Origin of the sequence: Marinomonas primoryensis (assembly GCF_013372285.1) — a bacterium.
Classification (GTDB): domain Bacteria; phylum Pseudomonadota; class Gammaproteobacteria; order Pseudomonadales; family Marinomonadaceae; genus Marinomonas; species Marinomonas primoryensis.
Genome location: NZ_CP054301.1, coordinates 1,861,788 through 1,919,458, shown reverse-complemented (window position 1 = coordinate 1,919,458; position 57,671 = coordinate 1,861,788). Strand labels below are relative to the sequence as shown.

Sequence of the window (57,671 nt, the reverse complement as noted above, 5' to 3'; positions counted from 1 at the left end):
GCTGCATGAAGCACCCAGAAGCCGGTGCCGAAGAAGGCGTTAAATTTGTCAACAATCATTTAATTCGAGTAACTGAGCGCGCATTTGATGACTTTGCCAGCAGCGGCGTTGATAACGAAATGAACCGCCGACTTCTTGGCTTGAGTTAACGGGAGAAGATCATGACGCACAAACGTATTCGTATCGGCATGGTGGGTGGCGGTGATGGCGCTTTTATTGGTGCGGTGCATCGCATTGCGACTCGCATAGACGATGGTTATGAACTGGTTGCTGGCGCATTGTCCTCTGACCCTGACCGAGCTCTTAGCTCTGCTCGGCGCCTTGGGATTAATGACGAGCGCTCTTATTCCTCTTTCTCAGCCATGGCCAAACAAGAAAAAAAGCGCAAAGACGGCATTCAAGCGGTGATTATTGTCACACCCAACCACATGCACTACCCCGTTGCCAAAGCATTTTTAGAACAAGGCATTCACGTGATTTGTGATAAACCCGTGACAAAGGATTTAAGCGAAGCCTTGGAACTTAAAAAGCTAGTAACCAAATCCGGTGCCTTTTTTGCTCTTACTCACAACTACACCGGCTACCCGCTCGTTAGACACGCCAAGCACCTGGTTGATAGCGACGTACTGGGGAAGCTACGCGTTATCCAAGTGGAATACGCCCAAGATTGGCTGACAGAACAGGCCGAAAGTACGGACAACAAGCAAGCCCAGTGGCGCACTGATCCGGAAAAATCTGGCATGGCGGGCTGTTTGGGTGACATTGGAACACACGCGTTTAATTTAGCTTGTTTTATTTCAGGTCAAAAAGTACATCAAGTCTCTGCGGATTTAACCGCATTTGTGAGCGGTCGACGTTTGGACGACAACGTCCACACCATGCTGCGCTTTGACGGTGGTGCAAAAGGCATGTTGTGGTCTAGCCAAGTGGCGCCGGGGAATGAGAATGGTCTAAAGATTCGCATTTATGGCGAGAAAGCAGGCATTGAGTGGGCACAAGAGTCCCCTAATGAACTATGGCTATCCATATTGGGCGAATCAACACAGAAAATCACTCGAGCTGGCCACGGCGCAGGTGAAGAAGCCAATCGTCTTTCTCGCGTACCTGCCGGACACCCAGAAGGGTATTTGGAAGGGTTTGCTAATTTGTATGTGGACATTGCCGTCGCGATTCACGCCATTGAAGACGGTGCTGATGTCCGCTCTGTTCAGGGGTTAATCCCCAGTATTGATGATGGTGTTGAAGGCATGAAATTCATTACTGCCGTGCTAGCCTCATCGGCTAACGATAGTGCGTGGCATTCGCTTAACGCCCACCAGCCAAATGCACAGTCACCAAGAGGCAAAGTAAATGAATGAACCCATTATGCAAATACGCGGCATCGTCAAAGAGTTTTCTGGTGTACGCGTGTTGCACAAAATTACTTTGGATATTTTTGCTGGCGAGGTACTCGGCGTGTTAGGTGAAAATGGGGCAGGCAAATCCACCCTGCTCAAGATCATCAGCGGCATTTATACCAAAACAACGGGCAGTATTAAGATTGATGGCGTTGAAGTGTCCATTCAGTCTGCGTCTGATGCAAAGCGCTTAGGTATTGCGATGATTCCGCAAGAGTTCAACTTAATCAGCAGCCTAAATGTGTTTGAAAATATATTTCTTGGCAACGAAATTAAAAAAGGGTTTTTACTCAATAAATCGGTGATGCGTGACAGAGCGAACGTATTATTAAAAGAATTAGAAACCAGTTTGAGCCCTGATTCGCTGATTGAAAACCTCAGTGTTGCTGAGAAGCAAATGGTGGAAATTGCGAAAGCACTGGTCAATGACTCGCGTATTCTCATTATGGATGAGCCCACTACGGTTCTGACAGACCATGAAGTCGATATATTTTTCTCCTTGGTCGACAAACTCAAACAGCGTGGTGTCACCATTATCTTCATTTCGCACAAACTCAAAGAAGTGAAGTTACTCTGCGATCGTTTGGCCATTCTAAGAGACGGCCATTTGGTGAGTGTCGATGATGTGTCAGAGATCAATGAAGAAGACATGGCTCGTAAAATGGTTGGTCGTGAGTTAAATCAAATTTATCCGCAACGCACAATACCAAGTGATGATGTTGTCCTCAGAGTGAGTAATTTATCCATTAAAGATGTGCTTAAGGACATTAATTTCGACCTCAAAAAAGGCGAAGTACTTGGTTTTGCTGGTTTAATCGGTGCAGGACGTACCGAGACGGCAGAAGCCGTGATGGGATTGCGCAAAAAAGACAGCGGGGACATCGAAATAAATGGCGAGAAAGTCGCGATCCATTCTATAGCCGATGCCGTGGCTTATAATTTGGCCTATTTATCAGAAGATCGACAAGGAAAGGGGTTGATCATGAATTTTGATATTCCAAAAAACATCACTCTGATTTCATTAGCGTCTTATGTCAAAGGCTGGCTTATTCAGCATAAAAAGGAAAACAGTGTCGCACGAGATTATGTCAAACGTTTTGACATCAAAGCCGCCTCTTTGCATTCCAATTTGGCAAATTTAAGCGGAGGCAATCAGCAAAAAGTGTACTTATCAAAGTGGATGGATACTCAACCGAGCATTCTTATTCTTGATGAGCCCACTCGCGGTATCGACGTGAACACAAAAAAGGAAATCTACCATTTTATCCACTCACTAACCGAGCAAGGCGTTTCCATCATTGTAATTTCATCTGAACTTGAAGAGGTAATGGGGTTATCGAATCGCGTCATGGTGATGAGGTCTGGACAAATCATGGGGGAATTAACTGGTGATGCCATTAATGAAAAAGAAATTATGTATTACGCTGCTGGCTTAAAAACCATGGCTCAGGCTTAGAGCGACGAGCGGTTCGTCATCTATAGCCAAAACACAACTAAATAACACCTGTGATTTTTATCGAACTCACGCGTGCAAATAACAATAAGAATACTTGAGGATTTACTATGGCCATGCTTCCGTTGTCGCCCATGATTACACGCTTAAAGCGGCTTGATATAGCGACTTATGCTCCTTTTATCGCGTTAGTTCTACTGGTTATATTTTCGTCCATTGCCAGTGAGCACTTCTTAATACCACGTAACATCACCAATGTATTAAGGCAGGTTTCCTATACTGGCATCATTGCCCTCGGCATGACTTTTGTCATCATCGCGGGCGGCATTGATTTGTCTGTTGGTTCGATGGTGGCGTTGGTTGGCGTGCTGTCTATTATGATTATCAATGGTGCTGGTGATGGCTGGTGGGCTGTTGCCATGGCGGTGTCCTCTGCCATTGCATTAGGTGGCGTATTTGGTGCCATTAATGGTCTCGTTATCACACGAGGGAGAGTCGCTTCTTTCATTGCTACATTAGCGACCATGTCCATCTTCCGTTCTATGACACTGTACATCAGTGATGCTGGGGAGATGGTGTCTGAAAACAACCATTTCGCAGACATTGGCGGTGGCTATTTATGGGCGATCCCCTACCCGGTTTGGATCTTTTTATTATTAGCCATTGCCTACCATATCTTGCTAAAACACAGCGCTTTTGGCCGCCATGTTTGTGCGGTAGGTTCAAACTCAAAAGTCGCGTCATATTCCGCAATTAAAGTCCGCTGGGTATATTTCCTTACCTTCGTCATCGCTGGCGTGTCGGTTGGCATATCCGCGGTGTTATTAGCATCGCGCTTAAACTCCGTTAGCCCTGGCGATGCTGGTTTATTTTATGAACTAGACGCCATTGCCGCCGTTGTCATCGGTGGTACCGCGTTATCCGGTGGTAAAGGCACTATTTGGGGCACCGTTATTGGTGCCATCATCCTAGGTATTATTAATAACATGCTGAATTTAATGGGAATTTCACCTTACCTACAAGGCATGGTGAAAGGTCTCGTGATTTTGACTGCGGTGCTTGTTCAATTCAAAGGCGACCGCTAACGACTTCGTCTTTCTTAATATGTAATGCATAAGAAGAAAGGCTAACAAACGAGTAAAACCACTGTTTTGCTCACTATTAAAACAATGTAAAACGGAGAGTTTCCATGAAATATAAAAATAACATCATGAGAGTAATCGCAGTATTTACGATGCTTTTTGCCTTTGTTGGCTCAAGCTATGCGGCCAAATACAAAGTCGGTGTTAGTGTTCCATCTGCCGACCATGGCTGGACTGCGGGTCTACTTTGGTGGGCGAATAAAGCCGCTGCAGATTTAAAAGCCAAAGAAAAAGACATTGAGTTTTATGTCGTTGCTTCTAGCTCAGGCTCGAAACAAGTCGGCGACGTGGAAGATTTGATGATAAAAGGCATAGATGCCTTGGTCATTCTTCCTCATAACCCAGCGACATTACAAAAGGTGATTGAAGAAGCCTACGACGAGGGGATTTATACAGTGGTCGTGGATAGAGAACTTGCCCATCCAGCTCAAAATGTCTTTATCGCAGGGGACAATGAAGGTTTAGGCCGTGTTGGTGCTCAATGGCTCGCCAAAGAAATGTCTGGGAAAGGAAACATTGTAGTCATTGAAGGCATGCAGATCCCGATCAACAAACAGCGTGTTGACGCTTTTAATGATGTTATAGCGGGCTATCCGAACATCAAAATTCTTGATTCGCAACCTGGCGATTGGTCAACTCAAAAAGCCCTAGCCGTGATGGAAAACTTTCTACAAAAACACCCTGAAATTGACGCTGTATGGTGCCAAGATGACGACATGCTAAAAGGTGTTTTAAAAGCAATTGAAGAGTCTGGCCGTACAGACATCAAAACCGTATTGGGTGGTGCAGGTTCTAAAGACATTATCGAAATGATTCAGCATAGCAACAAAATGGTACGTGCGACCGTGACTTATAGCCCATCTATGATTGCTTCTGGCATCGCATTGGCCGTTCATGGTGTGAAAAACGAAAAGCTCGGCTACTTATACCACGAGCCATCTCGCGTTATTTTAGGTGCTGACTTGGTGACTAAAGAAAACGCCGCAGAGTATTACTTTAAAGACGCGGCTTACTAACACGGTCTTTACTACAGAGTCATTAGGGTTCAAGCCTTAATGACTCTACCGTCTCAATACTATTTTCCTATGCAATAGCCACTGCGCTTAGTGAAGGATTTTGGTAATATGGCGGTTTTTATCGACCCATCATTAAAAGGCTATGCATTTGGGCGCCATTCTTTTTTCTTTCTGCTTGGTATTGGACTTTTATGGCCACCGTTAAAGATGTAGCGAAGCTCGCTGGCGTATCGACCGCGACCGTTTCTAGAGCATTGACTAACCCAGAGATGGTGTCACCAATCACTCGTCTTAAAGTAGAAAAAGCCGCTTCTGACGCGGGTTATTCACCTAACGGTCTTGCCAGAAGCTTACGTAAAAGTGAGTCTAAAACCATTGTCGTTGTGCTTCCCAATATAGACAGCACATTTTTTTCTGATGTCGTACACGGTATCGAAGCGCTCGCACATAAAAACGGCTACAAACTGCTCATTGGTGATGCGGGTAACGAGTCCTCTCGGCTGCGCAGTTACTTTGATCTATTCGACAGTAAACAAGTAGATGGTGTTTTATCGCTTTCTTCTGATGTGCCTGAATCTATGATTGTGAATAGTGCCGGTGAAGTAAAATTACCTATTGTGATTGCTGGTGAATATTTTTCCGACATACCGGTACCCACCGTGCATATAGACAATCACTACAGCGCAAAAAAAGGCGTTGAGTATTTGATTATGATGGGGCATTACAAAATAGCCTGCATCACAGGAAAAAGAAGCAATCCTGTATATAATGCCCGCGTAAATGGTCACACCGAAACCATGACAAAGTGGAAGCTCCCCTCTACCGAAGGTTATATTTTGGAATGCGATTTGTCTTACATCGCAGGCTACAACCTTGGCAAGCAACTATTGTCCTTAGACAATAAACCGTCCGCCATTGTTTGCCACAGTGACGAGGCTGCGATTGGCGTACTAAAAATAGCGCGAGAAATGGGTATTCCAGTCCCCAGTGAGTTGTCGGTTATTGGTTTTGATAATCTTGCGCTCAGTGAATATTGCGTGCCTGAATTAACCACGATTCACCAACCACGGCAGCTCATTGGAGAAACCTCAATGAAACTGTTGCTCGACATTTTATCGGGCAAAAAACCTAATCCTGAAATGACCCTCCCTACCCAATTAATTGTGCGAGAAAGCTCCTGCCCACCACCGATAGACCAGCGCTTACAAGTAGATTTATAACCGTTCATCACGCTGAGCAATACCCTACTTAACAGAGTAGTCTGCGCGCATCCGACTGGACTTAAATAACTTGAAGCTTTTACGACCCAACGCCTCACCATGAACTAACTATCTCTAACAAGAAAATAGGATATTTACTGAGCCAGATCAGGATTGAAACTAAAATACCTACACAAATACACAAAAGCACACCATACAAAACAACTAATATTTGATTTATGCTCTATTTTAGATCCAAATCAATACCTTTGACGTACTTAGGCTTGGGTCCTAAACTCGCTCAGAAATTAACCTTATTTTTCTATGGACGTAACATAGAATCACTAAAATCAAATGGAAACCAATAATGAAGACACCAATAGAAACCACTCTGAAAAATGATTTATTTATTTATCGTTTTTTACTTTTACAGATCCCTGTTTTGTTGATCAGTGGGCTGGTTGGAGCGGGGTCGTTTTCATTAACTTTGATAAGCTCAATTATCCTCTTTATGCTTACTCAATTTGCCTATACTTTTTTTAAAGGCAGTACAGCATTTTCTATATGCGCTGCTATCTTAGTGATGTTGACGTCATCTGCTTTGATTCAGAGCCAGCTTGGCATGATCGAGATGCACTTCCATATCTTCGCCACTATGGTCGTATTTTTAATCTACCAAAGTTGGAAGCCAATCATCGCGGCATTGTTAACCACTGCCATCTATCATATTAGTTTTATGTTTATTCAAATGGCGGGAACTCACATAGGTGACATGCCTATTATGATTTTTGCTGGGCCTCATACTATATGGGTGATGGTTGTACATTGTGTTTTTGCCATTAGTGAAGCAATTATATTGATTTATATGGCATTGCTAATGAAAAAAGAATCCACCTCAAATATGAAAATTGCCCATGCAATAGAAACCATCTCAAATAATAATGATTTATCAATCCGATTGACCAATCCTGCCTCAAACGCCGAAATTGCCTTTAACTCACTACTTGATAAACTGGGAAATCTGTTTACGGATTATAAAGGCATCGCGGATGAGTTAGTGGCTAGTAGTGGTCAAATTAAGAAAATCAGTGAAGAAGTAACAGATCATGTTGTTGCAAGTAACCAACGCGCTCAGCTGGTTGCGACATCAACGGAAGACGTTTCTCACACAATGCGATCCATTACTGTGAGCAGCTCTCAATCAGCCGACCTTATTAGAGAGTTAGAACAAGGCATTTTAGGTGACAGTAATAAAACCCTAGAAATCATGGAAGATATGCAGCTGTTATCAAAAAATACATCCTCTGTTTCAGACTCACTCAATTCGTTAACATCAGACGTAGAATCCATTACAAAGCTTCTTAACGCTATCAGAAGCATTTCAGAGCAAACCAACCTACTCGCTCTAAACGCCGCCATCGAAGCGGCAAGAGCGGGTGAAACTGGCCGAGGCTTTGCTGTTGTTGCGGATGAAGTAAGAACACTTGCAAAAAGATCCAGTGAATCCACAGACGATATAGAAAAAGTCCTCGCGAACTTGAATACAAGCGTTAACAATACTGTTCGTTCAATGGAATCAGGCAAGGAAAGAACATCAATCAGTGTTGACCACGCAGAGAAAATTTCAAAAGCATTATTAGAAAGGGCACACTCTGTAAGTAATGTAGCGCTGTCTAGTAAAAAAATTGCCCAAGAATCCGTTGAACAAGAAAAAGTAATTTCCTTAATCAATGACCAGATTGGAGAGAATGCCAAATCTATTAAATCTTTATCCGATTTGATGATCAGTCTTCAGCAAAGTAGCAAAGACATCACCTTGGTTACAAACACCTATGAAACCAAAGCAAACGTATTTAAAACGAAGTAAACGTTCATTTTAGAACTAAGAAAGGCTTTGTTGGTTTAACACAACAAAGCCTTTTTATTGTTTATGTGAACCTATTCATTTATACCTAGAACCTAATCGTATCGGCCTATTAGTGACAATATTCGTTAAGAATTAACTTCGGTCTGATGACCTTGTGCTTAAACGCAATTCATAATGCATTAAACTCAAAAGAGCAAACAAGACCTTTGAGGCCTTCGCCTCTCATGCACTACATAACAGACAAATCACCCTCCTCCCTCGCCTTGAAGAAAAAGGAGGGAATAAAAAAGACGCATCGCTGCGTCTTTTAAAAAACCATTCTAGTACTGGGTTCTATGCTATTTGCGTTCTTTTAAAGAACCCGCTGAAAAGGTAACAAATTCTTCTGCACTGGTAGGATGAACACCCACCGTGTCATCAAAGTCTGCTTTGGTTGCACCAGCTTTGATAGCGATGCCCAAACCTTGAATGATCTCGCCTGAATAGTCGCCGACCATGTGTGCACCAATGACTTTGTCATCTGTATTGTTAACCAATAACTTCATCAATGAACGAGCCGTGCCACCGCTTAATGTGTGTTTCATTGGGCGGAAGTCTGTTTGATAAACACAGAAGTCGATGCCGCGCGCTTCGGCTTCTTGTTCTGATAATCCTACGGTGCCGATGGCTGGTTGGCTGAATACGGCGGTTGGGATGTTGTCGTAATCAAAATCGACTTCTTTTCCATCGAACCAGTAAGCAATGAGTGCCATTGCTTCTTTGATCGCCACTGGCGTTAATTGGATACGATCCGTCACGTCACCTAACGCAAACACGCTGTTTACAGACGTGGTGAAGTTATTATCAATGATTACCGCGCCATTTTTACCGGTTTTAACACCCGCCTTCTCTAGTGCTAACGAACCAATATTTGGCACTCGCCCCGTCGCATAAAGGATCAAACCAAATTCTTCAGAGTGTCCGTCTTTAAAGTGAACAATGCGCGCGCCATTTTTGTTCGCCGCATCGGCCAATTCTATACGCTCAACATCGGTGTTTAAACGAACGTCGATACCAGACTTTTTATATTCTTCGCTGGCGAACGCTCGAACATCTTCGTCGAAGCCTCTTAGCAATTGGTCGCCACGATAAGCCAATGCGGTATCAACACCGAGTCCGTTTAAAATACCAGCGAATTCAACTGCGATATAACCACCGCCGACGACAAGGGCTTTTTTAGGAAGCTCGTCCAAGAAGAACATTTCATTGGAGCTAACAACGAAGTCACTGCCATTAAACTCTGGAATGTAAGGTTTGGCACCGACGGCGATGAGAATCCGCTCTGCTGTATACATTATGCCATCCACCGTCACAGTATGAGCATCAACAAAGCTGGCATAGCCAGAGATCAGTTCTACTCCGGCATTGCTCAGTAAGTTGCCATAAATACCATTTAATCGTTCAATTTCTTTGGTTTTATTGTCACGTAGAACAGACCAGTTAAATTGAGTGCCTTGATGCTTCCAACCAAAGCCTGCGGCTTCATCAAAGCCATGACCGTATTCTGAAGCGTAAACAAAGAGTTTCTTAGGCACACAACCAATATTAACGCACGTACCGCCTAATGCGCTGCCTTCTGCCACAGCAACTTTATAACCTTTAGATGCTGCAACACGGCTAGCACGAACGCCACCGGAACCGGCACCAATAACAAATAAATCGTACTGATAAGCCATTCTGAGTCTCCAAAATAATTCATAATGTAGTATGGAACAGTTTACCAGTCTGATCTCAATAGCAGAAGCGCCCAGAACAGCACCGCTAAGCCATTATCTCTTTAATAAAAATATCTGAAACCAATAAGGACTTGGATTCAGATATTAAATGTTACGCATTAGGTCTCTAAAATATCACCAAGGAAGCCTTCGCTCTATAAAGAAAAATGGACTTATTTATTAAGAGATAGATCTATCTATGCCTAAATCCCTTTATGCCTCTAACGCAACTGGGTATCATTAAGAAAATTCGCTATGGAATGATTCTCATGAAATTTGTCTCTTTTAATATCAACGGTTTGCGCGCTCGACCACATCAAATAGAAGCGTTAGTTGAAAAGCACGCTCCTGACGTAATTGGCTTGCAAGAAATTAAGGTTCACGATGACGCCTTTCCCCATGAGATTCCGGCATCGGTTGGCTATCATGCGTATTATTACGGACAAAAATCCCACTACGGTGTGGCGATTTTTAGTAAGCAAGAAGCCATAAAAGTAGAATACGGTTTTCCTGGCGATGAAGAAGACGCACAGCGTCGTATGATTATTGCTACTTTTGATACGCCACAAGGCCCCATCAAAGTATTGAACGGTTATTTCCCGCAAGGCGAAAGCCGCGACCATGAAACCAAGTTTCCAGCAAAGCGTAAGTTCTACGCGGATTTAATGGATTACCTTGCTTCTCATTCACCAGATGAAAAAATCATTGTGATGGGCGATATTAATATCTCGCCAACGGATTTAGACATTGGTATCGGCGAACCTAATGCAAAACGCTGGTTAAGAACGGGAAAATGCAGCTTTCTGCCAGAAGAAAGAGAATGGCTGAGTACGCTAACAAATTGGGGACTAACGGATACCTATCGCCAATTAAACCCGACTAAAAATGATCGCTTTAGCTGGTTTGACTATCGCTCGAAAGGGTTTGATGACACACCAAAACGCGGTTTAAGAATCGACGTTATTCTGTCTTCGAATGGCTTAACGCCATACCTAAATGAAGCGGATGTTGACTACGATTTGCGTGCACTTGAGAAACCCTCCGACCACGCCCCGATCTGGACAAGCTTCAATCTAAGTTAACAAAGAGTCATTAAGGCGGTCGCTGTGCAAATAACGTACAAAACAATATAATGGCCGCCCTGTATGATAAGAACAGCTACCAAACACAACTACTACCACATTTATCCACAGACAATGTGGATGGTTTTATTTTTGTCATAGAGCTTAGCGCGACAATACCCTATTAGAAACGAGAAAAGATCATGGAAAACGAAACACTTACAATGGAAGAGATGCTGCGCCAATCATCGCAAGCCGCTGTGTTTTTGAAGGCCCTAAGCAATGAAAATCGTCTGATGATTTTATGTCACTTACTGGATGAAGAGTTGTCTGTTACAGCGTTGAATGAAAAGCTGCCTTTAAGCCAATCCGCTCTTTCGCAACACCTTGCCGTATTAAGAAAAGATGGACTCGTCAGCACTCGACGAGTATCTCAAACCATTTTTTACAGCTTAGGTGACAGCAGAGTAAAAGAACTGATCCAAACATTGCACCGCCTTTTCTGCCCAACACTGTAAAATAAATATTAGTTACCTTTAAAAAAATGCTTGATCAATTCAGCCAACCGACTGAATACACTCAACAAGTTCCTCACGTACTTTATTGGCCTGACTTAGCATTATGATGGCTTTTTTCTTTGGAATGCCACCGTAGCCCTGCTTAGTAACCCAATTCAATGCGATTTCTCGCTGCTGCCGTTCAGAGTCTAATAAACTCGTTGCTGTATTAGACACGACTATTAAACCATTCACGCGCTCAGGGTATTTCACTGCAAAAGCACACGCCAAATACCCTCCCATAGAAAAGCCAAGTAAATTAATAGGATGCTCTGGCAATATTACTGCCAAAGCATCCACTATGGTTTCTATTGTCTCTTCCATAGGAATAGAGACATGCTTCAAAAATATCGACTCACCCAAAGCCTGTTGCGTATAGTGCCAAAGGCGTTCATCACACATAGTACCGGGTAGGCAATAAACGTTTGCTAACAAAACCTTCTCTCTTAAAAACTAAAATTGTATATCACGGATTCGTAGAAAGCTTGCAAACCTTGGGATGCCTCGCTCGGTGAAACCATGATATTTGTAAGTAACGTATTCGCCTAATTTAGGAGGAGTACGTCGCTCATCGTCGGAAAAGCCGCTGCCAATTTTGAAACGAATGCCAGACGGCATCTCAACCAGAATAGAACCCATCATGCCATCGTATTTTCCAGACCCGTTTAAGATTTTTATCACTTTCGCTTCTGCTTCCATGTGTGGCTTTAATTTAAGTAGATTGTCAGTTCTACCACTTTCAAAACGAGCCAATTTACGATGCAGTATCAAACCTTCTGCGCCTTTTTTTACATAGTCATCTAACACTCGATGAAGCTCTTGATTACTGGACACGGTAAATTGCTTGATAGGAATAACATGAGGAAGGTTTAGGTCAAGAATGAGCTGTGTGTATCGCTGGGACCTCTCTGCAAAGGTCATGGTTTTTTCTGCGTCTGGCGCATCGAATATCATATAGTGAATGTTTCGCCACTCGCTATCGACGGGGGTATTTTTTCTCACTGTCGACATGACAAATTCGAAATCATTGCGTTTAGACCAAAGCTCACCATCGAGCCAGACAGTAGGCAATTTATCCGTAAACCACTCAGGGGCATGGATTGGATTTCCCTGACGCGTCATCAGCACCTCTCCTGTCCAAATTGCGCGAATGCCATCGTACTTTTCACTCACCAGATAATCCTCTGCACGAGTGCTTTCTGAAAAACGTGTTGCTAATTGCACTTGAGGTAACGCAAACAAAAACACAGGAAATACCAATAGGCATACAGCCAAACACTTTTTAAACAACATTATTCACTCCTTTGACATTAATAAAATGCTATCCATAGCACAGAGTTACGCTAAACGATTTTATTTAAGGAATCAAATTTTAACCGACCTGATTCATCAACCAGTATAAAAAAGCCCATATTTGTCACCAAATATGGGCTTTGATTCTATAAGAAAGACACTATTTCGTGAGTGGCTTATTTACTCAGCTGAACGATCAGCTTGTTCATACGGCTCACAAACGTCGCTGGATCTTCTAGCTGACCACCTTCAGACAAGGTAGCTTGTTCAAACAACAACCAAGCCATATCAGCAAAACGTTCTTCATCAGATTCTTCATTCATCTTCGCCACAATCGGGTGATCTGGATTCACCTCAAGGGTCGGTTTAGATTCAGGAAGCTTCTGACCCGCTTGCTCAAGCAAACGACGCATCTGCATGCCCATGTCGTTCTCACCAACCACCAAACACGCTGGCGAGTTAGTCAAACGAGCGGTTGAGTTTACACTAGCTACTTTTTCAGCCAATACCGCTTTCATACGGTCAAGAAGTGGCTTCATTTTTTCCGCTTTCTCTTCTTTTTCTTTCTTCTCTTCTTCGTTATCTTGATCTGTTAAATCTAACTTACCTTTGGTCACATCTTGGAAAGATTTGCCTTCAAATTCTTGCAAAGAAGACATCATCCATTCGTCGATACGATCGCTTAGCAGTAGTACTTCAAAACCTTTCTTACGAAGAATTTCTAAATGCGGGCTGTTTTTCGCCGTATTGTGACTTTCCGCATAGATGTAATAAACCTTATCCTGACCTTCACTCATGCGCTCGATATATTGAGCCAAAGAAACAGTCTGTTCTGGTGCGTCGTTATTGGTTGAACTAAAGCGCAAAAGACCTGCAATTTTGTCTTTATTGCCCATGTCATCGGCTGGACCTTCTTTGATGACATTACCAAACTCGTCCCAGAATTTTTGATAATCTTCTGGTTCGTTTTTCGCCATCTTAGTCAGCATGTCCAATACACGTTTCGTCAATGCAGCACGCATAGAGTCAACCGCATGGTCATTTTGCAAAATTTCACGCGAGATGTTCAAAGACAGATCATTTGAATCCACCACACCTTTCACGAAACGCATGTAAGGCGGTAGGAACGCTTCCGCTTCATCCATGATGAACACACGCTGAACGTACAGCTTCAGGCCGCGTTGCATGTCGCGATTCCAAAGATCGTAAGGCGCTTTGGATGGAATATAAAGCAAGCTTGCGTATTCCAACTTACCTTCCACTTTGTTGTGTGACCACTTCAAAGGCTCTTGGTAATCATGAGAGATGTGCTTATAGAACTCTTGGTACTCTTCTTCTGTCACTTCATTACGAGGGCGCGTCCAAAGGGCTTTTGCAGAGTTAACCGCTTCAAACTCAGGCGCTTTACTTTCGTCTACTGGTTTAGGATTGCCCTCTTCATCCATTTCTGGGTAAACAGGCTTCTCCATCTCAACAGGAATGGAAATATGATCAGAATACTTAGTGACCAGATGGCGAAGACGGAAGTTGTCAGCAAAATCTTTTTCGTCGGTCTTAAGATGAAGCGTGATACGCGTACCGCGAGTTTCTTTGTCGATGTTCTCGATCGTAAATTCACCAGAGCCATCAGACACCCAACGTACCGCTTCACTTTCGGAAACACCAGCTCGACGAGTTTCAACCGTTACTTTATCCGCTACGATGAATGATGAATAAAAACCCACACCAAACTGACCAATTAGTTGACTGTCTTTTTTCTGATCGCCGCTCAGTTTCTCAAGAAAAGAAGAGGTACCTGACTTGGCGATTGTGCCAAGATTGGTAATGGCTTCTTCACGAGACATACCAACACCATTGTCATCGATAACAACGGTATTTGTTTCTTTATCGAATTCGATACGAACACGTAGATTAGGGTCTTCGGCGAGAAGGTCTGCGTTAGCGACAGACTCAAAGCGAAGCTTATCGACCGCATCCGATGCGTTTGAAATCAGCTCTCGTAGAAAGATTTCTTTGTTGGAGTACAAAGAGTGGATCATCAAATGAAGTAGTTGTTTTACTTCCGTTTGAAATCCTAACGTTTCTTTTTGAGTATCAGTTGCCATGTTGTAGCTTGCTCCTATTTGAATGAACCTTCGGTAAAAACCAAAAGTGTATTTCTTTTCACTTGTGCATCATAAATAAAGCCTATTACGGCGATTTCAAGAGGCGAGTGAATCAAAAGAAGGAAAAAGTCACAATATTTTTAGGGATAAAAGGTTGTAAGGCGTATTCAGAGAGAATCTAGCAACACGATGGATTATTTTATGATCAAATATTATGCTTTTTTACGGACTAGCGTTAGTCCGTCACCAATCGGAATAAGCGATAAATCCACCGTCATGTCTTGATGAATGGTTTTATTAAGTTCACGCACTATCTTTGTGTCTTTATCCGTAAAAGCGTCATCCGCCACATTGCCCCACCAAAGTGTGTTGTCGATCAACAGACAACCTCCTGGACGCAACAACTGTTTTCCTAACTGATAATACGCCAATAGGTTTTTCTTATCCGCATCGATAAAGATAAAGTCGAAAGACTCTGACTCGCTTTCTAGAAGCTCCGTCATAACCGGAAGCGCTTGATCACAATAGGTCGTTATTCGATCCATTACACCAGCTTGTTCCAAATAACGAGTCGCGATATCTAACCACATCTGTTTCTTTTCAATGGCCACCAAGGTCGCATTCTTTGGCATTGCCATGGCCATCGACAACGTGCTGTAGCCGGTAAAAACACCCACTTCAAGAATTTTCATCGGCGTTTGTAATTTAACAAGCAAAGCCAAAAACTGCCCAACTTCTGGCGACAATTGCATGCGCGCCATATGGTATTGCGCCGTTTCTCGACGCAAGGCTTTTAATACATCAGATTCACGAACAGACACGTCCACCAAATATTGATAAAGCCGGTCATCGACATTAACCGTTCGATTTACTGGCTTATCGTCTTCTGGCAAAGGTTTGGGGAAATTAGGAAGCATGAGATTTCATCACGAGTCCGCGGCTCAATGTTTTGAATGTTTTAGAACGAAACTCTCGACGATAAAGCACAGCAACCACCATCACACTGGCGGCCATACAGAAATAAGGCCCCAGAAACCAGCCACAAAATGCCATCGCAAAATAGTATGCGCGCAAACCGTAGTTAAATTGATTGGCTGCCAAACTACAAATTTGCGCCATGTGCATCGCGTATAACTCTCGTTCACTGTCTTCAATGCCGCGTTCTGTCGCCAGAGGCGCACTTCCAACCAACACAGAGCAAAAATTATATTGTCGAACCGACCATGTAAAGGTAAAAAAAGCGTAGGCAAAGATGATTACCAACACGATGATTTTCAACTCCCATTCTTGCTGACTCATAGGAGACAGAAGATAAAAGTCTGAAAGAATACCTAATGCTTTTTCTGAGTAATTAAAAGCGGTAAAAAGACCCGCAATGATAAGCAAACTGCTTGATGCAAAAAATAAACTACTGCGCTCTAAATTGGCCATCACAGACGCATCAGCAATTCGGTTATCTCGACGTAATAGGCGTGACATCCATGCCAATCTAAACTGATGCAATACACTCACTAGACAAGCACGGCGCCGAGAGTTGTATTGAGCATATGCAGCGTAGCCCCACCAACAGGCAAAAAAAACAAAAAGAGTAGCAATATCAAGGGTATTTAATTGTAAATAAACTGAACGACTTTCCATAATTACACTCTGCTTCAATAACAGTTTATATTGCCGATATTAGACCATTTTTCACATCGTATGTCCCTGTTTACTCTTATAAAATCCAGCAAACCCAGCAAGAAAATAAATCTAGATATCGCTTAAAAAAACTTGTATCAATCACAGATATCGGTATTATCCAGCCCGTCAACACGACATGCGGATGTGGTGGAATTGGTAGACACGCTGGATTTAGGTTCCAGTGCTTCACGGCGTGAGAGTTCGAGTCTCTCCATCCGCACCACTTACTCTTCTTATTTACCTCCCTTAGTTACTTCTATAAAAAAACCGAATCCATTGCTGAATTCGGTTTGTATAATGGTTTATTATTCTTATCACTTAAGCATTATTTCAACTTCCAAGCCACCTGCTTACCGGCAAAGAAAGGTACGATTGGATCGCCATTTGGCAATACAATACTGGCTGGCACTTCCCAAGATTCACGAACCAAGGTTACGGTTTCTGTATTGCGAGGCAATCCGTAAAAATCCGCACCATAGATACTCGCAAAGCCTTCTAATTTATCCAATGCATCCAATTCATCAAACACTTGTGTATACAATTCCAAAGCAGACCAAGCACTGTAGCAACCAGCACAGCCACAATCAGACTCTTTACGATGCTTAGCGTGTGGTGCGGAATCCGTTCCCAAGAAAAACCTCGGAGAGCCAGACTTTACTACGGCACGTAACGCTTCTTGATGAGTGCTACGCTTGAGCACAGGCAAACAATAATTGTGAGGACGCATACCGCCATCCAACATATCATTGCGATTTAGCAATAAATGCTGAGGCGTAATGGTTGCCGCAACACCGTCACGCGCAGACAAAACAAAGTCAGCGGCGTCTTTCGTTGTAATGTGTTCAAAGACCACTTTTAGATTGGGTACTCGACTAACAATTTTGACCATATGCTGATCAATAAATTCTTTTTCACGATCAAAAATATCAATGTGTTTCTGAGTCACTTCGCCATGAATTAACAACAACATACCGTTATCTGCTAGCGCTTCAAACACTGGATAAAGCGATTCAAGAGAGTTTACGCCTGAGTCTGAATTTGTTGTGGCGCCCGCTGGGTACATTTTTGCAGCTAACACCCCTGCTTTCTTAGCGTCTTTAATATCTTGAACCGTGGTTTTATCGGTGAGATAAATCGTCATAATCGGCGTAAAAGAGCTACCTGCAGGTCGCGCTGCTAAAATCCGCTCTTTGTAGCTTAATGCTAACTCAGCCGTGGTGACTGGCGGTACCAAATTTGGCATCACCACAGCACGCTCAAAACAACGCGCTGTCGCAGGAACAGTCTCAAGTAACATGTCTTGATCACGAAAATGCAAATGCCAATCATCTGGCTTAATTATAGTAATTTCGTTCATCACAGGCCTTTTTAGATAATTTATTAGAAGGTAGAGAGGGAAAAAGTATGTTAACAGAATCTATTCCGAAGTAGCAGAGTCAAAGCGCTCTGAGTACCGCTCATAAAAAAACCGAATCTTTATAAAAGATTCGGCTTTTTAAAATCAACAACTAGCAAAGCAGATTAACTGTCTTTACGCGGCGCTCTTGGACGACGTTCAGCGCGATTATTATCACGATCACGACCGCCAGCAGGACGCTTGCGCTCACCGGCATTTGATGGACGACGATCACCACCGCCACCAGCAGGACGCTTGCGAGTTGAAGGCGATGCTGCACGCTTATTCAATTCGTCGGCATTTTCTAGCTTAGCAATGTCAGTACGCTGTCCACAAATACGAGTTTTGCTTAACTTACCCAATACATCGGAGTCCAAGTTAGTCGGTAAATCAACCGTTGCAAAATCTTCATAAATTTCGATATGCCCAATGTAACGGCTTTCAATTTCCGCTTCATTTGCAATCGCGCCAACAATGTTTCCAGGTTTAACACCTGCACTGTACCCTACTTGAACAACATAGCGTGTCATAGACGTGCTTGGGTCATCTTTCAAAGGCATAGCTTCAGCGGTTACTGGGCGAACTTTACGCTCACGTGGTGCACGATCTGGACGGTCACCGCGGTCACCTCGATCTCCACGAGAGTTTTCGCGATCATCACGACGCTCTTTGCGTTCATGACGAACTTCCATTTCAGACAACAATAATGGCGTTTTACCTTGAGCAATATGAGCCAAAGCCGCCGCCATTTTCAATGGGTCAACTTCGTTTTCTTTCTGGTAGCTTTGTACAAGGTCCAAGAAGAAATCAAGATTTTCGTTGTCCATTGTGTCTGTGATGCTTTGCTTAAAGCGAGCAACACGATGTTCATTAATGTCTGATGCAGTTGGCAACGTCATGCTTTCAATTGGCTGACGTGTTGCACGCTCAATGGCTTGCAACATACGGCGTTCGCGGTGAGCAACAAACAAAATTGCTGTACCAGAACGACCGGCACGACCAGTACGGCCAATACGGTGAACATAAGACTCTGTATCGTATGGAATATCGTAGTTAACAACGTGACTTACACGCTCTACATCTAAACCACGCGCCACAACGTCAGTCGCAACAAGAATGTCAATTTGACCTTTCTTAATACGATCAACCGTACGCTCACGTAAATTCTGGCTAATATCACCATTCAATGCTTCACAAGCGTGGCCACGGGCACATAGCTTCTCAGCCAATTCAACCGTTGCCGCTTTTGTACGAACAAAGACAATCATGCCATCGTGTTCGTTCATCTCAAGGATACGAGTCAAAGCGTCAAGCTTATGCAAACCACTTACTGGCCAGTATTTTTGAGTAATCGTCATCGCTGTTGCTGTTTTTGTAACGATTTTAACTTCTTTTGGATTGTTTAAATGGCGGTTAGCCACCTGACGAATCACAGCAGGCATCGTTGCAGAGAACAAAGCAATTTGGCGAGTTGGCGGTGTTTGTTCTAGAACCCATTCGACATCATCGATGAATCCCATTCGTAACATTTCATCTGCTTCATCAAGAACTAGCGCTTTAAGACCATCTAGTTTTAATGTTTTACGACGAATATGGTCCATAACACGACCAGGTGTACCAACAACAACTTGAACGCCACGCTTAAGCTGACGAAGTTGAGTGTCGTATGACATGCCGCCGTAAATTGGCAAAACATGGAAATCTGGAAGGTGACGAGCATACGATTGAAATGCTTCAGCAACCTGAATAGCAAGTTCACGAGTTGGCGCTAACACAAGTAATTGTGTCGTTTTATCTGCGATATCAAGTCGAGATAACAAAGGAAGCGCGAACGCTCCTGTCTTACCAGTACCTGTTTGCGCTTGCCCTAGAAGATCACGACCTTCTAATAAATATGGAATACTTTCCGCTTGGATAGCAGATGGTTGTTCATAACCTAAGTCGGCAACTGCCTTAAGAACAGGGGCAATTAAGCCCAGCGAAGCAAATGTAGGCTGAGTTTCAGCATCAGACATGTAAATTAGTACCTTTTTTTGGTGAGTATAAGGCCTGTAATCATTTACATGCCTTAATAAAATTCCCTAGAATCCTTCGGACGAAAATCCGATGGCGAAGTATATACGAAAAAAGAAAAAAAAGCCAGTAGACTCCAAAATAAGATCCTACTGACTTCGTGTATTCTAAATTCAATTAGCGTTTTGAATCATCTGTTGCAGAGTCAATCATAATCGCCAACCAATGCATTTTAGGATTTGCTTCAAACGCCAACTTCATAATGATAGTAAGCGGAATAGATAGCAACATGCCAACTGGACCAAACACCCAACCCCATAACAGCAAAGAAAGAAAAACCACTAAGGTAGAAAGCCCTAACCCTTTGCCCATATAACGAGGCTCAATCATGTTACCAACAATTAAGTTAACCACTAAGAAGCCAGCACCAGTTAACCCAGCCGACAAGCTACCAAGCTGAACAAACGCTAATAACATTGCTGGTACAGCAGCAATGATCGAGCCAATGTTTGGCACAAAATTCAAAAGAAAAGCACAAACACCCCATAAAATTGGAAAGTCGACACCCAGCACCCATAACCAAATAGTTATTAGCACACCAGTTAAAATGCTCACCAATGTTTTGATCACCAAGTAACGATTCACGGAGTTAATAAAGGATTCAAACCACTCTATAGAATTGGACGCGTCGGTCACTGCCAGAGACAATTTCTTAGGCAATTCAACCGCTTCAAAAAGAATAAAAATTACGATCATCACCACCAAAATAAAATTGGTCAGCGCACTACCCAACCCTCTTAACGCGTTAGCAACCATCTGCATCAATGCCGAGGGGTCAATATAACCTTTCACCTGATCGTACGAAATATTCAGTCCTAGGTTATTAATCATGGCGATTACATTGGACATTTCTTCAGCAAAGCGTTTTTTATAATTTGGTAGCTGATTGGAAAATTCATCCAAAGAAGCGCCAACCAGCAACGCCAATGAACTAATGCCAATCAATATGACAAAAACCACTAATAAGATAGATAGCCAAGTAGGTAAACCGCGGCGGCGCAAGCTCGACATAGCAGGCGCACACACAATGGCAATGAACACAGACAACATTAGAGGAACGACAATCTGCGAAGCCGCCTTTAATCCGGCGATGATAATAATGAACGCGGCAAGACCAACAAGCCAATGGGTTCCTTTATGCTGTTCACTCATTCTAATTCCTTACAATGCGATCGGGTAAATGCTTTGAGCGTAGTCGGCCAGATCTTGCAGCATAATCTTTTTGGCTGCAGGTAGATCAGGTGTTTGAGCTATGTGATTAAGTTGGTCAAAATATTGTTCCATGTTAATAGATCCACCACCGTCTTTTTCAAGCAAACGAATTTGGCGATATTCTTCCCACTCAACTCGTTGTGACTCACTTAACTGATCTGGGTAATTACGACCAATATAGCGCATTAACATTTCAGGCAATCGACGGTCATCAAACGACATTGCCAATTCAGCCAAACTGTTCACCGGTGTCGAGCGAATGGCTTCCATTCTGGTTTTATCTTCACGCGAGAAAAAACCACCTATGTACAACATTAAATCAGGATCTTTTAAAATTGGACGCTCTTCCTGAACAAAGACATCACTTAATTTTGCAGCTAGACCAGCTTGCCCTTTAATGATGGCAAGATTATGACGACACACTTCTCCATCCAACGCCAAGCGCTTTACCACCTCAGCATCTTTCAGAAAAGTCGCTGGTGCTACCGCTGGCGACTTATTGTAATGAATGACTTTTAACGGCAACCTTTCTAGATCTCCCAATTCGTCCTTACGGGTAAATACTCGATGACGTATTTCTTCAACGCTTAAATCAATCAAAGGTTGAGCATCGGCCATTAAGTCATACACAATTACACCATTTTTATTGGTGGGGTGTGGCGCGACAGGTACAACAAAAGCAGAATAATGCTTTGCTTGACCAAACATCCCCGATATATGCAAAAAAGGCTTCATTCGAGCAACATCAATGAATTGCTGCAACTCGTGTTTTTGGCGCATTTTTAAAAAATAATCGAACAACCTAGGTTGCTTTGCGCGAATCAACTTCGCTATTTCAATTGTACCGTACACGTCAGACAACGCATCATGAGCTTGTTCGTGGGCTATTTCATTGGCTTTTGTTAACAGCTCAAGCTTCATAGAAACCTGACCATCATCACCTTTTGGCCAGACAATGCCTTCTGGCCGCATGGCATAGGTCATTCTAACTAAGTCGATCATGTCCCAACGCGAACAACCGTTTTGCCATTCACGCGCATATGGATCAATAAAGTTACGATAAAAACCATGTCGTACCACTTCGTCATCGAAACGAATGGAGTTGTAACCAAGCGCACAAGTACCTGGTAACGACAGTTCAGCTTCTACGGCTTGCATAAATCCAGCTTCACACAAGCCTTCTCTATTTGCATCTTGTGGGCTAATACCCGTTAACAAACATGCCTCCGGCTGGGGAAGAACATCTTCAGCCAGTCGACAGTAAAACATAACTGGTTCGCCGATAGGATTAAAATCAAGATCCGTCCTAATGCCTGCAAATTGCATTGGACGATCTCGTGCAGGGTCCGTTCCGGTCGTTTCAAAATCAAACCAAAAAAATGAAGTGGGGCCCGATGAAGTCACAAATAATTCCTGTTAGCCGTTAAATAAGACAGGTATTATACGCACCTTAAAGTGTATTTGGCGATGAGAGGAGTTGATCAATGCCAGTCCCAGTTAATTGTCCTTGTGGAACAGGAAGCCCTTATGAGATGTGTTGTGGCATGTACCACAACAATCCAGGCACAGCACCAACTGCAGAAATACTAATGCGTTCACGCTACACTGCCTTTGCCATCGGTGATTTCGACTACATCGCTGTCACACAGAAAATAAAAGAAACACCAGATCAATCCTCTGCTGATATAAAAGACAGCAACGAAAACACCCAATGGATTAAACTGGAAATTAATGAGACAGAAGAAGGCCTAGAAAAAGACAAAGCAGGCGTTGTGGCATTCTCGGCGCACTTTAAAGAAGGCAAGCACATTGGCCGCCTCAGTGAACGCTCTATTTTTAAGAAAGTTAAAGGGCAATGGCTCTATATTTCTGGCGAGCACGAAGTACAAAAAAACACCCCCCTAATAAACTCTGAAGCGATGAAAACAGGACGAAACGATCCATGTTTATGTGGTTCGGGTAAAAAATTCAAGAAATGTTGCGCGGTTAGTTAACTAACGGCGCCCCATTTATCTTTGATTACTCGCAGCTCTTCTTCAATAAGCAAAAAATGCTCAACCAATTCTGGGTCAAAGTGGGCATTGGCGCCTTTCCGTATATGCTCCAATGACTCTTCTACTGTCCAACTTTTTTTATAAGACCGCTTCATTGTCAACGCATCAAAGACATCTGCTAATGCAACAATACGGGCAGATAATGGAATACCTTTACCAGATAACCCAAACGGATAACCAGATCCATCCCACCTTTCATGGTGAGCAAGTGCGACTTCAGCCGCTAACTTAAACAGCGGAGCCTCACCTTTCTCTAAAATTTGATGCCCTAGAACGGTATGTTGACGCATTACCACCCATTCCTCTTCTGTCAGCTTGTTAGGAGACTTTAAAATCGAATGGGGAATGGCTACTTTTCCAGTATCGTGCATTGGTGCCGCTAGCCTTAACAGTTCAACTTGTGATTCTTCACAACCCGCCGCCCTAGCCAAAGCAGCACTATAATCTGCCATACGCCACATATGAACACCGGTATCGGTATCATTAAGATGGCCCACTTCACCAAGCATGCCAATTGCAGATTGCAAAGCATTATCGAGCTGTTTTGTTTTTTGCTCAACCAGTTGTTTATTACGAAGATTAGTTTCAGCCAATTTTAAATGCGTCGCCACTCTTGATAATGTCGTCAGTGGCGTAATCGGCTTGGTAATAAAATCGACACCGCCAACCTTAAAACCTTCTTGCTCGTATTGAGCATCGGTAACTGCCGTCAAAAAAATAATCGGAATGTCTTCTGTTCTCGGGTTTGATTTTAATATTTTACAAACCTCAAAACCATTCATACCAGGCATCATAATGTCCAGTAAAATAATATCCGGCATACAACGATCAATAATACTCAACGCTATTTTACCGCTTTTCGCTATTTTTACCTGATAATGTTCTGACAAAATATCCTTAAGTAAGTCAATGTTTTCAGGCATATCATCCACTATAAGAACACTCTTACGCAGGCAAACCAACTCTACTGGCATATCATTTAATATTAGCAATTCCTTTACCCTTTGAATTTTATATGAAAATATATTTTTTTAATGATTCGACTTTCAATAGTGCATCATTATAGTCATAGCTATTAATATCGCTAAGTATCTCAATAAGAAAATGAGTACCAGAGTAGTCCGAGTGATTTTCAATGATATTTTTAATATAAACATTTGAAGAGGAATCACCTTCAATCAACATCTCTTTCAACGCTTCCAAATCAAGTAACAATTTAAAAGTGCTTTCTTTTTCATTAGGATGCCCAACAATCAAATCTTTGTTATATCTTTCAATCCAATACTTTAATTTTTTAATTAACAAATATGGATCTAAAGGCTTAAACAAAGCATCATTAAAATAAAAACTCGTAAAATCATCGACATTTGAATTCAGAGAATCTGCTGTTAGTACAAGGATAGGTGGCTTCTTCTTATTTAAAGCGTAATGTATTTTTTCACTTGCCTTATACCCATCCATTACTGGCATATGAATATCCATAAGAATAAGATCATAAGAATTAGTTATTGCCTTTTCGTAGGCTTCTCGTCCATTTTCAACCCAATCGACAGACACCCCCATTTTATTAACAATGGCTATCACTATATCTGCATTAATTCTATTATCTTCGGCCAATAAAACCTTCTTCCCTTTCAATATAAAAGAATCGATTTTTTTTGATTCTTGAAAATCCACCATATGAACGCTTTTCGAATTAGAGGAAAAAACTTTTAATTTCTCCCCCATATTCGTTGGTGTAAAAAGGCCAGATGAATAAAATGTGCAATCACTAGCCCCATCTAAGAACAAAGCACTCTCTTTAAAAACCCGCTTCTGTATTTCTGTGAAATCATCTATTCGTGTGGAAAAACCCCTACTCACTAAAAACGGCACATTACAACCAACAATACTTTCTAACTTGCACTCAGTGTAATTATAAAAATTCATTTCATTCAGTAATTTAGAAGCAGAAATATCTTCACTTATCAAAGCAACACTTTCAAAAATATAAGAAGCAATTGTCAAATCTGGACAGTACGGAAGCACGACCAAAAATTGGCTGCCTTCATTTTCTTCACTTTCATAAGAAATATGGCCTTTTAGCAATGCGACTAATTTTTGGACAATACTTAACCCAAGCCCCGTCCCACCATAACGCCTTGTTGTGCTGCTATCCGCCTGCTGGAAAAAATCGAAAATATCAACACCATTACGAATGCCAATCCCTGTATCTCTAACCTCAATTACAAATTCATTTTCACCATTTTTATACACTCTGACAGCAACCGAACCAGAGTGCGTAAACTTGATAGCATTACTTACTAAATTAATAAGAATTTGCTGAAGCCTTGCTTGATCACCAATCAAATAATCGGGCATAGAAAAATCACGAGATATGGTGAAATTTAAACCTTTATTCTTAGCTGAACTATCGTTAATCTGATAAACATATTCAAGCATGTTATCTAAATTGAAAGAGCTTTCTTCAAGGTCTATTTTTCCAGACTCAATTTTCGAAAAATCCAAAATCCCATTAATAATACCGAGTAAATTAACCGCTGCTTTTTGAATTTTATTAATCTTATCTCGATCACTTTCTGTAAGATCACTGTCTATTAGTAAATAGCTAAAGCCTACAATAGCGTTCAATGGGGTGCGAATCTCATGGCTCATTGTCGCCACAAAATCAGATTTTGCTTTAAGAGAAAGTTTTGATAAATTAACGGCTATATCAAGCTCTTTCGTTAATTTTATAGATTTTCCATAAGATACATTAACTACCTTAAGTTGTTTAAAAAGCATAAACACAATAATTGCCATAGTGATGGCTAAGAGTGAGATTAGTGTAGAAAGGTAAATAAACAAATCTAATGAATCATTTCTGTGCTTTACTTTTTCGGCAGATCTTAACGCTAAAACGTCAAGAACCAAACGTTCAGTTTTATCCAGCAAAAGATCGCTTTCTTTGAATAAGATACCAATATTTAATTTTACTGTTTCAACAAAAAGCAAACTATCCATATATTTCAATTTCTCATCAAAATATGTGAAATTTTCACTCCAGCTTGGCATTCGATAAAACAATACGTTCAATTTACTTTTTTCTAAAATATTGACACGGCTATATAAAATATCAAAACGCAATTTAGCTTCTTTAAGGCGGCCTTCACTAAAACTAGCATCTAATAATTCGAGTGCGTTCCTCAGCTTCAGCGCCTCTCTATCCAGTTGATAGGAAGCCCACAACGCATCCTCTTCAACAACTGACATAATTAGATTTTGACGTTCAAAAAGCTGTGTGAAAGTCATTATCGTTGCACACATAAAAATAACGGCAGCAATCACTAAAATTAAAAATGGTGATAGTTTTTTATTTTTTATACATTTCAAACTAGAAGAAAAATAGAAACTCATAACAACACTACTCGACGTTTATCGCTTTTATCTGCCATACAGATCGATTATGAATCACTTCATTGTTTAATTCTGGAGACTCCTTGAATGGATAAAGTAGAAAGAGCGGCCCCTTATTTCTTACACCCATCGGTTTTCCGTTCATTTCCATAGCAAGAATGAGGTTATAGTCATAGCTATCTTGAACGGGCACTAATGCATTGTAATCATTAAGTGCTTGCACGAATAAAGTGTCAGATTTTGCACCAACTACCGCCAATAATGATCTCAGTAAAGGACCTTTGTAGGTGTCAATCCCCTCAGTCCAAGGTGTTTCAGTTTGCTGAGTAATTACGTCAAGATCCATCAGCATTTGACGGTCAAATTCGGCGGTTTTATTTGCGGTATTTGTATTAGAAATTGCGCCCGTTACAGTCAAAATCACTCGACCAGTTGGAACAGAAAGCTCTTTAGCTTGCAAACTCGAAAAAACCGTTAACCCAAAAGATATCAAAATTACAACAGAATATGTTTTCATCAAATGCACCTCTAAATGCGCGTCACATTACGACATTAGAAGAAATATACACACCATTTTCATCGATTGATTACGAAACAACACATGTTCTACACACAAAGAAAACAAAGGCAAAACAATAGACACAAAAAAGCCGCTATATAGCGGCTTTACTGGATAATAAAACGACAAGCATAATTTGAATTACGCCACTGAGCGCCCTTGAGATGCGACCCAAATACGAAACCAATCGTCATCACTTAATGTGATGGTCATAGCATCGACTGCCGCAGCCAAACGCGCTATTTTCCCAGACCCCATCACAGGGCAAATATCGGAAGGGTGTCGCAATAACCAAGCAACAACAACCTGATCAACAGCACAATCCATTTCCTCTGCGACTGTTTTTAATACTATTTGAACACGCTTGGCTTTTTCATCCGTGCCTGAAAAAATGTCGCCACCCGCAAAAGGCGACCAAGCCATTGGTGTCACCGCATGTTGTTGCACATGATCCAATGTCCCGTCTTCAAAATGTTGCAACGCCAAAGGAGACAACTCCACTTGATTAATAATCAGTGGCGCATCAAGACGAGACTGCAATAAATCAAACTGATTCGTCGTAAAGTTCGACACACCAAAATGCTTCACCTTGCCAAGGGTGAACAACAAATCAAACGCCTGCGCCACTTCATCAGCATTCATTAACGGACTTGGGCGATGCAGCAACAAAGTATCAATGTATTCACACTGCAGGTTTGCCAACGATCGATCCACACTCGCTAAAATATGCTCTGCACGATAGTTATAACGATGCACGTTAATATCAGGACGACTATTAGAAGGCAGCAAAATCCCACATTTTGTGATGATTTCCATTTTATCGCGCAATGCTGGTTTGTGCTTTAGCGCATTACCAAACAAGGTTTCGCACTGATAATCACCGTAAATATCAGCATGATCGAACGTGGTCACACCAAGGTCTAAACAGGCCTCGATAAAGCCCAACGACTCTTGAGAAGTCATGTTCCACTCTTCCATTCGCCAAAAGCCTTGTGCTAGGCGCGAACCTTCGAAACCCAAGGGGTGATATTGATGTCTCATGCGTTATCTCCTTTCCTACCATTATTTTAATGCTCGGTATTCTAAGTGATGACACACACAACACAAGCCAAAAAAAACCAGCATTCTCACGACGCCTTGCCTTAGGCAACTGACACAACTCATCATCGAAGGTATACTAGTTCGCATTCAAGACAGACCTCTTTTAATTAGAGCGACGCGACCACATACAAACGGACACTTTTTGGGCAATACCGAACACTTATAATTTACTCGCAGCGACAATCGCACAACAAACACAACACCACTGTGATGGACTTAATAATGAATTCAATTACGCTAGGCCCCCTTTCCAACGCAAATGGAGAGATCCAAATTCCGGGTTCCAAAAGCCTTTCTAACCGCATCCTACTTTTAGCGACGTTAGCAAAAGGCACCACAAAGATTACCAACTTACTAGACAGCGACGACATTCACCACATGCTAGAAAGCCTGACTAAATTGGGCGTTAAGTACAACTTAGAAGACAATGGAACAACCTGTATTCTAGAAGGGCTTGACGGCCCTATTCAGGCAGATTTTGGTGATTTATTCCTTGGTAATGCTGGCACCGCCATGCGCCCTCTTACTGCCGCACTTTGTCTTGGCAAAGGCGAATTCTATCTTCACGGCGAACCTCGCATGCACGAACGTCCAATTGGCGACCTTGTAGATGCACTACAAGCGCTAGGTGTAGACATTGCTTATGAAGGCGAAAAAAACTACCCTCCGTTGCGAATTAAAGCCAATGGATTGTCTGGCGGTGAAGTTTCCATCAAAGGCAATATTTCTAGCCAATTCTTGACGGCTATCTTGATGAGCGCACCTTTGGCGAAGAACGACTTAACCATCAAAGTTGATGGTGAATTAGTGTCTAAGCCATACATCGACATTACATTACATGTAATGAAGCAATTCGGCGTTGAAGTAGAAAATCAGAATTACCAAGCGTTTGTCGTCAAAGGTCAACAGACTTACCAAAGCCCAGGTGAAATCATGGTGGAAGGCGACGCATCTTCAGCCTCTTATTTCCTAGCGGCAGCGGCCATTGCCGGTGGTAAAATTAAAGTTCACGGGGTAGGCACAGACAGTGTGCAAGGCGATGTGAAGTTTGCAGAAGTGCTAGAAAAAATGGGCGCTAAAATCACCTACGGCCCAACGTGGATTGAAGCAGAACACAAGGAACTTAACGGCGTCGACTTAGACATGAACCACATTCCAGATGCGGCCATGACCATTGCCACGACAGCCCTTTTTGCCAAAGGTCCAACCACTATCCGAAACATCTATAACTGGCGCGTAAAAGAAACAGACCGTTTGTACGCTATGGCAACCGAATTGAAAAAGCTCGGCGCCGATGTCATCGAAGGTGAAGACTTCATTACCGTAACGCCCGTTGCAAAACTGAAGCATGCAGAAATCGATACGTACAACGATCACCGAATCGCCATGTGTTTCTCATTGGTTGCCTTCTCTGATACGCCAGTGACAATCAACGATCCGGGTTGCACCTCAAAAACCTTCCCAACGTACTTCGAGTTATTCAATACAATCGCCAGCTAAAAAGCTTACTTTGGCTTTCCCAAACAAAAAAAGCCCCAGCATTCTGGCTGGGGCAAGGCTCTCAATATAAAGGGAAGTGAGTTAGCTAAATATTACGATTGTGGTTGCACTGGTGTTTCGAGCTTTTCAATCTGTTGCGGCGTTAGTAATTCATACAATCCTGCTCGGTTTTTTGCGAAAGCAATAGTAAGCGCTTCCGTCAATTCTCCACTTTCTTCAGCAAGGTCATCCACTTTGTCCATGTAGTTTTTTGAACTTGGTGACAAACTGCTTAGTTCTACTTGAGTACTATGAAGCTGCTCTTGTATTGTACGAATAGCCTTACCATCTTTTTCAAAAAGATCAGACACTTTTGATTGTGTTTTTTCATCTAACCCAAGCTGCTGCGCCATACGGCTTGCGAGCTGTTCATGACTTGGGGCAGTATTCATTTGAGCTTCTGGTACAGTTTGACCCTGAACCGCTGCATTATTAGGCGCTTTCGTTTCAGCATAAGCGCTGACGGCCACGCCGGTTATAATCGCGGCACTCAAACCGATAACACCTATCATTCCTGCTTTTTTACGATTAAACATTGTTAGCTCCTTACGCTCTGTTTCCTGTTTGAATGAAATCTATTATGTCGATTTAATTGTCAAACAGTGCCAAAGAGAGTGAATCCAGATGCATAACTTGTCATGAGTGTGTAAGGGGAAATGCGCATTCACATGCTTTCCCTACGAACCGAGCAAGCATGAACATATTCTTAAGAATGACGATGAACGCCTTTACGCTCTGTCCATTATTTAGAAATGAGACAGCGCAGGATCCCAATCCTTCCACACCACTTCACGCCCTTGCGATCGAATCATCGCGGAAATGTCTGCTACAGAGCGCTCATCGCTTATTTCGAATTGTTCCAACGCTTCTTGAGAATCATCTGCATACCCGCCGGGTTGCGTTTTAGACTCGGCACTCATAGTAGTAAACCCCATTCGCACAGCGTGATTTCGAAACTCAGCCGACTCCCGTGTCGACAAGCTCATTTCTAAATCTCTATCAAATAATCGCCACGCGGCAATCAATTGAACCAACTGTCGATCTGAAATCACCGATTTGGGCACGATGCCACCTTCACACGGACGAATACGCGGAAACGCCACACTAAAGCGACTTCGCCAATAGCGTTTCTGCAAATGCCGTAGATGATGCGCCATCATCACAGAGTCTGTACGCCAATCCTCTAAACCAAGCAAAACACCCAAACCTATTTTATGAATGCCCGCTTGCCCAATACGATCCGGTGCGTCTAAGCGGTAATTGAAATTGGATTTGTTACCGCGTAAATGATGTTCAAGATACGTCTTGCGTCGATAGGTTTCTTGATAGACCAAGACGCCATCCAAGCCAATGGTTTGCAGTGTTTTGTATTCAGCTGTATCCAAGGGCTGTACTTCCATCGATAACTGACTGAAATGCGGTTTGATGTGTGGAATCATGCGTTCAAAATACGGCATAGACACCTTATTGGTTTCACCTGTCACCAACAATAGATGATCAAAGCCTTTGCTTTTAATCGCTCTAACTTCTTTTTGAACCTGAGATTCATTCAGTGTGAGACGCTTAATAGCATTACTCATAGAAAAGCCACAGTAAGTACATTCATTCGCACACGTGTTAGACAAATACAAAGGAGCAAATAGGCTCAGTATGTTGCCAAAACGCTGTAAGGTCAGCTTTTCGCTTTTATCCACCATTTCAAGTAAATAAGGTTCCGCCGCGGGTGAAATTAGCGCCGTAAAGTCATCCACATTTAATTTGTTTTTTCCAAGCGCACGCAGCACATCTTGCTCGGTTTTCTCTTCATGCGAACGAGTGACAGACTGCCAATCTGCATTCTCTACAAACTCACTAAATTGACCGGCAATGGCTGGGGTTTGCTCTAGCAATCTAACCTTGGTTGTATTTGTGCTTGAACTAGGTGTTGAGCTCATGACAAAGCACCTAGAAACTCAGTTAATGGACTGGTCGCCTGCGCCTGCACGCGTTTTTCTCCTAAACCTGATTCATAGGCGATTCGCCCTGCTTCAACAGCAAGACGAAAGGCTTTGCCCATTTGCGCGGGTTGTTTTGCAACCGCCATGGCGGTATTGACCAACACCGCATCCGCACCAATTTCTAACGCCAATGCCGCATCCGATGGTGCACCAATGCCAGCATCGACAATCACGGGTACTGTACTTTGTTCAATAATGATTTCCAAAAAAGGACGACTAGCCAAGCCCATATTAGAACCAATTGGTGAACCCAGCGGCATCACACATTGACACCCCACTTCTTCCAATCGCTTACAAAGCACAGGATCAGCATGGACATAAGGCATGACCACAAAGCCTTTTTTGATTAGTTCCTCAGCTGCCAATAACGTTTCCACGCCGTCCGGCATTAAGTAGCGAGGGTCAGGGTGAATTTCTAATTTGACCCAATTAGTCTCCAATGCTTCTCTAGCCAGTTCAGCGGCAAACACCGCTTCTTTCGCGGTGCGCGCGCCAGACGTATTCGGTAATAACTTAATACCATGCTGCTGCAAGGGTTGTAGAATATTGTCGGTTTGATGTTTCAAATCCATACGACGTAAAGACAAGGTAACCAACTCACTTTCACTTGCGGCCAAAGATGCCATCATGGCGTCCGCGCTGGCGTATTTTCCAGTACCCGTAAAAAGTCGAGAATGAAATTCATGTCCTGCAATAAAAAAAGACGACATACTAGCCTCCAGCAATGGATTCAAAAATAATAACCTGACTCTGTTCATTCAACTCAGTGTTGCTCCATAAACTCTTCGGCACCACCTGCTGATCAATCGCTACTGCAATGCCTTTCGTTTCTTTCCCCAAGCTATCCAGTAAATCCTTTAACGTTTCACCAGAAAAATCAAAAGGAGCGTCATTCAGCATAATGTTCATTTAGTCTTCCTCCTTCGTGTTGAAGTAATGATGCCATCAGTGACCGTGTCGCCGCTTCTGGATCATCCGCTTTCGTAATCGCCGTCACTAAAGCCACACTAGTCACACCGGTTCTCGCGACCAAAGGCAACCTCTCAGCGTCAATGCCGCCGATGGCAACCGTCGGATAATGGCCTTTAAGTAAACAAGCATAATGGGCGAGGCGTTTTACCCCTTGTGGCTGTGATGGCATATCCTTGGTTTGCGTTGGGAAAATATGCCCTAAGGCGATGTAACTCGGTTTAATCGATTGGGCGCGTGCAATTTCGTAATACCCGTGAGTGCTGATACCTAACCTAAGGCCAGCGTGCTGAATGGCAGACAGGTCTGCCACATCCAAATCTTCCTGACCCAGATGCACACCATAAGCACCAAAGGTGATCGCCTGCTGCCAATAGTCATTAATAAAGACCTGTGCGTTGTACTTTTGACCTAAGGCGATTGCCTGTTGAATTTTTCCTTCTAACTCAGGGTCGTCTGGATTTTTGATCCTAAGTTGAGCCAGTTTGATGCCTTGCTTAAGCACTAAGGTCAACCAAGCAATCGTATCAACTACCGGATATAAACCCATTTTATTAAGATCCATCTTGGCAAATGACAAATGGGGCACATTCGAATATTGATGAGGCGTCACTATTATGGGTAAATTTTCGATCTGCAGGGGCCAACCCGGAAGTCCAAACTGTTCGGTTTTTTCATCAATCTTCACTGTCGATTTTAATGCCGCATTTAGATAGGCTTTCGCCATGGTCATCGCATCCAATACATCGTAACCATGAGCAATGAAGCTCACCAACGCCATCGACAAAGTCCCGCCCTTGCCACCCGCATTCTGCCTGGCTAGTGTGTCACTTGAAAAGCCGACAATGGCAGTTTGACTCACTAACCAATCCGTCGTTTTTCCGGTTTCAGAGTGATCACCTTTCATCAACCAGCGACATGGTGACGCGTAAAAATACGCAGCCAGTTGCGTTTGTAAATCGGTTATAGGCTGCTTGCCAGATAGCCCCGTTAGCGCTTCAATATCCATTAAGTTAGACGTAATCACATCGACATAAGGCAACAAAGGGGCGAGTAAATCCGCCCCAAAGCCCGCTTTTTCTAGATTATGCCTATCACTTCCGCTCACCATGACAGGATCAAACACTACTAACACATTAGGGTAGTCCGCTTTCAAACGTTCTAGCCAAGTCGAGCAGGCTTTCACTATTTCTGCCGATGGCAACAAACCAACTTTAATCGCATCTGGCGGCAGATCATCTAGCAAAGCTTGCCATTGTTCGTTGAACTTAGACAACGAGATCGGCTCTAACAAATTACCGTCTTCAGAGTTTTGCACCCGGGTGGCTGTCATAATACTTTGAACATGGCAGCCTAAATTTTGGCCTATGCGAATATCTGATGGCAACCCAGTGTGGGCGGACGAATCCGACCCGCCCACACACCAAACAACAGGAGGTTTAATAGACATAATTCCTCCTTGCGCTTACAGCGACTTTTCTTTTGATTTTTCGGTTGCTCGCGTCTCTTTCGTCAATGTATCTGTCGTAAATTTATCTGTTGTTAAATAGACATCGCTACCCAACTCACGGAATTGCGCCGACATTTTTTGCATGCCACTCTCGGCTTCGTTTACGCTCAAAGTGCCTACGTTCAAAGTGCTTGCGTCTAAAGCACTAACGTCTATCTTCTGCGCTTCCAACTCCAATCCCTTAGCGTATTCTCGAACTTCTTGAGTGATTTTCATTGAGCAAAATTTCGGCCCACACATAGAACAAAAGTGCGCCACTTTTCCTGAAGCCTGCGGTAAAGTTTCGTCGTGATAAGAACGCGCCGTTTCTGGGTCAAGCGATAAGTTAAACTGATCTTCCCAACGAAACTCAAAGCGCGCCTTAGACAAGGCGTTGTCACGAATTTGTGCACCTGGATGGCCTTTCGCCAAATCCGCTGCATGAGCGGCGATTTTGTAGGTAATCAAACCTTCTTTTACATCTTCTTTATTCGGCAAACCAAGATGTTCTTTTGGTGTCACGTAACACAACATAGCACAGCCATACCAGCCAATTTGCGCCGCGCCAATCCCAGAAGTTATATGGTCATAGCCTGGCGCAATATCTTGTGTCAGCGGGCCTAATGTATAAAAAGGTGCCTCATGGCAAAGCTCAAGCTGCTCAGTCATGTTTTCTTTGATTAACTGCATGGGCACATGCCCAGGCCCTTCAATCATGACTTGTACATCGTATTCCCACGCTACTTTGGTGAGTTCACCCAAGGTACGAAGCTCAGACATTTGTGCTTCGTCATTAGCGTCCATAATCGAACCCGGACGCAATCCGTCGCCTAAGGACAGCGCAACATCGTAAGCAGCACACAACTCACAAATGTCACGAAACCGTTCGTATAAGAAACTTTCTGTGTGATGCGCCAAGCACCATTTTGCCATGATGGAACCACCACGAGAAACGATGCCGGTTAGACGCTTAGCCGTCATTGGCACATAGCGCAATAAAACACCGGCGTGAATAGTAAAGTAGTCAACACCCTGCTCGGCTTGCTCAATTAAGGTATCGCGAAATACATCCCAATTAAGATCTTCGGCGACACCATCCACTTTCTCTAACGCTTGGTAGATAGGTACGGTACCGATTGGTACAGGCGAGTTACGCAAAATCCATTCACGCGTTTCATGTATATTTTTGCCCGTTGATAAATCCATCACTGTGTCCGCGCCCCAGCGAGTCGACCAAACTAGCTTTTCAACTTCTTCTTCAATCGAAGACGTTACCGCTGAGTTACCAATATTTGCGTTTACCTTTACTAAGAAATTACGGCCAATAATCATCGGCTCGGATTCTGGGTGATTAATATTATTCGGAATAATGGCTCGACCTCTCGCCACTTCATCACGAACAAACTCGGGCGTAATGCGTGTTTGCAAGTTCGCCCCAAAGCTTTCTCCGGGATGCTGCTTCCGCAATAGTTCACTCTTAATGGCATCCATATTTTGGTTTTCACGTAATGCAATGTATTCCATTTCTGGTGTCACAATACCTTGACGAGCATAATGCATTTGCGTCACGCATTTACCCTGTCGGGCTTTTCGCACTGTTGGCAATTGCTTAAAACGCAGCTCGTCTAATGATGAGTTTTCCAAACGGGATTGAGCAAACTGTGATGACACACTCTGTAGAGCCTCAGTGTCTTGGCGCTTTTCTATCCAAGGTGCGCGCATGGCAGCCAAGCCTTCGTAAACATCAATAGTGACTTGAGGGTCTGCATAGGGTCCGGAACAATCATAGATGTAGATGGCTTCGTTGGGTTCAAAGTCAAGATTGTCAGGGTCGGACCCAAGCGGTGTATCGGTCAGGTTGATTTTGCGCATGGGAACACGGATTGTCGCATCGGAACCGTTTAAATAAATACGCTCTGACGCCGGAAACGGTGTGGCTTGTAAGGATTCGATGAAGGATTTTGCGGCTAATCGTGTTTCTTCACGAGACTGCTTTTTAGATACCTTGTTTGATTTTTTCTGTTGATTAGGTTCGTTGATAGTAGACATAAGCATTTCCCTTATTTAAAACTTGGAGAATTGCTTGTCTGGGGTGCTGCTTTACTGGAAAACGCATTAAAGACGTTTTCAAAGCAAAACATGAACCCTGAATTTTCATTGAAGAATGATGGGCGTGACGTTACGAATAAAACAGTAGACATCGCATCGAATCAATCGTCATAAAAAAGACAGGTGTTCATTCGATGCAGAAAAGAAAAATGGAGATTTTCTTGTTTCCTACGCGGGTTTTAACCCGATCAGGTTCTGCGGATCCCGCACTTAATTATGCGATCTCAGCCAAATGGCACTCCGACAAGTGAGACCGAGTATACCCAGTCTCACTTCCTTGTAAACACCTAATTTTCATCAGAACTAAGGAAGAAAAATATCTCAATCACTAAACAGGTTATGCTTGGTTTTGCATTTCTAACGCCATTTTATAAAGATAGTTTTTCTTTTCGCCGGTTAATTTCGCGGCCATGGCGGCGGCTTGTTTAACCGGTAAATCTTCTAGCAAAATAGTGAGAATCCGTTTTGCCTCTAACTCCACTTCATTGCCACTTTCTTGAGTAAAGCTCAACATAACGACAAATTCACCACGCAATTGGTTTGCATCCGCGTCAAACATCGCAAGAATTTCAGTCGCCGTACCAGATAAAAATGTCTCAAAGGTTTTTGTCACTTCTCGTGCGAGAACCAACTGAGCATCCTCACCGTAAACTTTTTGAACATCGGCAATGGAGTCATAAATACGGTGCGTCGATTCATAAAACACCACCGTGCCGGTTTGCTTCTTCCATGACTCGAATAAATCACAGCGACCTTTTGATTTCGCTGGAACAAAGCCTGCAAAGAAGAATTGATCCGTCGGCAAACCTGACGCGCACAACGCAGACACCAAAGCACACGCACCTGGAATAGGCACCACTTTATGCCCTTTTCCACGCAGCGCATGCACCACGTGATAACCTGGGTCAGAGATTAACGGGGTGCCAGCATCGGATACCAACGCCACATTTTTACCTTCGTCTAGTAAGCTCGCCACATAACCCGCTTTGTCTTTTTCATTGTGATCATGAATGGAGAAAAGCTTCGCTTCGATGGCGAAATGATTCAATAAACGCCGAGTATGCCGGGTGTCTTCCGCCGCTATATAGTCTACGTCTCGTAAAGTTTGCTCGGCTCTTTTACTAAAATCATCGAGATTGCCTATTGGGGTTGCAACTATGTACAGCGACCCTCTCGCATCGTCAGAACTATGTGATACCATGTTGCCTCTTTTATTTGTCATTCTATAAGCTTATGAGCCTACTTAATTACCGCATCATATCATTAACTCTGTGCTCTTTTCTGCTGAGTGCTTGTAATTCCATGAATTTAAACATGGAGCAGCAACAAAAATTGACTCAAAGTGCGACACAAGAAAGAACACTGCCGCCAAGCATCTATCATCCAATAAAAACCACTGATGTATCAAAAGAATTAGGCGAAGCTTATCGTTCCGCAAAGAACTTTTATGAGCAAGGCGAATTCCAGCAAGTCATTGATACATTAGAAAATGAAGTGTTATCAACAACCTCTTCTATTCAGTTTGAAGCGTACTTACTGGCCGCTCTAGCCACATCAAATTTAGACAACGCCACAGAATCCTTTGACTTTCTAAAGCAAGCCGGTCGCTTAACGGCTGCGCGCCACCCTGACAACCAAAATAAACTAAAAGACACCAAAGCCTCCATTCTTGAGCACTTTGGCAATTGGTTAGATGCGGTGAGTCTGCGCATGGATTTGACATACAACTTACCACTTAATGAAGGTGAAGATAACCAAACTAAATTGTGGTTGGCCGTCCAGAATTTGACTCAAAATGAAATAGATGAGCTCTATCAACAACAAAGACCACTACTCAATGGCTGGTTAACAATCAGTGGCATTTTAAGAAATCAATCACTGTCTATTGAGCAGCAGCTTACGGTATTCGAGAATTGGCGGATAGAAAACCCAAATCACCCAGCAGCACTATCCCCTCCACAAGATTTCCAAATCATGTCGTCTATTGAAGACATGGCACCGAAAAAAATTGTCTTAATGCTGCCGATGAGCGGCAAACTAGAGCGCGCATCTCAAGCTATTGTCGACGGTTTTTTTGCTACCTTTTACAATCAAAAAGAAGCAAGACCACAAGTCAGCATTATTAACGTAGATGATTACTCAAACATCATTGACGCACTCGCAGCGGCGAACGAAAAGCAACCAGATGTTATTATTGGGCCGTTACAAAAGAATAATGTCGCCCAAGTCGGTCGTTTAGATTTACCTTATCCTGTCATCGCACTTAATCAGCTAGATATTAATCTGCACCCAAAAAACCTTTATCATTTTTCATTAAGTGCCGAAGATGAAATACACGAATTAATTACCTTCGCCAAACAAGAAGGCGCAACGAAAGCCGCTATATTAAACATCCAAGACACTTGGGCATTAAAACAAAGCGATGAATTTCGGGTGGCCGCAACCAAAGAAAACATCACCATCACCTCCAATCAGTCATATGCCAACACGCCAAAAGGCAGACAGGACGCGATTCAAAAGCTACTCCTGATCGATGAAAGTTATGCTCGCAAAAGACGGATAGAACAATGGACAGGAACGAAGGTAGAAAGCATAGCTAGATCACGCGAAGACCTTGATTACGTGTTTTACGTCGGGAAACTTAATGATGCCAAACAAATAAGACCCCTTATAGATTTTTACTTCGCCGACAAAATCCCTATGCTGGCGACCAGTACATTAAATGATAGTGAGCCAGATAAATCGATTAACCCTAGCGATATTGAGCGGATACTTTTTACCGAGGTTCCCGCCCTCACACCAAACAGCACCACTTTAGATGTATTGCCTAAAAATCAAAGTTCAAATATTTTGCGTAGATTACAAGCGCTCGGCGCCGACTCCTATTTGTTAGCAAACAAATATCGACTGTTCACACTACTACCAAGCACAAAAATTTCAGCGAATACTGGCATTATCACCATAGATGAAAATGGCATATTTCATAAAAGACCTGAAATTATGACTTACCGAAAAGGAAATTTGGTATATGCAAATAATCACCCGTATTTTCAGCAACAGGAGAATACCGAAAAATAGTGGCGAAAAAGCAGAACAGGCAGCTGAAATTTTTTTACTTTCACAAGGCCTTCGCTTTGTTGAGAGAAATTTCTTCTGTCGCATTGGCGAGATTGATTTGATATTTTTAGATCAAGACACCTATGTTTTTGTAGAAGTCCGCTATCGCGCAAATAATGCACACGGTAGCGCCGCTGAAAGCCTTGGGCAATCTAAACTAAATAAGGTGCGAAAAAGCGCCTCTTTATGGCTACAGAAGAACAATAAAGTAAACAACGCTAGTCGTTTCGATGCGATACTATTTGATAAAAAAATAGACCAACAACATTTAACTTGGCTTAAAGCAGTATTTTAATCACTATGGATTTTCAAGAAGCAATCTACACACAATTTGCCCAGAGTTTTGAAGCACAACAGCAAGCGCTGGAAAGCTTACCTCCGTATATAGAGCACGCCGCTAAAGTGATTTTTTCAAGCGTTGCGTCCGGCGGAAAAATCATCTGCATTGGCAACAGCACGGGATCTCACCTGTCTCAATACTTTAGCACGCTAATGCTAGATCGAATGGACAGAGAGCGCCCAGGACTACCTGCCATTAATTTAAGCGGTGATGGCGCCGCTTTGCTGGCAATTACTCACAATGACAGTTATCACGATGTCTTTTCAAAGCAAATAACAGCCCTAGGTAATCCGGGGGATATTTTATTTGTGGTTGCTAATCGTGGTAACACATCGCCTATCATCCAAGCTATCCAAGCGGCTCATGAGCGTAAAATGAGTATCGTCGCCCTAACCAGCCCAGAAGCCAAAAACGTCTCCTCCCTTACCTCACAAGATGACACAGAGATAAAAATAAACCTTCTTGGTACCGCCAGAGTGCATGAATGCCAGATCACCGTCATTCACACGCTGGTTGATCTTCTTGAGCGTCAACTGTTTGGCAATGAAGACTGAGTTAAGAGCATTTAAAAATACATAAAAAAAGAGCCATCTATGAGTGGCTCTTTTTTTATTTAAATAACTTAAACAATCAACTCTCTTTTTTACTTCACAACCTTCAACTTAAAACCTTTTTTAGGCACTGGTGGTGTAGGGGTAGGCTCATCAGTAAATTCCTCATCAGGGAATACAAAGCCATCGCCATTCTCTTTAGCGTACAAGGCAAGCGCCGCTCGTATCGGCACATAAACTTGCATTGGCTTACCACTAAAGCGCGCCTCAAAAGATACCGCTTCTTTGTCCATAATTAAATGACGCACCGCAGACATGCCGATATTCAGCACTATCTGGCCATCTTTAACAAATTCTGTTGGTATCACTACATCTTTTTGCTCTGCATCCACTAAGAGATAAGGCGTCATATCATTATCAGCAACCCAAGTGTAAGCGGCATTTAATAAATAAGATCGTTTGGGTAACATAGTCTCTCCTGCTTAATATTCTGCAAAAAAAAGGAGCCATAAGCTCCTCTTTTGCTATCTAACATAACCGAGAGCAAAAGCCTCAGCTTAGTCTAAACGCATTTCTTGTTCGGCTTCAGAAAGACTTTCTTGGAAAGACTCACGCGCAAAAACAAGATCCATATATTTGTACAACGCTCTTGCTTGCTCTTTAGGTATTTCTACACCTAATGCAGGTAGGCGCCATAAGATAGGAGCCAAGCAACAATCTACAATCGTAAAGTCATCGCTCATAAAATAAGGTTTTTCCTCAAAAATAGGAGAAACACTTACCAGCCCTTCACGCAGTTCTTTTTGAGCTTGAGCAATCGCCGCTTTATCTTTACTAGAAAGAATCAAGTCAACTAATTTCGCCCAATCGCGTTGAATGCGATACATATACAAACGGCTTTCTGCTCGAGCAACAGGGTAAACAGGCAATAATGGTGGATGCGGAAAACGCTCATCCAAGTATTCCATCATGACATTTGGCTCATAAAGAACCAAATCACGATCAACCAAGGCCGGCAATTCATTGTATGGATTAACGTCAGCCAATTCATCTGGCTTGTTAAATGAGTCCACATCAATAATGTCTACTGTGACAGCTTTTTCTGCCAATACAATACGCACTCTATGGCTATAATGATCCTCTCCATCAGAGAAGAACGTCATTGAGGAGCGCTTAGCAATAACACCCATGTCTAACCCCTATTTTGAAAACATCCAAGTCCCCTTAATCGGAGACAAACTATAAAATGATATCGAAGTCATAACTTACTCACTTCGATATCGAAATTCTTTTAGCTTTCAACTGAGTCGACGAAGAATAAAAAGTGACCCAATAGAAACATCAAACCAATATCAAATTCATGCTAGTTATTCATGCAGTTGATTACAGCCTTAATAGCTAATCATTCTAACATGATTTGACTTGAAATTTTCTCTGAATACTTACTTTGATACACGAATAGAGCAATTCTCTTTTTTTTTGAAGAAAAAAGCAGGAAAATAGTACAAAGCAAAAAAAACGCCTGATGAAAAAATCACCAAGCGCTTTAATAGTATTCTGAAAGCGAAAATTAACGCTTAGAGAACTGAGGACGACGACGTGCTTTGCGTAGACCAACTTTCTTACGTTCAACTTCACGCGAGTCACGAGTAACGAAACCTGCAGAACGTAGAGTACGACGTAGAGTCTCATCATATTGCATCAAAGCACGTGTGATACCATGACGGATCGCACCAGCTTGACCAGAGATACCACCACCTTTAACAGTGATGTAAACGTCAAATTTTTCAGTAGCGCCAACAAGTTCAAGAGGTTGACGAACAACCATCTGAGCTGTTTCACGACCAAAGTACTGAGAAAGTGTACGGTTGTTGATAACTAAGTTACCAGAACCGGCCTTAAGGAACACACGAGCGGTAGACGTTTTACGACGACCTGTACCGTAGTATTGAGTAGCTGACATAATGATCTTCCGTATTAAATGTTAAGTGTTTGAGGCTGTTGAGCAGCATGTGGATGCTCAGTACCAGCGTATACTTTCATTTTCTTGTGCATTGCACGGCCCAAAGGACCTTTTGGCAACATACCTTTAACGGCAAGTTCAAGAACACGCTCTGGAGCATGATCAATCAGCTTCTCGAAATTCATAGAACGCAAGCCGCCTGGGTAACCAGTATGGCGGTAGTATTGTTTTGCAGCTGCTTTATTACCTGTAACGTGAACTTTCTCAGCGTTAACAACAACGATGTAATCGCCAGTATCAACATGCGGAGTGTATTCAGCTTTATGCTTACCACGTAAACGGCGAGCAATTTCAGTAGCCAAGCGGCCTAGAGTTTTGCCTTCAGCATCAACCACGAACCAGTCGCGGCGAACTTCAGCAGGTTTAGCTGTAAAAGTTTTCATCAAAAAACCCTTTCAATACGCGTGTTCAATGACACGCAATACCTATTATTATTGGTTAATTAATTATTTGCATAATTAATTAACGTACACTTACCTTTAAAAAGGCGAGCGAAGTATATACCAACGCAACAAAATAAGAAAGACAGATATGCTTATGGACGGTGTTCTAAAGACAAATATTCTTCAGATTGCATTTCCAACAATCGACTCACTGTGCGGTCATATTCGAATGCTAAACGCGTGCCTGTATAGATATCTGGAATCGCCACTTCAGCGGAAATAATAACCTTCACATGACGATCATAAAACTCATCCACCAAGTTGATAAAACGCCTTGCTAAATCATCCCGTGAAGCATCCATTTGCGGCAGATTAGAAATAATAATCGTCGTATAAAGACGCGCTATTTCAATGTAATCAACCTGGCTTCTTGGCCCATCGCACAACCCCTTAACATCAAACCAAGCAAGGCCCTCACAACTGCGAATCAAAGGAATATCACGCCCCTCTATTTCAACGGAACCACCTTCAACAACATGAGATGCGTCTGATATAAGACTCAAGAATCGATTATTTAACTCAATATTGGCTGCGTCACTTAATGGATAATGATATAACTTCGCCTGTTTTAACGTTCTAAGACGGTAATCTATACCACCGTCTACATTCATCACCTTGGTATGTTTATTAACTAAAGCGATCGCGGGCAAAAAACGAGCACGCTGCAAACCATTTTTATACAAGCCATCAGGCTCAATATTGGAAGTTGCAACCAACGTTGTTCCGTTTTCAAACAGTACCTCTAGCAAGCCAGCTAAAATCATAGCATCGGTAATATCAGTGACGAAAAACTCGTCAAAACACAACACTTGCGCCTTAGAAGAAATCTCTTTACCTACTATTTCAAGCGGGTTTTTCACATCATGAAGCTTTCGCATTTCTTGATGGACCATTTGCATAAACCGATGAAAATGCAGACGCATTTTCTTTTCCATTGGCAAACAGTCGAAGAATGTATCCATTAGATAGGTCTTACCCCGACCCACACCACCCCAAAAATACAAACCTTGCTCTACAGTCGGTATTTTCTTTTTTCGAAACCGATCAAAAAAACCACTTGAAGGCTGATCTCCTTGATTTGCAACCAAACGATCGAATAAATCCTGAAGTGCTTCTACCGCCTCTTCCTGCGCTGGATCGTAGTTAAAATCTGCTCTTGTTAAATCTTGCTTGTAACGCGTAATGGGTGTCATCGTCGCTCTTTGGTTCGAATAAGTGGATTCTGACTATTCTAACAAATTGCATCTTAAACAACACCTATCAAGCTGTTATCGTAGGGGCGGTTTCGCTATAATGGATTATCTGTTTTTTGGAGAAAGTCATGAACTTAGAAGAATTCAATATCATCATCTTTATTACCGGCATTATTATTGGCTGTGTCGTCACATTAGCTCTCAAAAGCTACAAGGCAAGAAATAACAAACAAGCTTACTCAAGCTCAAGCGTCATCACCATGAAATCATTACAACAAGAGCTAGACAGCAAGCAAGTCATTATTGATAACTTCTTCTCAGACAGCAACGAACACCTAATGGCTGTTGAGAAACGTTTGGCAGATCTAAGAAATTGCCTTGCTGATAATGCGAGCCAATCTAGCAATGTCAAAATAGAAAGCAGCTCAATTATCAGTAACGCCCAGACTCCTGACACCTCACCAGTAACTGAGCCGCCAAGAGATTACGCGCTAAAAAATGATAAGCAACCAGGCATGCTTAGCGAAAACTTTGGCTTAGATGATAGACATACCGATTTAGAGCCTAAACGCACTATTTAATTAAAAAAAACGGGCTTTAAAAAAGCCCGTTTTTTTATGTTCTTACAACCCTTTCAGCTCTTTCAATCCCTTCAATTAAGCAGGATTGTCTATATCAATAAATACCGCATCTAGACCACACTCTTCTGATAGAAACGCAGCCATAGATTTAACCCCAAAACGCTCGGTTGCATGATGACCCGCGGCAATAAAATGAATCCCCATCTCACGCGCAATGTGAATAGTCTGCTCAGAAACTTCCCCTGTGATATACACATCAGCACCAGCATCGACCGCCTGCTCTATATACCCTTGAGCACCACCAGTACAAAGCGCCACTCGATGGATCTTTCTATCACCAACACACTCAAACAGCACTTCTCGCTCAACCGCTTTTTCTACCATAGCGCGAAAAACACTAACGGACACGGGCTCCCTTAACTCGCCAACAACCCCAATAGATTCCTCGATTGCAACACCTGGCTGCAATCCAGTTCTATTTAAGAGTCCAATGGCATCCGCCAACCCTGCGTTATTACCCAAAACAGGATGCGCGTCTAGTGGTAGATGATAACCATATAAATTGATGTCATGCTTAATCAACGCTGAAATACGTCGATACTTCATTCCAACAATCTGAGGAATTTCGTTTTTCCAAAAATAGCCATGGTGGACAAAAATTGCGTCGGCCTTGTACTCAATCGCAGCATCAATAAGCGCCTGACAAGCTGTTACACCAGTAACAACACGGCTGATTTCTTTTTTTCCTTCCACCTGCAAACCATTGGGCGCATAATCTTTAAAACGATTTGGACTCAACGTCTGATTAAGTAACAACTCAAATTCACTACGTAGCACAACAACCCCTTAAGCCTTATGATCCGAAAAAACTACTGTATACCCATCATTATCTCTGTTCTCGCAGGCACTTGCATAGGCCTAGCGGTATTACTTATACAAGAGAAGCAAAATACTTCCAATTCGAGTTACTCCATACCAGTAAAAGTAGCGACACCCTCTGTTGTTAATATTTACACCCAAGTCGCCCAGAAAATAACGCTAAACAACCAAAAAGAATCCAAACACAGTATCAATTTGGGTTCCGGCGTTATCGCTACAAGGGATGGCTTTATACTCACCAACCATCACGTCATTCAAAATGCACAGAGTATTGTCATTGCCCTTAACGATGGAAGACGTACCGAAGCAAAACTTATCGGCTCGGACCCATCAACCGACCTAGCCGTTTTAAAAATAAACCTATCTAATTTACCCAATATTAAAATGGGAAACAGCAGTAAAGTCTCTATTGGAGATCGCATACTGGCAATAGGCAATCCATTTGGGATAGGTCAAACCGTCACAGCCGGTATCATTAGCGCCAAGGGCCGAAACAGCATAGGTCTTAATACTTACGAAAACTTCCTACAAACCGACGCTGCCATAAACCCAGGTAATTCTGGCGGCGCTTTAGTCAACCTTAAAGGCGAACTTATTGGCATAAGCTCTGCAATTTACTCAAGTACGGGGGGCTCACAAGGAATAGGGTTTGCAACACCAGTCGATGACGCACTTGAAGTGATGACAGCCATCATTAATAACGGAGAAGTAGTCCGAGGATATTTAGGGATGGACGCTCAAAAAATAACACAGTCATTGGCAAATAACTTATCACTGCCATCAAACCACGGGTTACTTGTTAACGACATTACAAAGGAAAGTCCAGCAGAAAAAGCCGGTATTGAAGTGGGAGATATAATACTTGAAATCAACAACAACCCGAGTAAAGACCCGTTTCAAGTCAGGCGACTTATCGCATCGCTAAAACCTGGGACCAATATTTCCCTTGTTGGCATTCGAGGGCAGCAATCCTACCAGACAGATATCATGCTAGAAAAACAGCCCACGATGCAGCGCATTAATTATTAGTATCAACCCTAACGCTCAATCTGCTCTTTAAGATTCTGCAAACTTCGCTCAAAGTTATCACCCGCAATATTATTTGCAAACATAGCAAGATAAGGACTCAACAACCCCGCACTAAGATTCCCTTCAATGGTCCACGCAACAAGTGTCGACCCATTGCTTGGCTGCAAGGTTATTACATTATGCACAATATTAACTTTAGGCTTGGGACGAACATCGAAGCGTATACGATTGTCGGATAATTCAATCACAGACAAAACACCTTGCTCCGGCACTTCGTCGTATGACAATGCAACTGAATCCCCTTCCGCTAAAGCACCTTTAAATGGTTCTACTTTACCTTTTTGAATGAACATCCAGTTTGGCAAACTATCGCCGTGAAACAGGTCTTTGTAAATTTCATCACGAGGCGCGTCAATAAGCACACTCCGTTCTACGCGATAGTCTGTCGGCATAAAAAAACCGCCGACAACCATAAGCAAGATAATCAGCGCCAAAATACGCGTCACCTTCCTCAATTTATAAAGAGCGGCGGGGTGAGACGTATCTTTCACAATTAAGAATCCTTCAAAATTCGGTATTCTGCTGACATAGCATGAGCCTCTAAAGACTCACCTCGAGCCAACGGAGACGCTATTTTTGCCAATTCACTCGCCCCTTCAGGTGAGCAGTAAATTAACGAACTACGTTTTTGGAAATCATAAACACCCAGTGGTGATGAAAATCTTGCTGTACCGGACGTAGGCAAAACATGGTTCGGTCCAGCACAATAGTCACCCAAAGCCTCAGGCGTATGTCTGCCCATAAAAATTGCCCCAGCGTGACGAATTTTTTCAACCCATTTCTCTGGCTCATCAATTGATAACTCAAGATGTTCAGCAGCAACAATGTTCGCAATATCCATGGCTTCATCCATGTTTTTCACATGAATAAACGCACCCCGCCCCTCTAGAGAAGCCTTGATAATATCCTTACGGCTCTGAGCATCGATCAAACGCTCCATAGCGGTTTTTACATTTTTTATAAAAACTAAGTCTGGAGAAATTAAAATAGATTGAGCATCTTCGTCATGTTCAGCCTGAGAGAATAAATCCATCGCAATCCAGTCAGGATCTGTCTTTCCGTCACACACAACTAAGATTTCAGAAGGGCCAGCAATCATATCGATGCCAACAACACCAAATACCATTTTCTTAGCCGTTGCCACATAAATGTTGCCCGGACCGACAATTTTATCCACCTTAGGAACGGTCTCGGTACCATACGCCAAAGCAGCAACCGCCTGAGCACCACCGATCGTGAAAACACGATCGACACCCGCAATATATGCAGCCGCCAAGACAATGTCATTTACAACCCCATCCGGCGTTGGCACTACCATGATGATTTCGCCAACACCCGCCACTTTAGCAGGCATGACATTCATCAACACAGAAGAGGGATAAGCCGCTTTACCACCGGGCACATAAACACCAACCCGATCCAAAGGCGTAACTTTTTGACCTAGTATCGTGCCACTCTCTTCTTGATACTGCCAAGAAGGCTGTTTTTGACGCTCATGGTAATCATAAACTCGTTTTGCCGCCGCCTCTAGGCTAGCCACCAGCTCAGGGCTGACCCGGCCTTTAGCAAGAGCAAGCTCTTCACGCGATATTTCCAGTTCAGATGAGGAAGCCACGTGACGACGATCAAAGCGATTAGTGAACTCAATAACCGCATCGTCACCTTTCAAGCGAACTTGCTCAACAATGTCCGCCACTGTTTTCTGCACTCGTGCATCGGACACGGAGTCCCACGCGAGTAGCGAGTCTAACTCTGAACGAAAATCATCAGAGCTTGACGAAAATTCTCGTATAGTAAGGTTCAATTATTTACCCTCGTTGTCTTCAACCGCACGTCTTATCATTTCTAAGATCGGCTCAATTTCAGAGTACTTTGTTTTATAAGCGGCTTTATTCACCACCAAACGTGTACTGATCGGTGCGATTAACTCTCGCGCCTCAAGACCATTCGCTTTTAAAGTATTACCTGTATCAACAATATCAACAATAAGATCTGCTAAGCCCATAATAGGCGCAAGCTCCATCGCACCGTATAGCTTGATGACATCAGCCTGAATACCCTGCTCAGCAAAATACGCTTTGGCGGTTTTTATAAATTTAGAAGCCACCTTCAAACGTCTATTGGGCAAAGGTTGACCGACAACACCGGCCGTCATCAAACGACATTTTGCAATTTTAAGATCCAGCAGTTCGTAAAGGTTTTTTGTCGATGCTTCCATCAAAACGTCTTTACCCGCAACCCCAAAATCCGCCACACCATGATCAACATACGTAGGGACATCTGTCGCGCGCAAAATTACCAACTTGATATGCTCATGATTGGTGTCGAAAATTAGCTTTCGACTTTTGCTAATGTCTTCAACTGGAACAATATTGGCTTTTTCTAAAAGCGGTAAAGTCTCACCAAGAATGCGCCCTTTCGATAGCGCAATCGTCAACGTTCTACTCATATTAATTTAAAACCCGTGAAATTTTCGCACCCAATGAACCGAATTTCTCTTCAATACACTCATAACCACGGTCGATGTGATAGATGCGATCAATCTTCGTATCGCCTTCTGCCACTAACGCAGAAAGCACCAAACTTGCAGACGCACGTAGATCTGTTGCCATTACTGGCGCGCCTTTCAAACGTTCGATACCACGAACAATAGCCGTATTCCCTGTCACTTCGATGTCAGCTCCCATGCGAAGCATCTCATCTACGTGCATAAAGCGATTTTCAAAAATATTCTCAATCACTCGGCCAACGCCATTCGCTATGGAGTTCAACGCAACAAATTGCGCTTGCATGTCTGTCGGGAATGCTGGGTATGGCGCAGTACTAATATTAACGGCTTCTGGACGGCGCCCTTCCATATCCACTTCAATCCAATCTTCCCCGCAAGTCACTTTTGCACCGGCTTCTTCTAATTTGGAAAGCACTGCTTCAAGCGACTTCACATTGGTATCAATAACTTTAACTTTACCGCCAGTGATTGCAGCGGCAACCAAGAAAGTACCCGTTTCAATACGATCAGGCATAACAGGGTAAGTCGTACCATGCAAAGCTTCTACACCATCAATGATAATCGTATCTGTACCATGACCCGTGATCTTCGCGCCCATTGAAATCAGGCATTCAGCCAAATCAACCACTTCAGGTTCGCGCGCTGAATTTTCTAGAATAGTCTGGCCATCAGCTAAGGTGGCGGCCATTAATAAATTCTCCGTCCCCGTTACAGTGACTTTATCAAAGAAAATGCGTGCGCCCTTTAGACGACCATCAACACTTGCAATGATATCACCACCTTCAACCGCAATTTTTGCACCCATGGCTTCCAAGCCACGAAGATGTAAATCAACCGGCCGACTACCAATTGCGCAACCACCAGGAAGAGAAACAACCGCTCGACCGAAATGACTGACCAATGGGCCCAAAACCAGAATAGAAGCACGCATCGTCTTAACAAGATCATACGGCGCCTCACAGTTATTGAGCGTCGATACGTCCAATTGGACACTCATCTTTTCATCAACAACAACACCGCACCCCATAGAACCAAGCAGCTCAAGCATAGTGGTAATGTCGTGTAAGTGAGGCAAGTTTTTAATCGTGATCAATTCTTTTGTTAACAATGTTGCCGCTAAAATTGGCAATGCAGCATTTTTCGCGCCAGAAGCACGAACCACACCGTTAAGTCGAGTGCCACCAGTAATCAGAAGCTTATCCATATTATTAATCTCTTATAATCGCTTTTATAGCGTATTTTTTTGTTCTGGCGTGTAGGTTTTCATTGTAACGGCGTGAATTGCACCGCTTGCAATAGCCTCTTGAAGATGTGAATACACAAGTTGCTGCCTCTTAACTGTAGAGAGGCCTTCAAATTCGCTTGTAACCACAACCACTTGAAAATTGCAGCCTTCACCCTGCGCAATGACTTCGCAATGAGGGATAGAGGATTCTAAAAGTGCTTTAACTTCACTTGCGTTCACAGTCGCTCCAATAGATATAATTTATTCAGTTACCTTTATTCTACCTTAGTAGAGCCAACTACTTAATACTTCTAAGTCTTTCTCTGAATAAAAACCACTTGTTTTCTAAGATTTTATTCAGGGACAACAATACACGAAGCTTAAAAGGCAAAAAATCCAAACTCATTGACTGAATTTGGATTTTATTGTGCAATATTTGCGCTCGACTATTAGATTAAGACTCTTTAGCCAACGACGCTCGCCAAGCAGAAATGGCCGATTCAATGTCATTTCTATTCTGCTCCATCATAACGGCAAATTGCTTACGGAATGTTAAGCCAAAATTGATATTGTTAATCACAATATTACTCAACAGCCAGTTCCCTGATTTAGATTGCTCCATGTAAAAAGTAATATTTAGCATACCACCTGATTCCATTTGAAAATCTACATCTACCTTTGTTTCTTTCCCTCTACCTTGAGGACCCAAAGGCAAAACGTTAATTCGATCCGCATCAAGCTCAAGCAGCGACCTTCCGTATGTTTTTAGCAAGGTGTCCTTGGTAACATTTGCAAAACGAGTACGCTGTTCAGACGATGCTCTTCGATAATACTTCCCCATCACTTTTTTGGAAAAATCATCAAAATCCACCACATTCGCCAAAATCTTATTCACCCTCGACTCTAGCAAGGCAGGATCTTTAGCCAATATTTCTTTGTCAGCGACAATATCAGTGCGAAACGCCTCAACAACTTTAATGACAGCCTCTCTTGCCTCGTCAGCGTTAGACCATGTCAAACTAGAGCCAAGCAAAGCAAACACACACAAAACACCCGTTAAAATCTTCGACATCTATTATTTCTCCGAGTCGCCGCTGTTAAACAAAAACTGACTTATCAAAGTCTCCAACACCAGCGCAGACTGAGTGTCGTACATTTCACTGCCATTTTTAAGCACCTCTTCATCGGCACCAATAGAGATACCTAAATACTTTTCCCCCAACAGCCCGCTGGTCAACACCGCAATAGAACTGTCAGTCGGAATGTTATTGACATCAGAGTGAATATTCATAGTAACCAGCGCCATAAATAATTTTTTATCAAATACGATGGATTCAACACTGCCAACCTCAACACCAGCAATAGAGACTTTAGCTCGGTTCGTTAAACCTGCAATATCATCAAATCTTGCCACGACTTGATATGCGTCTTTCTTACTTGAAAAAGCAAGCCCACTTACCTGCACCGCCAAATAAACAAGGGCCGCAACACCCAACACAATAAAACATCCGACCAATAACTCTGCGCGCTTACTTCTCATCCTAAAAATCTCCAAACATAGCGGCGGTCAATACAAAATCTAACGCCAAAATAGCCAATGAACCCAACACCACGGTACGAGTCGTAGCTTTACCAATCCCCTCTGAAGTGGGAACACACTCATAACCTTGATAAACTGCAATCCAAGTAACCACGACGGAAAAACATACCGCTTTAATCACACCATTCATAATATCGGTATCAAAGTGAACGGACTGCTGCATCGATGACCAAAAAGCACCATCGTAAACACCCAACCAACCAACCGATACCAGCTGTCCACCAAGAATGCCAGACGCTGAAAAAATCAAACTCAACAACGGCAAACAAATAACGCCTGCTATAAATCGTGGTGCAATCACACGCCTTAGCGGATCTACCCCCATCATTTCATAGCTTGACAACTGCTCCGTTGCTTTCATCAAACCTATTTCAGCAGTCAAAGAAGACCCCGCTCGGCCAGCAAACAAAAGCGCCGTCACAACGGGCGAGAGCTCACGAAGCAATGACAATGCTAACAGCTGACCAACCGCTTCTTCCGAACCGAATTTAGCCAAAATACTGTAGCCTTGCAGTGACAACACCATCCCAATAAACGTACCCGAGACGATGATAATCACTAAAGACAAAACACCAACAGAGTAAAGCTGCTTAACCAGTAGATTAATAGACTCACCAAAACGCACCGGCACTCTAAAAATACTTTGTACTAAAAAAATGCCAGCTCGCCCAACCGCTTCAAGCCAATCAAAAAGCCATGCGCCCATCGATATTATTGCTTTCATTGCGCTGCTCCGTCTTTATTAAGCATACTGTCGGCATCTTCCGGATAATGAAAAGGCACAGGCCCATCAGGCTCGCCATTTAAAAACTGTTTAACCTGAGGGTCATCAGACGCTCGAATTTCCGCGGCAGTTCCTTCAGCGATAACGCGACCACCAGCAAGAATACAAACATGATCCGCTATCGACAAGGACTCTTCCACATCGTGAGAAACCACGACAGAGGTGATATTAGCCGAGTCGTTCAATTCGCGAATCAATGATACCAGTACCCCTTTAGAGATTGGGTCTTGACCAGTGAAAGGCTCGTCATACATCACTAATTCTGGGTCAAGCGCAATGGCACGAGCTAACGCGACGCGACGCGCCATGCCGCCTGATAATTCAGAAGGCATTAAACCTGCTGCGCCGCGCAAACCGACACTATGAAGCTTTTGCGCAACGACCTCTCTAATAGCGGAAACATCTAGCTTGGTGTGCTCTTCTAAAGGGAATGCAATGTTTTCATAAACAGACATGTCACTAAAAAGTGCGCCACTTTGAAAAAGCATGCCCATTTTTTTGCGAACTTTATACAAATCAGAACGTGATAATCGATGAACATCTTGACCATCGACTAAAATACTCCCTGAATCGGGAGCAAGCTGCGCCGCGATCAACCGCAACAAGGTCGTTTTCCCTGTTCCACTAGGGCCCATTACCGCCGTCACCTTACCGCGAGGAATCGTCAAGGAGACATTTTCATAAATGACCCTCCCTCCGCGCGTAAAATGAACATCTTGGACTTTTATATACGCATCTAGCACTGACACACCTTTCCATCCATATCAAATATTGCTAGATACTAGCATTGCCCCCTAACAAATAAAATCACCACGCCATAGAATCCAATTTGTTTGTAATATCAAGTCTTGAATTTCATTGCCAAACCTCATTAAATGGGGCCTCTTAAAATTTGTGAGTATCTTAGACGTTATGCTGCTGTTTTCCGCTGCCCTAATCGCAGGGTTAATCTTACTGGTTATCAGTTCCGATAAATTCATCGAACACTCTGCTCTAGTCGCAGAAAAAATGAATGTAAATCCAATGATCATTGGGATTACATTGGTGGCCTTTGGCACATCCGCACCAGAAATGGTTGTTTCCGCCATTGCTGCTCTTGATAATGCGCCAGAGATAGCCGTTGGGAATGTACTTGGCTCAAATATTGCCAACATCGCCCTCGTCTTTGGCATTACATTACTCTTTTCAGCGATCCCAATAGCACCGGGACTCTCATCCAAAGAAGTTCCTCTCGTACTCGCCATTACACTACTAACAGGCCTTTTGCTGCTTGATCAAAATCTTGGTGTATGGGACGGCGTTATATTAATCGCAGCCTTTGTCATTGTTTTGACCATTCTGCTTCGCGGCAGTAAAGACTTACAAAGTGAATTAAAAGAAGGCCTACCAGAGGATGACGGCGCGTCCGTTGGTAAATCTCTCATCATTGCTTTAATCGGGTTGGCGATATTAATTGGCAGTTCTAAGCTGCTCGTTTGGGGAGCGGTAGGCATTGCAACCGCTCTTGGCGTTAGCGAGTTGGTCATTGGCTTAACCATTGTCGCCATCGGCACCAGCCTGCCAGAGCTTGCAGCATCCGTCAGTAGTGTTAGAAAAGGTCATCATGATATTGCAATAGGTAACATCCTAGGTTCAAACATATTCAACCTAGCCACAGTACTGCCTTTGCCTGCCCTTATCGCTCCAGGAATGATCAATGAAAATATTATCAGTAGGGATTACCCTTGGGTTCTTGGCTTAACCGTCGCACTTGCTATTGCTATTTATTTTTTCAAAAAGACAAAAAACAACAAAATTCCTAGATGGTTAGGATTGCCTCTTATTGCTTCTTATGGCATCTACTTGCTAGTGATTAGCACAAGTGGCTCGTTGTAATGCAGATGCTTAAAAAAATGGTTCGTTTTAATAGTTTGCTTTTTATTGGGGCTGCGCTAGTACTGGTAGCCTCTTTATTCTGGTATGGAGCGACACCGAAGCAGAATCTTGTTGAAGCGAATTCATTAAGCAGCTCTCCGGACTACTTTATCACTCAGGTTAAAGTGAAAGAGTTTGATATCAACGGCATGCTGGTCGAGACACTTAATGCACAACAAACACTTCACTACATAACAAAGTCTAAAACATTACTAGAGTTTCCCAGCGTCGAACGACATTCAATATCAGGCAGCTGGAGTGCAAAAGCAGATAAAGGGGTTATTGATGACGGAAGTAATGATATTCTATTAACAAACAACGCTAGAGCGACTAAAAAGTATCTTCAATCAGATGACATAAAGCTCACTGCAGACAGCGTACATTACTTAGATAAAGATCAATCTTTAACGAGCCAAGGAAACGCGACACTTATCTCCGTACAAGGAGAAACTTCTGCCAGCACGATCACAACTTATATAAATTCAGAAGAAGTCTTTATGACGGGATCTGTACGAGGAAAATATGAAACAATTCATTAATTTCAGTATATTGCTCACCTCAGCCATTATTTGCCAATATGCGTATGCACTCCCTGATGACACAAAGCAGCCATTAGAAATTCAAGCCGACGAAGCCTCGTTTGACCAAAACTCTGGTGAAGCCATCTACAAAGGCAATGTTTTTGTCAAACAAGGTTCTATTGAAATCCAAGCGCAGTACCTTAAAGTGTCAACAGACGCAAAAACCCGAAAATTTAGCAACTTAGAAGCCACTGGGCAGCCAGCCAAATTTAGCCAACAAATTGACTGGAGCGGCAACATTGTCATCAGTAAAGGCAATGAAATTCATTATTCAACCATTGAGTCCAAGCTAGAAATTACCGGTAACGGTTACCTAAGCCGAATGAAAAACTCTATTACTGCCGATTACATTCTTTATATGATTAACGATGGAACATTTAGCGCAGAGAAAAAAGATTCAGGACGCGTATCAATGACATTACAACCGCAAGCACAACCACCAGCACCTGAGGCAAAAAAATAAATGGCCTTACTTGAAGCAAAACACTTAGCAAAGAGTTACAAAAAACGCCAAGTAGTGAAGGACGTCTCTATCTCTGTCGAATCTGGTCAAGCCGTTGGCCTACTTGGCCCAAACGGTGCAGGCAAAACCACCTGCTTTTATATGATAGTTGGCATGGTATCAAATGACGCTGGCGGCATATTTATCGATGGTGTAGACATCACTAAAGACGCCATGCACACTCGCGCTCAAAAAGGCATTGGCTATCTTCCTCAGGAAGCCTCCATTTTTCGTAAAATGTCTGTCGAAGACAATATCACGGCCATTTTAGAAACGCGTAAAGCACTAACAAAAAGCCAACGAAAAGACAGACTCGAAGATTTATTAGAAGAGTTCCACATCACCCACATTCGTGAGAACTTAGGAATGGCACTATCGGGTGGAGAAAGACGACGTGTTGAAATAGCAAGAGCCGTTGCTATGAACCCTAAGTTCATCCTACTGGATGAACCTTTCGCCGGCGTGGACCCTATTTCTGTCGGCGACATCAAGCTCATCATCAAGCACCTTCAAGAAAGTGGAATCGGCGTCCTAATTACCGATCACAATGTTAGAGAAACATTAGACATCTGTGATAAGGCTTACATTGTTGGCAACGGTTATATTATTGCTTCTGGCGATGCCAGCACCGTCATCAACAATGAACAAGTAAAAAAGGTCTATCTAGGCGACGACTTCCGTCTGTAACCCCTTATCATTGCTGTAGAAAGGGAGTAGTATGCATAACTCGTTCCAATTCATTCAAATAAAAAGAGTTGCTCTATGAAGCAGTCTTTGCAACTAAAACTCGGCCAACAGCTGACCATGACACCACAGCTACAACAAGCCATTCGCTTGCTGCAGCTTTCCACGTTGGACCTGAAGCAAGAAATTCATGAATTTCTCGAATCTAACCCTCTTCTTGAGCTAGATGACGACGAACAAATTCACAACGATCAACCTGCAAGCATTGAATCAAAAAGCGCTCCTGAGGCGACACTTGATAGTAATAGTGAAGAAGCGCGCGTTGAATCAGAGTGGACTGAAAGCATTCCTGAAGAACTGTCTATTGACAGCAGCTGGGATGACACATACCAAAGCTCTGCTGCGGCCGTCAGCGATCATAATAGCTATGAAGGTGAAAGCGACTTCGAAAGCCGCAACGCTCCAGCAGAAAGCATACAAGACCATCTGATCTGGCAATTAAATCTAACTCATATATCTGACAGAGACATTGAAATTGCTTACGCTATTATCGAGTGCGTTCAAACCGATGGCTATCTAAGTATTTCAACTCAAGACATTTGGGAATCACTTTGTGTCGAATTAGAAGATTTAGACATGGAAGAAGTCATCGCAGTTCAACACAGACTGCAACGCTTTGACCCAGTTGGCGTCTGCTCTATTGATTTGCGAGACTGCTTGCTTGTTCAACTAGAAGCATTCCAAAGCCACCCTCTTTATAAAAGCACACACAATCTCATTGACCATTATCTACCACTACTAGGCAATCGAGATTTTGCACAATTAAGCCGAAAAACAAAACTAAAAGACGAAGCACTAAAGGAAGTTGTTAATTTAATACAACAACTTAACCCGCGTCCTGGCTCAGTTATAGATGCAGATGATACGGATTATGTCATTCCTGATGTTTCCGTCAAAAAACACAATGGCATATGGCAAGTTGAGCTAAATAATGACGCCCTACCACCCATCAAAATAAACGAAACCTATTCCGCCATGGCAAGTACAGCTGCAACCACCGCAGCAGACGTAAGCTACATTAAAACCTCTCTTCAGGAAGCCAAATGGTTTATGAAAAGCTTACAAAGCCGCAACGAAACACTCTTAAAAGTGGCCAGCTGCATAGTAAGTCGACAAATTGATTTCTTCGAATTAGGTGAAGAGGCCATGAAACCTATGGTTCTTCATGATGTCGCCGA

57 protein-coding genes, 1 tRNA gene and 1 riboswitch (2 of these 59 cut by a window edge) are annotated in these 57,671 nt (G+C 42.8%); of the genes, 22 read left to right on the top strand and 36 right to left on the bottom strand.

Going from position 1 to position 57,671, the window contains the following annotated elements:
* The 7 genes from MP3633_RS08800 to MP3633_RS08770 form a co-directional block, all read left to right on the top strand.
* Nucleotides 1–149 carry the final stretch of a sugar phosphate isomerase/epimerase family protein gene (locus MP3633_RS08800; RefSeq protein WP_176335258.1) on the top strand. It extends 907 nt beyond the left edge of the window, so 149 of the gene's 1,056 nt are visible here — the last part of the coding sequence; its start codon lies off the left edge, out of view; the stop codon is at nt 147–149.
* Nucleotides 150–161: 12 nt separating this feature from the next.
* Nucleotides 162–1,358, top strand: coding sequence for a Gfo/Idh/MocA family protein (locus MP3633_RS08795; protein ID WP_176335257.1), 1,197 nt, complete (start codon nt 162–164; stop codon nt 1,356–1,358).
* Nucleotides 1,351–2,853 carry a sugar ABC transporter ATP-binding protein gene (locus MP3633_RS08790; protein ID WP_176335256.1) on the top strand — a complete coding sequence of 501 codons (1,503 nt, stop codon included), beginning with the start codon at nt 1,351–1,353 and terminating at the stop codon, nt 2,851–2,853. The genes MP3633_RS08795 and MP3633_RS08790 overlap by 8 nt, the downstream gene beginning before the upstream one ends.
* Before the next feature lie 107 nt (nt 2,854–2,960).
* Nucleotides 2,961–3,935 (top strand): ABC transporter permease, encoded by a 975-nt coding sequence (locus tag MP3633_RS08785; protein WP_176335255.1) that lies wholly within the window; start codon nt 2,961–2,963, stop codon nt 3,933–3,935.
* 104 nt (nt 3,936–4,039) lie between these two features.
* Nucleotides 4,040–5,008, top strand: a complete 969-nt coding sequence (locus MP3633_RS08780) for a substrate-binding domain-containing protein (RefSeq protein WP_176335254.1) — start codon at nt 4,040–4,042, stop codon at nt 5,006–5,008.
* A gap of 191 nt (nt 5,009–5,199) precedes the next feature.
* Nucleotides 5,200–6,228, top strand: coding sequence for a LacI family DNA-binding transcriptional regulator (locus MP3633_RS08775; RefSeq protein WP_176335253.1), 1,029 nt, complete (start codon nt 5,200–5,202; stop codon nt 6,226–6,228).
* Nucleotides 6,229–6,574: 346 nt separating this feature from the next.
* Entirely contained in the window at nt 6,575–8,074 is a 1,500-nt protein-coding gene (locus MP3633_RS08770; protein ID WP_176335252.1) for a methyl-accepting chemotaxis protein, read from the top strand.
* Nucleotides 8,075–8,412: 338 nt separating this feature from the next.
* On the opposite strand, the gene gorA is transcribed toward MP3633_RS08770, so the two are convergent.
* Nucleotides 8,413–9,789, bottom strand: a complete 1,377-nt coding sequence (gene gorA, locus MP3633_RS08765) for a glutathione-disulfide reductase (RefSeq protein WP_176335251.1) — start codon at nt 9,787–9,789, stop codon at nt 8,413–8,415.
* A gap of 308 nt (nt 9,790–10,097) precedes the next feature.
* On the opposite strand from gorA, the gene xthA reads away from it, so the two are divergent.
* Nucleotides 10,098–10,910 (top strand): exodeoxyribonuclease III, encoded by an 813-nt coding sequence (gene xthA / locus MP3633_RS08760; protein WP_176335250.1) that lies wholly within the window; start codon nt 10,098–10,100, stop codon nt 10,908–10,910.
* 182 nt (nt 10,911–11,092) lie between these two features.
* Complete coding sequence (locus MP3633_RS08755; RefSeq protein WP_162690167.1) at nt 11,093–11,407, top strand: ArsR/SmtB family transcription factor; 315 nt, start codon at nt 11,093–11,095, stop codon at nt 11,405–11,407.
* 39 nt (nt 11,408–11,446) lie between these two features.
* Here MP3633_RS08755 and MP3633_RS08750 read toward each other — a convergent pair whose 3' ends face one another.
* From MP3633_RS08750 to MP3633_RS08730, 5 genes are all read right to left on the bottom strand, one after another.
* Nucleotides 11,447–11,881, bottom strand: a complete 435-nt coding sequence (locus MP3633_RS08750) for an alpha/beta fold hydrolase (RefSeq protein WP_244959923.1) — start codon at nt 11,879–11,881, stop codon at nt 11,447–11,449.
* A gap of 18 nt (nt 11,882–11,899) precedes the next feature.
* The gene (locus MP3633_RS08745; RefSeq protein ID WP_176335249.1) at nt 11,900–12,739 is read right to left on the bottom strand and encodes a DNA ligase; all 840 of its coding nucleotides are present in this window, start codon (nt 12,737–12,739) and stop codon (nt 11,900–11,902) included.
* Between the two features lie 176 nt (nt 12,740–12,915).
* A complete protein-coding gene (gene htpG / locus MP3633_RS08740; RefSeq protein ID WP_176335248.1) occupies nt 12,916–14,844 on the bottom strand; it encodes a molecular chaperone HtpG in 1,929 nt (642 codons plus the stop codon).
* A gap of 212 nt (nt 14,845–15,056) precedes the next feature.
* Entirely contained in the window at nt 15,057–15,761 is a 705-nt protein-coding gene (locus MP3633_RS08735; protein ID WP_176335247.1) for an O-methyltransferase, read from the bottom strand.
* Nucleotides 15,751–16,482, bottom strand: coding sequence for a DUF599 domain-containing protein (locus tag MP3633_RS08730; protein ID WP_176335246.1), 732 nt, complete (start codon nt 16,480–16,482; stop codon nt 15,751–15,753). Before MP3633_RS08730 ends, MP3633_RS08735 begins: the two co-directional genes overlap by 11 nt.
* Before the next feature lie 180 nt (nt 16,483–16,662).
* On the opposite strand from MP3633_RS08730, the gene MP3633_RS08725 reads away from it, so the two are divergent.
* Nucleotides 16,663–16,747: transfer RNA gene (locus MP3633_RS08725), tRNA-Leu, on the top strand.
* 102 nt (nt 16,748–16,849) lie between these two features.
* On the opposite strand, the gene pyrC is transcribed toward MP3633_RS08725, so the two are convergent.
* From pyrC to sbcB, 4 genes are all read right to left on the bottom strand, one after another.
* Nucleotides 16,850–17,881 (bottom strand): dihydroorotase, encoded by a 1,032-nt coding sequence (pyrC, locus tag MP3633_RS08720; RefSeq protein WP_176335245.1) that lies wholly within the window; start codon nt 17,879–17,881, stop codon nt 16,850–16,852.
* A 164-nt stretch (nt 17,882–18,045) separates the two neighbouring features.
* A complete protein-coding gene (locus MP3633_RS08715; protein ID WP_176335244.1) occupies nt 18,046–19,935 on the bottom strand; it encodes a DEAD/DEAH box helicase in 1,890 nt (629 codons plus the stop codon).
* Between the two features lie 175 nt (nt 19,936–20,110).
* Nucleotides 20,111–21,145 carry an AI-2E family transporter gene (locus MP3633_RS08710; protein ID WP_112139054.1) on the bottom strand — a complete coding sequence of 345 codons (1,035 nt, stop codon included), beginning with the start codon at nt 21,143–21,145 and terminating at the stop codon, nt 20,111–20,113.
* A 9-nt stretch (nt 21,146–21,154) separates the two neighbouring features.
* Nucleotides 21,155–22,609, bottom strand: coding sequence for an exodeoxyribonuclease I (gene sbcB, locus MP3633_RS08705; protein ID WP_176335243.1), 1,455 nt, complete (start codon nt 22,607–22,609; stop codon nt 21,155–21,157).
* Between the two features lie 80 nt (nt 22,610–22,689).
* Here sbcB and MP3633_RS08700 point away from each other — a divergent pair, with 80 nt between their 5' ends.
* Nucleotides 22,690–23,199 carry a YchJ family protein gene (locus MP3633_RS08700; protein ID WP_176335242.1) on the top strand — a complete coding sequence of 170 codons (510 nt, stop codon included), beginning with the start codon at nt 22,690–22,692 and terminating at the stop codon, nt 23,197–23,199.
* On the opposite strand, the gene MP3633_RS08695 is transcribed toward MP3633_RS08700, so the two are convergent.
* The 4 genes from MP3633_RS08695 to MP3633_RS08680 form a co-directional block, all read right to left on the bottom strand.
* A complete protein-coding gene (locus tag MP3633_RS08695) occupies nt 23,196–24,251 on the bottom strand; it encodes an HD domain-containing phosphohydrolase (RefSeq protein ID WP_244959921.1) in 1,056 nt (351 codons plus the stop codon). The genes MP3633_RS08700 and MP3633_RS08695 overlap by 4 nt on opposite strands.
* 19 nt (nt 24,252–24,270) lie before the next feature.
* Nucleotides 24,271–26,655, bottom strand: coding sequence for an ATP-binding protein (locus MP3633_RS08690; protein WP_176335241.1), 2,385 nt, complete (start codon nt 26,653–26,655; stop codon nt 24,271–24,273).
* A gap of 7 nt (nt 26,656–26,662) precedes the next feature.
* Nucleotides 26,663–27,172 carry a putative pterin-binding protein gene (locus tag MP3633_RS08685; RefSeq protein WP_176335240.1) on the bottom strand — a complete coding sequence of 170 codons (510 nt, stop codon included), beginning with the start codon at nt 27,170–27,172 and terminating at the stop codon, nt 26,663–26,665.
* A 183-nt stretch (nt 27,173–27,355) separates the two neighbouring features.
* Nucleotides 27,356–28,255 carry an aldo/keto reductase gene (locus tag MP3633_RS08680; protein WP_176335239.1) on the bottom strand — a complete coding sequence of 300 codons (900 nt, stop codon included), beginning with the start codon at nt 28,253–28,255 and terminating at the stop codon, nt 27,356–27,358.
* Nucleotides 28,256–28,537: 282 nt separating this feature from the next.
* Here MP3633_RS08680 and aroA point away from each other — a divergent pair, with 282 nt between their 5' ends.
* Nucleotides 28,538–29,815: a 3-phosphoshikimate 1-carboxyvinyltransferase gene (aroA, locus tag MP3633_RS08675; protein ID WP_176335238.1), complete on the top strand. Its 1,278-nt coding sequence runs from the start codon at nt 28,538–28,540 to the stop codon at nt 29,813–29,815.
* Between the two features lie 92 nt (nt 29,816–29,907).
* Here aroA and MP3633_RS08670 read toward each other — a convergent pair whose 3' ends face one another.
* From MP3633_RS08670 to rsmI, 7 genes are all read right to left on the bottom strand, one after another.
* Entirely contained in the window at nt 29,908–30,390 is a 483-nt protein-coding gene (locus MP3633_RS08670; RefSeq protein ID WP_176335237.1) for a Spy/CpxP family protein refolding chaperone, read from the bottom strand.
* Between the two features lie 210 nt (nt 30,391–30,600).
* Nucleotides 30,601–31,788, bottom strand: coding sequence for a 2-iminoacetate synthase ThiH (gene thiH, locus MP3633_RS08665; protein WP_176335236.1), 1,188 nt, complete (start codon nt 31,786–31,788; stop codon nt 30,601–30,603).
* On the bottom strand, nt 31,785–32,561 hold the full coding sequence (locus tag MP3633_RS08660) for a thiazole synthase (RefSeq protein ID WP_176335235.1): 777 nt from the start codon (nt 32,559–32,561) through the stop codon (nt 31,785–31,787). Before MP3633_RS08660 ends, thiH begins: the two co-directional genes overlap by 4 nt.
* A 1-nt stretch (nt 32,562) precedes the next feature.
* Nucleotides 32,563–32,760, bottom strand: coding sequence for a sulfur carrier protein ThiS (thiS, locus tag MP3633_RS08655; RefSeq protein ID WP_176335234.1), 198 nt, complete (start codon nt 32,758–32,760; stop codon nt 32,563–32,565).
* The gene (gene thiE / locus MP3633_RS08650; RefSeq protein ID WP_176335233.1) at nt 32,741–34,270 is read right to left on the bottom strand and encodes a thiamine phosphate synthase; all 1,530 of its coding nucleotides are present in this window, start codon (nt 34,268–34,270) and stop codon (nt 32,741–32,743) included. Before thiE ends, thiS begins: the two co-directional genes overlap by 20 nt.
* Before the next feature lie 15 nt (nt 34,271–34,285).
* Nucleotides 34,286–36,358, bottom strand: a complete 2,073-nt coding sequence (gene thiC, locus MP3633_RS08645) for a phosphomethylpyrimidine synthase ThiC (protein ID WP_176335232.1) — start codon at nt 36,356–36,358, stop codon at nt 34,286–34,288.
* Between the two features lie 208 nt (nt 36,359–36,566).
* Nucleotides 36,567–36,671: riboswitch (TPP riboswitch) on the bottom strand.
* Between the two features lie 84 nt (nt 36,672–36,755).
* Entirely contained in the window at nt 36,756–37,619 is an 864-nt protein-coding gene (rsmI, locus tag MP3633_RS08640) for a 16S rRNA (cytidine(1402)-2'-O)-methyltransferase (RefSeq protein ID WP_244959919.1), read from the bottom strand.
* A 101-nt stretch (nt 37,620–37,720) separates the two neighbouring features.
* Here rsmI and MP3633_RS08635 point away from each other — a divergent pair, with 101 nt between their 5' ends.
* The 3 genes from MP3633_RS08635 to MP3633_RS08625 are packed head-to-tail and all read left to right on the top strand — an operon-like array spanning nt 37,721 to nt 40,429.
* Nucleotides 37,721–39,496, top strand: coding sequence for a penicillin-binding protein activator (locus tag MP3633_RS08635; RefSeq protein ID WP_244959918.1), 1,776 nt, complete (start codon nt 37,721–37,723; stop codon nt 39,494–39,496).
* On the top strand, nt 39,447–39,830 hold the full coding sequence (locus tag MP3633_RS08630) for a YraN family protein (RefSeq protein WP_112139084.1): 384 nt from the start codon (nt 39,447–39,449) through the stop codon (nt 39,828–39,830). The genes MP3633_RS08635 and MP3633_RS08630 overlap by 50 nt, the downstream gene beginning before the upstream one ends.
* A 5-nt stretch (nt 39,831–39,835) precedes the next feature.
* The gene (locus MP3633_RS08625; protein WP_112139086.1) at nt 39,836–40,429 is read left to right on the top strand and encodes an SIS domain-containing protein; all 594 of its coding nucleotides are present in this window, start codon (nt 39,836–39,838) and stop codon (nt 40,427–40,429) included.
* Nucleotides 40,430–40,518: 89 nt separating this feature from the next.
* Here the strand turns inward: MP3633_RS08625 and MP3633_RS08620 are convergent, their stop codons facing one another.
* The 5 genes from MP3633_RS08620 to zapE all read right to left on the bottom strand — a co-directional run bounded on the left by MP3633_RS08620 (nt 40,519) and on the right by zapE (nt 44,085).
* A complete protein-coding gene (locus MP3633_RS08620) occupies nt 40,519–40,896 on the bottom strand; it encodes a ClpXP protease specificity-enhancing factor (RefSeq protein WP_112139088.1) in 378 nt (125 codons plus the stop codon).
* Nucleotides 40,897–40,983: 87 nt separating this feature from the next.
* Nucleotides 40,984–41,616 (bottom strand): glutathione S-transferase N-terminal domain-containing protein, encoded by a 633-nt coding sequence (locus MP3633_RS08615; protein WP_112139090.1) that lies wholly within the window; start codon nt 41,614–41,616, stop codon nt 40,984–40,986.
* A gap of 380 nt (nt 41,617–41,996) precedes the next feature.
* Nucleotides 41,997–42,389, bottom strand: coding sequence for a 30S ribosomal protein S9 (gene rpsI, locus MP3633_RS08610; protein ID WP_072839866.1), 393 nt, complete (start codon nt 42,387–42,389; stop codon nt 41,997–41,999).
* Between the two features lie 14 nt (nt 42,390–42,403).
* Nucleotides 42,404–42,832, bottom strand: a complete 429-nt coding sequence (gene rplM, locus MP3633_RS08605; RefSeq protein WP_024023081.1) for a 50S ribosomal protein L13 — start codon at nt 42,830–42,832, stop codon at nt 42,404–42,406.
* Between the two features lie 152 nt (nt 42,833–42,984).
* The gene (gene zapE / locus MP3633_RS08600) at nt 42,985–44,085 is read right to left on the bottom strand and encodes a cell division protein ZapE (RefSeq protein ID WP_176335229.1); all 1,101 of its coding nucleotides are present in this window, start codon (nt 44,083–44,085) and stop codon (nt 42,985–42,987) included.
* A 128-nt stretch (nt 44,086–44,213) separates the two neighbouring features.
* On the opposite strand from zapE, the gene MP3633_RS08595 reads away from it, so the two are divergent.
* Nucleotides 44,214–44,666 carry a ZapG family protein gene (locus MP3633_RS08595; protein WP_112139094.1) on the top strand — a complete coding sequence of 151 codons (453 nt, stop codon included), beginning with the start codon at nt 44,214–44,216 and terminating at the stop codon, nt 44,664–44,666.
* A 75-nt stretch (nt 44,667–44,741) separates the two neighbouring features.
* Here MP3633_RS08595 and MP3633_RS08590 read toward each other — a convergent pair whose 3' ends face one another.
* Complete coding sequence (locus tag MP3633_RS08590; protein ID WP_112139096.1) at nt 44,742–45,503, bottom strand: Nif3-like dinuclear metal center hexameric protein; 762 nt, start codon at nt 45,501–45,503, stop codon at nt 44,742–44,744.
* 18 nt (nt 45,504–45,521) lie between these two features.
* Here MP3633_RS08590 and MP3633_RS08585 point away from each other — a divergent pair, with 18 nt between their 5' ends.
* Nucleotides 45,522–46,574 carry a S1C family serine protease gene (locus MP3633_RS08585; protein WP_176335228.1) on the top strand — a complete coding sequence of 351 codons (1,053 nt, stop codon included), beginning with the start codon at nt 45,522–45,524 and terminating at the stop codon, nt 46,572–46,574.
* An 8-nt stretch (nt 46,575–46,582) separates the two neighbouring features.
* Here MP3633_RS08585 and MP3633_RS08580 read toward each other — a convergent pair whose 3' ends face one another.
* The 9 genes from MP3633_RS08580 to MP3633_RS08540 form a co-directional block, all read right to left on the bottom strand.
* Nucleotides 46,583–47,125, bottom strand: coding sequence for an SRPBCC family protein (locus MP3633_RS08580; protein WP_244959916.1), 543 nt, complete (start codon nt 47,123–47,125; stop codon nt 46,583–46,585).
* A 2-nt stretch (nt 47,126–47,127) separates the two neighbouring features.
* Entirely contained in the window at nt 47,128–48,438 is a 1,311-nt protein-coding gene (gene hisD, locus MP3633_RS08575; RefSeq protein WP_176335227.1) for a histidinol dehydrogenase, read from the bottom strand.
* Nucleotides 48,439–49,083 carry an ATP phosphoribosyltransferase gene (hisG, locus tag MP3633_RS08570; RefSeq protein ID WP_112139104.1) on the bottom strand — a complete coding sequence of 215 codons (645 nt, stop codon included), beginning with the start codon at nt 49,081–49,083 and terminating at the stop codon, nt 48,439–48,441.
* Nucleotide 49,084: 1 nt separating this feature from the next.
* Nucleotides 49,085–50,347, bottom strand: a complete 1,263-nt coding sequence (gene murA / locus MP3633_RS08565) for a UDP-N-acetylglucosamine 1-carboxyvinyltransferase (protein WP_112139106.1) — start codon at nt 50,345–50,347, stop codon at nt 49,085–49,087.
* Nucleotides 50,348–50,371: 24 nt separating this feature from the next.
* Nucleotides 50,372–50,608: a BolA family protein gene (locus tag MP3633_RS08560; RefSeq protein WP_112139108.1), complete on the bottom strand. Its 237-nt coding sequence runs from the start codon at nt 50,606–50,608 to the stop codon at nt 50,372–50,374.
* Nucleotides 50,609–50,822: 214 nt separating this feature from the next.
* Complete coding sequence (locus tag MP3633_RS08555; protein ID WP_176335226.1) at nt 50,823–51,440, bottom strand: MlaC/ttg2D family ABC transporter substrate-binding protein; 618 nt, start codon at nt 51,438–51,440, stop codon at nt 50,823–50,825.
* 3 nt (nt 51,441–51,443) lie between these two features.
* A complete protein-coding gene (gene mlaD, locus MP3633_RS08550) occupies nt 51,444–51,908 on the bottom strand; it encodes an outer membrane lipid asymmetry maintenance protein MlaD (protein WP_112139112.1) in 465 nt (154 codons plus the stop codon).
* A gap of 1 nt (nt 51,909) precedes the next feature.
* Nucleotides 51,910–52,692: a lipid asymmetry maintenance ABC transporter permease subunit MlaE gene (gene mlaE, locus MP3633_RS08545; RefSeq protein WP_112139114.1), complete on the bottom strand. Its 783-nt coding sequence runs from the start codon at nt 52,690–52,692 to the stop codon at nt 51,910–51,912.
* Nucleotides 52,689–53,501 (bottom strand): ABC transporter ATP-binding protein, encoded by an 813-nt coding sequence (locus tag MP3633_RS08540; RefSeq protein WP_425324754.1) that lies wholly within the window; start codon nt 53,499–53,501, stop codon nt 52,689–52,691. Before MP3633_RS08540 ends, mlaE begins: the two co-directional genes overlap by 4 nt.
* 145 nt (nt 53,502–53,646) lie before the next feature.
* Here MP3633_RS08540 and MP3633_RS08535 point away from each other — a divergent pair, with 145 nt between their 5' ends.
* The 5 genes from MP3633_RS08535 to MP3633_RS08515 all read left to right on the top strand — a co-directional run.
* Nucleotides 53,647–54,627, top strand: a complete 981-nt coding sequence (locus MP3633_RS08535) for a calcium/sodium antiporter (protein ID WP_244959915.1) — start codon at nt 53,647–53,649, stop codon at nt 54,625–54,627.
* A complete protein-coding gene (lptC, locus tag MP3633_RS08530; RefSeq protein ID WP_176335224.1) occupies nt 54,627–55,205 on the top strand; it encodes an LPS export ABC transporter periplasmic protein LptC in 579 nt (192 codons plus the stop codon). The genes MP3633_RS08535 and lptC overlap by 1 nt, the downstream gene beginning before the upstream one ends.
* The gene (lptA, locus tag MP3633_RS08525; RefSeq protein WP_112139122.1) at nt 55,189–55,710 is read left to right on the top strand and encodes a lipopolysaccharide transport periplasmic protein LptA; all 522 of its coding nucleotides are present in this window, start codon (nt 55,189–55,191) and stop codon (nt 55,708–55,710) included. The genes lptC and lptA overlap by 17 nt, the downstream gene beginning before the upstream one ends.
* Nucleotides 55,711–56,436 (top strand): LPS export ABC transporter ATP-binding protein, encoded by a 726-nt coding sequence (gene lptB, locus MP3633_RS08520; protein ID WP_112139124.1) that lies wholly within the window; start codon nt 55,711–55,713, stop codon nt 56,434–56,436.
* Between the two features lie 75 nt (nt 56,437–56,511).
* Nucleotides 56,512–57,671: the 5' portion of an RNA polymerase factor sigma-54 gene (locus tag MP3633_RS08515; protein ID WP_176335223.1), read on the top strand. The gene runs 319 nt beyond the window's last position; 1,160 of the gene's 1,479 nt are visible here — the first part of the coding sequence; the start codon lies at nt 56,512–56,514; its stop codon lies off the right edge, out of view.

Bases quoted from the DNA above. Each gene is read 5' to 3' on its own strand.
- lptB (WP_112139124.1), top strand. From the start codon at position 55,711: ATGGCCTTACTTGAAGCAAAACACTTAGCAAAGAGTTACAAAAAACGC.
- MP3633_RS08670 (WP_176335237.1), bottom strand. From the start codon at position 30,390: ATGTTTAATCGTAAAAAAGCAGGAATGATAGGTGTTATCGGTTTGAGT.
- MP3633_RS08715 (WP_176335244.1), bottom strand. From the start codon at position 19,935: ATGTCTGATGCTGAAACTCAGCCTACATTTGCTTCGCTGGGCTTAATT.
- thiS (WP_176335234.1), bottom strand. From the start codon at position 32,760: ATGAACATTATGCTGAATGACGCTCCTTTTGATTTTTCTGGTGAAACG.
- MP3633_RS08630 (WP_112139084.1), top strand. From the start codon at position 39,447: ATGCAAATAATCACCCGTATTTTCAGCAACAGGAGAATACCGAAAAAT.
- rsmI (WP_244959919.1), bottom strand. From the start codon at position 37,619: ATGGTATCACATAGTTCTGACGATGCGAGAGGGTCGCTGTACATAGTT.
- MP3633_RS08780 (WP_176335254.1), top strand. From the start codon at position 4,040: ATGAAATATAAAAATAACATCATGAGAGTAATCGCAGTATTTACGATG.
- MP3633_RS08745 (WP_176335249.1), bottom strand. From the start codon at position 12,739: ATGTTGTTTAAAAAGTGTTTGGCTGTATGCCTATTGGTATTTCCTGTG.
- MP3633_RS08620 (WP_112139088.1), bottom strand. From the start codon at position 40,896: ATGTTACCCAAACGATCTTATTTATTAAATGCCGCTTACACTTGGGTT.
- MP3633_RS08710 (WP_112139054.1), bottom strand. From the start codon at position 21,145: ATGAGTGAACAGCATAAAGGAACCCATTGGCTTGTTGGTCTTGCCGCG.
- MP3633_RS08660 (WP_176335235.1), bottom strand. From the start codon at position 32,561: ATGTCGTCTTTTTTTATTGCAGGACATGAATTTCATTCTCGACTTTTT.
- rplM (WP_024023081.1), bottom strand. From the start codon at position 42,832: ATGAAAACTTTTACAGCTAAACCTGCTGAAGTTCGCCGCGACTGGTTC.
- MP3633_RS08755 (WP_162690167.1), top strand. From the start codon at position 11,093: ATGGAAAACGAAACACTTACAATGGAAGAGATGCTGCGCCAATCATCG.
- MP3633_RS08730 (WP_176335246.1), bottom strand. From the start codon at position 16,482: ATGGAAAGTCGTTCAGTTTATTTACAATTAAATACCCTTGATATTGCT.
- MP3633_RS08555 (WP_176335226.1), bottom strand. From the start codon at position 51,440: ATGTCGAAGATTTTAACGGGTGTTTTGTGTGTGTTTGCTTTGCTTGGC.
- MP3633_RS08615 (WP_112139090.1), bottom strand. From the start codon at position 41,616: ATGGGTGTTATTGCTAAGCGCTCCTCAATGACGTTCTTCTCTGATGGA.
- mlaE (WP_112139114.1), bottom strand. From the start codon at position 52,692: ATGAAAGCAATAATATCGATGGGCGCATGGCTTTTTGATTGGCTTGAA.
- MP3633_RS08785 (WP_176335255.1), top strand. From the start codon at position 2,961: ATGGCCATGCTTCCGTTGTCGCCCATGATTACACGCTTAAAGCGGCTT.
- MP3633_RS08585 (WP_176335228.1), top strand. From the start codon at position 45,522: ATGATCCGAAAAAACTACTGTATACCCATCATTATCTCTGTTCTCGCA.
- htpG (WP_176335248.1), bottom strand. From the start codon at position 14,844: ATGGCAACTGATACTCAAAAAGAAACGTTAGGATTTCAAACGGAAGTA.
- zapE (WP_176335229.1), bottom strand. From the start codon at position 44,085: ATGACACCCATTACGCGTTACAAGCAAGATTTAACAAGAGCAGATTTT.
- MP3633_RS08685 (WP_176335240.1), bottom strand. From the start codon at position 27,172: ATGAAAACATATTCTGTTGTAATTTTGATATCTTTTGGGTTAACGGTT.
- MP3633_RS08770 (WP_176335252.1), top strand. From the start codon at position 6,575: ATGAAGACACCAATAGAAACCACTCTGAAAAATGATTTATTTATTTAT.
- MP3633_RS08595 (WP_112139094.1), top strand. From the start codon at position 44,214: ATGAACTTAGAAGAATTCAATATCATCATCTTTATTACCGGCATTATT.
- xthA (WP_176335250.1), top strand. From the start codon at position 10,098: ATGAAATTTGTCTCTTTTAATATCAACGGTTTGCGCGCTCGACCACAT.
- thiE (WP_176335233.1), bottom strand. From the start codon at position 34,270: ATGTCTATTAAACCTCCTGTTGTTTGGTGTGTGGGCGGGTCGGATTCG.
- hisG (WP_112139104.1), bottom strand. From the start codon at position 49,083: ATGAGTAGAACGTTGACGATTGCGCTATCGAAAGGGCGCATTCTTGGT.
- MP3633_RS08700 (WP_176335242.1), top strand. From the start codon at position 22,690: ATGCCAGTCCCAGTTAATTGTCCTTGTGGAACAGGAAGCCCTTATGAG.
- MP3633_RS08735 (WP_176335247.1), bottom strand. From the start codon at position 15,761: ATGCTTCCTAATTTCCCCAAACCTTTGCCAGAAGACGATAAGCCAGTA.
- gorA (WP_176335251.1), bottom strand. From the start codon at position 9,789: ATGGCTTATCAGTACGATTTATTTGTTATTGGTGCCGGTTCCGGTGGC.
- mlaD (WP_112139112.1), bottom strand. From the start codon at position 51,908: ATGAGAAGTAAGCGCGCAGAGTTATTGGTCGGATGTTTTATTGTGTTG.
- MP3633_RS08690 (WP_176335241.1), bottom strand. From the start codon at position 26,655: ATGAGTTTCTATTTTTCTTCTAGTTTGAAATGTATAAAAAATAAAAAA.
- pyrC (WP_176335245.1), bottom strand. From the start codon at position 17,881: ATGAACGAAATTACTATAATTAAGCCAGATGATTGGCATTTGCATTTT.
- rpsI (WP_072839866.1), bottom strand. From the start codon at position 42,389: ATGTCAGCTACTCAATACTACGGTACAGGTCGTCGTAAAACGTCTACC.
- thiH (WP_176335236.1), bottom strand. From the start codon at position 31,788: ATGAGCTCAACACCTAGTTCAAGCACAAATACAACCAAGGTTAGATTG.
- MP3633_RS08775 (WP_176335253.1), top strand. From the start codon at position 5,200: ATGGCCACCGTTAAAGATGTAGCGAAGCTCGCTGGCGTATCGACCGCG.
- lptA (WP_112139122.1), top strand. From the start codon at position 55,189: ATGAAACAATTCATTAATTTCAGTATATTGCTCACCTCAGCCATTATT.
- murA (WP_112139106.1), bottom strand. From the start codon at position 50,347: ATGGATAAGCTTCTGATTACTGGTGGCACTCGACTTAACGGTGTGGTT.
- aroA (WP_176335238.1), top strand. From the start codon at position 28,538: ATGAATTCAATTACGCTAGGCCCCCTTTCCAACGCAAATGGAGAGATC.
- MP3633_RS08790 (WP_176335256.1), top strand. From the start codon at position 1,351: ATGAATGAACCCATTATGCAAATACGCGGCATCGTCAAAGAGTTTTCT.
- MP3633_RS08635 (WP_244959918.1), top strand. From the start codon at position 37,721: ATGAATTTAAACATGGAGCAGCAACAAAAATTGACTCAAAGTGCGACA.
- MP3633_RS08680 (WP_176335239.1), bottom strand. From the start codon at position 28,255: ATGAGACATCAATATCACCCCTTGGGTTTCGAAGGTTCGCGCCTAGCA.
- lptC (WP_176335224.1), top strand. From the start codon at position 54,627: ATGCAGATGCTTAAAAAAATGGTTCGTTTTAATAGTTTGCTTTTTATT.
- MP3633_RS08795 (WP_176335257.1), top strand. From the start codon at position 162: ATGACGCACAAACGTATTCGTATCGGCATGGTGGGTGGCGGTGATGGC.
- thiC (WP_176335232.1), bottom strand. From the start codon at position 36,358: ATGTCTACTATCAACGAACCTAATCAACAGAAAAAATCAAACAAGGTA.
- MP3633_RS08625 (WP_112139086.1), top strand. From the start codon at position 39,836: ATGGATTTTCAAGAAGCAATCTACACACAATTTGCCCAGAGTTTTGAA.